Origin of the sequence: Maribacter aquimarinus, from assembly GCF_047345505.1 — a bacterium.
Classification (GTDB): domain Bacteria; phylum Bacteroidota; class Bacteroidia; order Flavobacteriales; family Flavobacteriaceae; genus Maribacter.
Map to the genome: position 1 here is coordinate 1 of NZ_JBLFEO010000015.1, position 57,671 is coordinate 57,671.

Annotated in this window: 33 protein-coding genes (1 of these 33 running past the window's edge); 8 read left to right on the forward strand and 25 right to left on the reverse strand. The window is 49.6% G+C overall.

What is annotated here, in order from left to right; all coding sequences use genetic code 11:
• Nucleotides 1–31: 31 nt before the first annotated feature.
• The 11 genes from ACKWCC_RS11740 to ACKWCC_RS11790 all read right to left on the reverse strand — a co-directional run bounded on the left by ACKWCC_RS11740 (nt 32) and on the right by ACKWCC_RS11790 (nt 18,235).
• On the reverse strand, nt 32–1,414 hold the full coding sequence (locus tag ACKWCC_RS11740; protein ID WP_413996132.1) for a glycoside hydrolase family 20 zincin-like fold domain-containing protein: 1,383 nt from the start codon (nt 1,412–1,414) through the stop codon (nt 32–34).
• A 113-nt stretch (nt 1,415–1,527) separates the two neighbouring features.
• Entirely contained in the window at nt 1,528–2,367 is an 840-nt protein-coding gene (locus tag ACKWCC_RS11745; RefSeq protein WP_413996133.1) for an acetolactate decarboxylase, read from the reverse strand.
• A 1-nt stretch (nt 2,368) separates the two neighbouring features.
• Nucleotides 2,369–3,685, reverse strand: coding sequence for a Gfo/Idh/MocA family protein (locus tag ACKWCC_RS11750; protein ID WP_413996134.1), 1,317 nt, complete (start codon nt 3,683–3,685; stop codon nt 2,369–2,371).
• Between the two features lie 47 nt (nt 3,686–3,732).
• Nucleotides 3,733–4,962, reverse strand: coding sequence for an alginate lyase family protein (locus ACKWCC_RS11755; RefSeq protein WP_413996135.1), 1,230 nt, complete (start codon nt 4,960–4,962; stop codon nt 3,733–3,735).
• 4 nt (nt 4,963–4,966) lie between these two features.
• Nucleotides 4,967–6,088, reverse strand: coding sequence for a glycoside hydrolase family 88/105 protein (locus ACKWCC_RS11760; RefSeq protein WP_413996136.1), 1,122 nt, complete (start codon nt 6,086–6,088; stop codon nt 4,967–4,969).
• Nucleotides 6,089–6,111: 23 nt separating this feature from the next.
• Nucleotides 6,112–8,379 carry a glycoside hydrolase family 3 N-terminal domain-containing protein gene (locus tag ACKWCC_RS11765; RefSeq protein ID WP_413996137.1) on the reverse strand — a complete coding sequence of 756 codons (2,268 nt, stop codon included), beginning with the start codon at nt 8,377–8,379 and terminating at the stop codon, nt 6,112–6,114.
• Nucleotides 8,380–8,388: 9 nt separating this feature from the next.
• Nucleotides 8,389–9,744: a family 43 glycosylhydrolase gene (locus tag ACKWCC_RS11770; RefSeq protein WP_413996138.1), complete on the reverse strand. Its 1,356-nt coding sequence runs from the start codon at nt 9,742–9,744 to the stop codon at nt 8,389–8,391.
• A 16-nt stretch (nt 9,745–9,760) separates the two neighbouring features.
• Entirely contained in the window at nt 9,761–10,531 is a 771-nt protein-coding gene (locus tag ACKWCC_RS11775) for a hypothetical protein (RefSeq protein ID WP_413996139.1), read from the reverse strand.
• Between the two features lie 17 nt (nt 10,532–10,548).
• Nucleotides 10,549–12,027 (reverse strand): hypothetical protein, encoded by a 1,479-nt coding sequence (locus ACKWCC_RS11780; RefSeq protein WP_413996140.1) that lies wholly within the window; start codon nt 12,025–12,027, stop codon nt 10,549–10,551.
• The gene (locus tag ACKWCC_RS11785) at nt 12,024–14,888 is read right to left on the reverse strand and encodes an alpha-L-rhamnosidase (RefSeq protein WP_413996141.1); all 2,865 of its coding nucleotides are present in this window, start codon (nt 14,886–14,888) and stop codon (nt 12,024–12,026) included. Before ACKWCC_RS11785 ends, ACKWCC_RS11780 begins: the two co-directional genes overlap by 4 nt.
• Entirely contained in the window at nt 14,885–18,235 is a 3,351-nt protein-coding gene (locus ACKWCC_RS11790) for a glycosyl hydrolase (protein ID WP_413996142.1), read from the reverse strand. Before ACKWCC_RS11790 ends, ACKWCC_RS11785 begins: the two co-directional genes overlap by 4 nt.
• Before the next feature lie 191 nt (nt 18,236–18,426).
• Here ACKWCC_RS11790 and ACKWCC_RS11795 point away from each other — a divergent pair, with 191 nt between their 5' ends.
• Nucleotides 18,427–19,356: a hypothetical protein gene (locus ACKWCC_RS11795; RefSeq protein WP_413996143.1), complete on the forward strand. Its 930-nt coding sequence runs from the start codon at nt 18,427–18,429 to the stop codon at nt 19,354–19,356.
• Between the two features lie 147 nt (nt 19,357–19,503).
• Nucleotides 19,504–20,517, forward strand: coding sequence for a 3-dehydro-L-gulonate 2-dehydrogenase (gene yiaK / locus ACKWCC_RS11800; protein ID WP_413996144.1), 1,014 nt, complete (start codon nt 19,504–19,506; stop codon nt 20,515–20,517).
• A gap of 378 nt (nt 20,518–20,895) precedes the next feature.
• Here the strand turns inward: yiaK and rhaT are convergent, their stop codons facing one another.
• From rhaT to ACKWCC_RS11835, 7 genes are all read right to left on the reverse strand, one after another.
• A complete protein-coding gene (rhaT, locus tag ACKWCC_RS11805; RefSeq protein WP_413996145.1) occupies nt 20,896–21,948 on the reverse strand; it encodes an L-rhamnose/proton symporter RhaT in 1,053 nt (350 codons plus the stop codon).
• Between the two features lie 17 nt (nt 21,949–21,965).
• Nucleotides 21,966–23,366 (reverse strand): sulfatase, encoded by a 1,401-nt coding sequence (locus ACKWCC_RS11810; protein WP_413996146.1) that lies wholly within the window; start codon nt 23,364–23,366, stop codon nt 21,966–21,968.
• Between the two features lie 55 nt (nt 23,367–23,421).
• Entirely contained in the window at nt 23,422–24,834 is a 1,413-nt protein-coding gene (locus ACKWCC_RS11815) for an L-arabinose isomerase family protein (protein WP_413996147.1), read from the reverse strand.
• Between the two features lie 149 nt (nt 24,835–24,983).
• Entirely contained in the window at nt 24,984–26,417 is a 1,434-nt protein-coding gene (locus tag ACKWCC_RS11820; protein ID WP_413996148.1) for a sulfatase, read from the reverse strand.
• 32 nt (nt 26,418–26,449) lie between these two features.
• On the reverse strand, nt 26,450–27,535 hold the full coding sequence (locus tag ACKWCC_RS11825; protein ID WP_413996149.1) for a PKD domain-containing protein: 1,086 nt from the start codon (nt 27,533–27,535) through the stop codon (nt 26,450–26,452).
• A 98-nt stretch (nt 27,536–27,633) separates the two neighbouring features.
• Nucleotides 27,634–30,867, reverse strand: coding sequence for a family 78 glycoside hydrolase catalytic domain (locus tag ACKWCC_RS11830; RefSeq protein WP_413996150.1), 3,234 nt, complete (start codon nt 30,865–30,867; stop codon nt 27,634–27,636).
• Between the two features lie 52 nt (nt 30,868–30,919).
• A complete protein-coding gene (locus ACKWCC_RS11835; protein ID WP_413996151.1) occupies nt 30,920–33,208 on the reverse strand; it encodes a glycosyl hydrolase in 2,289 nt (762 codons plus the stop codon).
• 414 nt (nt 33,209–33,622) lie between these two features.
• Between ACKWCC_RS11835 and ACKWCC_RS11840 the strand changes: the two genes are divergently transcribed.
• On the forward strand, nt 33,623–33,763 hold the full coding sequence (locus ACKWCC_RS11840; RefSeq protein WP_413996152.1) for a hypothetical protein: 141 nt from the start codon (nt 33,623–33,625) through the stop codon (nt 33,761–33,763).
• A gap of 94 nt (nt 33,764–33,857) precedes the next feature.
• Here ACKWCC_RS11840 and ACKWCC_RS11845 read toward each other — a convergent pair whose 3' ends face one another.
• On the reverse strand, nt 33,858–36,335 hold the full coding sequence (locus ACKWCC_RS11845) for a hypothetical protein (RefSeq protein ID WP_413996153.1): 2,478 nt from the start codon (nt 36,333–36,335) through the stop codon (nt 33,858–33,860).
• Nucleotides 36,336–36,477: 142 nt separating this feature from the next.
• A complete protein-coding gene (locus ACKWCC_RS11850) occupies nt 36,478–38,475 on the reverse strand; it encodes a hypothetical protein (RefSeq protein ID WP_413996154.1) in 1,998 nt (665 codons plus the stop codon).
• A 529-nt stretch (nt 38,476–39,004) separates the two neighbouring features.
• On the opposite strand from ACKWCC_RS11850, the gene ACKWCC_RS11855 reads away from it, so the two are divergent.
• On the forward strand, nt 39,005–40,360 hold the full coding sequence (locus ACKWCC_RS11855) for a Gfo/Idh/MocA family protein (protein ID WP_413996155.1): 1,356 nt from the start codon (nt 39,005–39,007) through the stop codon (nt 40,358–40,360).
• A gap of 540 nt (nt 40,361–40,900) precedes the next feature.
• Here ACKWCC_RS11855 and ACKWCC_RS11860 read toward each other — a convergent pair.
• The 3 genes from ACKWCC_RS11860 to ACKWCC_RS11870 form a co-directional block, all read right to left on the reverse strand.
• Nucleotides 40,901–42,073: a glycoside hydrolase family 5 protein gene (locus ACKWCC_RS11860; protein ID WP_413996156.1), complete on the reverse strand. Its 1,173-nt coding sequence runs from the start codon at nt 42,071–42,073 to the stop codon at nt 40,901–40,903.
• Between the two features lie 443 nt (nt 42,074–42,516).
• The gene (locus ACKWCC_RS11865) at nt 42,517–44,376 is read right to left on the reverse strand and encodes a DUF5060 domain-containing protein (RefSeq protein WP_413996157.1); all 1,860 of its coding nucleotides are present in this window, start codon (nt 44,374–44,376) and stop codon (nt 42,517–42,519) included.
• Between the two features lie 30 nt (nt 44,377–44,406).
• The gene (locus tag ACKWCC_RS11870; RefSeq protein ID WP_413996158.1) at nt 44,407–47,964 is read right to left on the reverse strand and encodes a sulfatase-like hydrolase/transferase; all 3,558 of its coding nucleotides are present in this window, start codon (nt 47,962–47,964) and stop codon (nt 44,407–44,409) included.
• Nucleotides 47,965–48,408: 444 nt separating this feature from the next.
• Here ACKWCC_RS11870 and ACKWCC_RS11875 point away from each other — a divergent pair, with 444 nt between their 5' ends.
• The 4 genes from ACKWCC_RS11875 (at nt 48,409) to ACKWCC_RS11890 (ending at nt 54,343) form a co-directional block, all read left to right on the forward strand.
• Complete coding sequence (locus tag ACKWCC_RS11875) at nt 48,409–49,620, forward strand: pyridoxal phosphate-dependent aminotransferase (protein WP_413996159.1); 1,212 nt, start codon at nt 48,409–48,411, stop codon at nt 49,618–49,620.
• Nucleotides 49,617–50,048 (forward strand): RidA family protein, encoded by a 432-nt coding sequence (locus ACKWCC_RS11880; RefSeq protein WP_413996160.1) that lies wholly within the window; start codon nt 49,617–49,619, stop codon nt 50,046–50,048. Before ACKWCC_RS11875 ends, ACKWCC_RS11880 begins: the two co-directional genes overlap by 4 nt.
• 292 nt (nt 50,049–50,340) lie before the next feature.
• Nucleotides 50,341–52,314, forward strand: a complete 1,974-nt coding sequence (locus ACKWCC_RS11885; RefSeq protein WP_413996161.1) for a M1 family metallopeptidase — start codon at nt 50,341–50,343, stop codon at nt 52,312–52,314.
• A 280-nt stretch (nt 52,315–52,594) separates the two neighbouring features.
• On the forward strand, nt 52,595–54,343 hold the full coding sequence (locus ACKWCC_RS11890) for a sulfatase family protein (protein WP_413996162.1): 1,749 nt from the start codon (nt 52,595–52,597) through the stop codon (nt 54,341–54,343).
• Between the two features lie 22 nt (nt 54,344–54,365).
• Here ACKWCC_RS11890 and ACKWCC_RS11895 read toward each other — a convergent pair whose 3' ends face one another.
• Both ACKWCC_RS11895 and ACKWCC_RS11900 read right to left on the reverse strand, forming a co-directional pair.
• On the reverse strand, nt 54,366–55,991 hold the full coding sequence (locus tag ACKWCC_RS11895) for a sodium:solute symporter (RefSeq protein ID WP_413996163.1): 1,626 nt from the start codon (nt 55,989–55,991) through the stop codon (nt 54,366–54,368).
• Between the two features lie 85 nt (nt 55,992–56,076).
• Nucleotides 56,077–57,671, reverse strand: the 3' portion of a protein-coding gene (locus ACKWCC_RS11900) for a glycoside hydrolase family 3 N-terminal domain-containing protein (RefSeq protein ID WP_413996164.1). 556 nt of this gene lie beyond the right edge of the window; only the last 1,595 of its 2,151 coding nucleotides appear in the window; its start codon lies off the right edge, out of view; its stop codon occupies nt 56,077–56,079.

Consider the following 57,671-nt stretch of genomic DNA (forward strand, 5'->3'; position numbering starts at 1 on the left):
TGTTCGTTTTTGCTATTACAATTTACCACTTTTAAAACAGTTTTCCTATTTTAGAACCTCCCGGAACATCAATAAAACCAAGGCTTTCATAAACTATCCATCTTTTTTTCGGGGGATGGTTAGCTTCTACAAAACCTTGATGGTAATGTTGTTCTGTTGTGCTGAGCACATGTGCTTTGGCATACTTAAAACTGTATATAAACTCTATGTTGGGGGCATCAATTACCGGCTTAAATTTCTCTGCAATGGCTTTGGCCCCCGTTTGGTGCTGCCTATGGATGAAGGTAAAATTTCTTTCGGGCATTTCTTCTGCCGTTTCTAAAATAGCTTGTGCGTAGGTGTCATAAGCCCATTGTTCTTTTTGATCAAAGTTCATATTGTGCATATTCTCCCCTGTGGTGAGCCCAATGCCCTGAAGATCAGGATAGGAAACAAAAAGTTGTTTTATGCTTTTTCGGAAATATTCTTTGGTAACTTCATTGTCAAACCTATCTGTAATACCATATTTTCCGTTCGTTCCATTGGTGAAAATGTTCCATGTAATGACATAAAAATCAATGTTTCTGTCTTTGGCATAGCGCATTACCTTTTTCCAAAACCCTATTTTTTCCTCAATGGTTATTTTTTTGACTACTTTGTAATTTTCCAATATTTCTGGTGAGGTAATGTCGGTTGCGTGGAGGTGGTAATTTTCTTTCCAATCTATGGTGGACTTATGGACATCGTCTAGCGCAATGTCTTCAAAGCCCGGCACTTTTACCATCGATGGAAAAGGATGCAAATTCCAAAGCGAAATGTAATTATAGCGATGGCGGGCAAGATTATCAATGTACGCTTCCCAAAAATCCATTTCCCACATTACGGGTAAATTGTGTTGTGCAGTGGCACTGGCGTCCGTGTAGCTTGGTGTTCTGACATCCAGCGGGATGTTGAACTTGCTGCCCCGTTTTTCCATATAAGGGTTTTGCAGGGTGTTTTCAACACCTTTTATTCCGCCAATCTTTATTTGCTCAGCGAGTTCTAGACCGCCGTACATAAGCCCCTCAACATCCAAGGCGGATACGCTTATTTTTCCTTCTGTTTTGGTAATTTCGAACCCCTCGGATTTCAGCCTTTTGTCTTTCTTGAGATGGAACAAAATAGTGGCATCCGAGTGCTCAGAACGTTTTACGGTAATTCCTTTTGTCTTTAATACTGTTTCAAGTTCTGTAAGCGCAAATTCTAATTGAGGACCATCGCTTGGTGCAAAAACAGTTATGTCCTTGGTTGGACTCGTACAAGCTATGTTAAGTGATATCAGCAACAATATCAAGTGGTACAGGGTGGGTCTTGGAATTCTCATATTGTTTGTCCATCTAAAATACTTCGTCTTGGGAGCATAGGTTGCAGGAGAATCATTGGAATAGGTTTCCATTACATTTGCCTTAAAGGCCACCATTTTTTAGATGTGGTTTTCCGTTAAACCTTGTGGCCGGTCATCTCCATTCATTTTTTCGCCTTAATCATATCCTAGACCTTTCGCTAAAACTATTGTTCATCTGTTGCCGCATCGTTTTTTTTGTATTGAAATTCTTTTTCGAGGCTCACATTTTCAAAATCTGCATTGTCTGGCAATACAAAATGATAATCTGTCTTTTTGTCTATACCCACCTTTATATTTTCCGTAGCCTTGAAATCCATCACATGACCGCCAAGTTTTTTATCATCGGAAATAAAGTGAAAGTGAAATCCTTTTACATTGATGTTGCCAATGAAGTCAGGACAATAAAAGCCAACAATGGTGCCCGATACTCTATTTCCTTCAAAAACAGGTCGGTTGGGTATGAGCACATCCAGTCCTTCTTCAAAAGGCGGTTCTTGTCTTGTAAGACCTCCACATTTCATATAATCAAAAAGGCCTTCTATCTCAAACATATAGAAAAAATTGGGTGAGGGAAGTTTGTCCAGAAGTTGTGATTTTAACCCCTCCATATCCATTCCTTCCTTAACTTCTAGAGTTAGGTTGAAGTCATTTTCAAAAAAACCGGCATTGGCATAAACAATTTTGTCCGTGTCAGCTCCTTCGCTGATGGTACCGTCTTCACGAACCCGATAAGCAATGCCATCAATCATCACCATTTCACCATCCAGAAGATTAAAAGAGCCTAGTCCGGTATCTCCTTTGGTCTTGAGTTCTGCCACGGATAGGTCAGCATCAAAAACCTTGTTTACAAAAGCCCACCAGATACTGTAGTGGTAGTACGTATCGTTTTTTTCAATAACAGGGCCGGCCTCAGTTGAGGTGGTTGTATCCAGTTTTTTCTTCTCTTCACAGCTAAGGGCCACAAAAAGAAAAAGGATCAAGGAACCTATTTTTACTGATTGCATGCTAGTCATATTTTCTAGGGTTACGTTTCCGCATTTTATTGGCTTCTGCATCGCCTTTGAACTTTTCTTTTTTAGGGTTCCAGGTCAGGGGGCGGCCAAGCTCATAGGCGATATTGGCAATGTGGCACACACTGGCCGATCTGTGCCCTGTTTCCACGTTACAAATGGGTTGCTTTCTGGTCTTGATCGCGTCCAGCCAATTTTGGTAGTGATTGCCTTGGTCCTTGAAAAGTTCTTTTGGGTCGCCTCCATTGGGCAATGCCAGACTGGCGGGCGTGCTCTCCAAAAAGCCCCTGCTCACATCCAAAGAACCTTCGCTGCCCATAAAGCGCACTGCCCAGCCACGGCCAAAATCCGTATGCTCCATCTCGATGCCATTTTCATAGAACATCTTTAGCCCCCGGGTGGCCTTGGGGTCTTTGGGGGGAATGTAGGAAACCGGTCCGGTCTCATCCATGCCCAGGCACCATTGGGCAATATCGAACATATGGGTTCCCCAATCTGCCAGGATGCCCCCACCGGTTTCCTTAAATTGGCGCCAGTCTGGGTACGTCTTCACCTCTTTGGGTGCAATGCTCTCGTGGTAGGAGATCAGGGGTGCCGGGCCGCACCATAAATTCCAGTCCACCCCTTCGGGGGTGGACTGGTAGGGGAGGTCATAGGCACGGGAAGGGTCTCCCACATTTACCAATACTTTTTTTATTTGGCCCAAGCGCCCGGATGACACGATGTCACGGGCCGTAATGAACTTGGACCACGAACGCTGCATGCTGCCCACCTGCAGCACCCTGTCGTATTTTTTTAGGGCATTGACCATGTCCCTGCCCTCTTTGATGTTATGGGTCATGGGCTTTTCACAGAAAACGTCTTTCCCCAATTTCATTGCATCCACGGCCTGTTGGGCGTGCCAGTGGTCCGGTGTGGCAATGACCACGGCGTCCACCCCATCTTGTTCCAACATTTCCCTGTAATCCAGATAGGTGGTTACCCCATTGTACTGGCTTACCTTCCTTTTCTCTGCATAATACCCTTGTACCAGTTCTTTGAACCACGCCCTCTTGGAAGACCAGACTTCTGCCCCCGCCACGATCTGCGCCCCTGTCTGTGAAAGAAAGCGGTTGGCAAGGATACCGCCCTGTTTGCCCAGGCCTATGTAAGCTAGGTTTATCTTGTCGTTGGGCGTCACAAAGCCCCTTCCCAAAACATGTCTTGGAACAATACTGATCAGGCCCGCGGCCAGGGCCGTGTTTTTCAGGAACCTTCTCCTTGTATGGGGTGCCAGCGTCTGTTTTGGGTCTTTTTTTCCTTGCTTTGCCATTGCTCTTGATCTTAGGGATGCACTCTGGTTTCTAAAGTTAAGGTATTTCAATAAAAACAGGGGTACACCAATTGCTCTAGCTTGTCCTTGGTTTTGGCATTTTGCCCTGTCTGGCAATAATCGGGCACGTCCAATATGCTGCCCGTGGTGGCAAACAAGCCTTGCAAGCGTTCCAGGGCCTTTTCCCAATCCCCGATCTGTTGGTAGGGCCAGGTGGACTTCCCGTCCAGGAACTGGGAAAGATACTGATGCGCTTTTTTAAGGTTGCCCTTCTCGGAGTCAAGGTCCCAGAGCTCTACATGAACCCCTTTTTTTCTGCCAAGGAAGGCCAATCTGGTGAGCCCGGACAAATTTAGCACACTGTAGGTGAGCCCTTTTGTCCGCGCAATTTCATGGGGTTGGGAGCCATCTGCCGCCAAATGGGGCTCTATCCTGTTTTTTGCCACAGATTTTAAAATGTTTGTTGCTTCCTCCGTTCTGTCAAGGTAAAGGAGCAATGCCACCACCTGAACGTCGTAAACGGTGCCGTGGTTGTTTTTTCTAGATTTTTCAAACAGTCCAAATTCACTGGTCTGGAGCCAATTGAGATAATTGCTCAGCCACGTGTTCATTTCCAGCGCCAGATCCGGGGTGAGGGCATTTTCCAATTCCAGAATCTCCAAGGCGGTTACGATATGGAGAATCCCATAAAAATCAATGATGCCAAACCCCCTACCGGTATTTCTTCCGGGTATTCCCTGGGCATAGTCTAGGTGCGGGTTCATCCTGGTTTCCTTGTCCACGAACCAAACCCTGAGCCATTCCTCTGTTTTTTGGGCATAAGCGTCATCATCAGAAAAGAAATACGCCAGGGACAGGGTCTTTACGTGGTGAAAGAGTTGGTTTTTGGAATCCGTGTCCACATTGTCCCCTCGGGTCATGGGGTTCACTTCTCCGTCTTTTCTGATCCAGGGCAGGCCATCTTCCTTGTCCGGATCGGGCCACCAGTAGGGGGCCAGGCTCAAATAGTCATGTTTGTCCCCGCTGGGGGCAACCGTGCTTTTTTGTACCACGGAGGTGGGTGTGGCGTCAAGACTTTTTTCCGCTTCCGCCAGTAATTTTCGGTAGGCGGCCATGTATTTATCGGAACCTTTTGCAATCCCTTCTTTTACCTTTAGTAGCTTGGTATGGTCCAATACCGTAAACGTATCGCTGATCTCATTTGGCTGTTGGGCCAAGAGATCGCCATGGCCAAGGACCAGTAAGGGCAAAAGAAGGAATGCTGGGATTTTGTGCATGGGGCTATTCCATTTTTAAGAGTTCGCTGCCGGCCAACAAAAAGGCCCCCGTACCATAGTTCTGCCAACTATCTGCCGTGGCCGGTTGTGGATCGGCCCCTATGTCCTGTACCCAGCCCACCATGCCGTTCTCGTGCTGGCAGGCCACAAGGGCGTTCCAGGCCTTCTTTACGCTGGGGGCATAGGTGGCCCTGTCCAGAATACCGTTGTTAACGCCCCAGGCCAGGGCATAGGTGTAAAAGCCGCTTGCGCTCACTTCCCCGTGGTTCCAGGATTCCGGAGACAATAGGCTGGTTCGCCAAAGGCCGTCTTCATGCTGCAGTTCCTTTATGCGGTTGGCCATTTCCTTGTAGAGGCCCAGGTAAAAGTCATAGTGCTCGTAGTCTTTGGGCAGGTCGGTCAACAAAAGGGCAAGACCGCCCAGAACCCATCCATTTCCACGGGCCCAGAATATTTTTTTACCGTTGGGCTCCTTAAGGTCTTCCTCGTTCACGCCCCATTGGTATCGGGTGTCCCTGGCAAAGAGCTTTTCCTCCTGGTCGTACAGCAGGTTATAGGTCTCCGTGTAATATTTGTGCATGGCTTCCAGGTATTGTTGTTCACCTGTTTGTTTGGCATAGACCGCTATGACCGGTGGGGCCATAAAAAGGGCGTCGCACCACCACCACAGTATTCCTTTCTCCTTGTTTTTGTCGGTACCGTCCTTCCATTTGTTGGGTTGGTAGAGATGGATGTCCAAAAACTCTTTTGTTGGTTCCAGGTCCACCAGGTTTTTACGGGTTAGATTGGTGTAGAGATAGGCGTAGGAAATCGCTACATCATCGGCATGGTAGGTTCTGTACAGTGGTTTCCATTGATTTCTGTAGCCCATGGTCTTCAAGGCGGCCAAAAATATGGGATTTTTAGTGGTTTCATGCGCTTTGGCCACGCCGGTATAGTAGGCACCGTTGGTCCAATCCGTTGGGGCCAGGGCAAAGATGGGATGGGCCTCTTGCCATTCCATGGCCCGTACCATGGCCTGTTCCATTGCCTTTTTGTCCAATTCCTGTGCCCGTGTGGTGTTGCCAATTGATCCCATTAGGAGAAAAGCCAATAAAAAGGGCGTAATAAAAGTCTGTGTCTTCATTGTATTTGGTTTACTTTGTTACTCTATTTTTCCAATCTGAACGATGCCTTTAGGTACTCTTGGGATGAGGTGCCCAACATGACGCTATAATCCCCTGGTTCCAATACCTTGGTCATGGCCAAGCCGGTAAACTCCAGCATTTTAGGGGTAATGGTAAAGGTTACGGTCTTGGTCTGTCCCGGTTCCAGGGTTATTTTGTCAAAACCCATTAGTTCCTTGTCCGGTCTGGTCACGGAGCCAATCTCATCCTTTATGTACATTTGAACCACCTCCTTGGCTTTTATGCTGCCGGTGTTGGTGACCTTTACACTTACCTTCAGTTCCGAGCTCGGTGTTATGGTGTTGGCAGATAGGCTAAGGTCTTCATAACGGAAATCTGTATAGCTGAGGCCGTGGCCAAAGGGATATAGGGGGCCTTCTTCCAAGAACAGGTATCCTTTTTTATAGTTGATTTCCTTTTGACTGTAATGAAAGGGGAGCTGCCCTATGGACCTGGGAATGGTCACCGGCGATTTCCCGGATGGCGATACCTCACCAAATATGATCTTGGCCAAGGCCACATCGCCCCTTTCGCTCAAATCCCAAGCGTCCAAGATGGCGTCTGCCTGCTCGGAAATTACATTGATGGCCAAGGTCCTTCTGTGCTTGAGCACCACTATTACAGGTTTTCCCAAGGCCTTGACACGTTGAATCAATTCGTCTTGCGCTCCCAAGGGTTCAATGGTTGCGCGATCGCCCAGGGCCTTGTTAAAGTAGGCCTCTTTGGCCGTGAATTCATCGCCGCCCAAGTAGAGAATGGAAACATCCGAAGATTTTGCCAGGTTCACCAAGCGTTCAAGGTCTTCTTCCTTGGTGGGCAACAGGTTGGGCGCCCCTCCTTTTTGGTCCGTTAGTTCAAAACCCTGATCGGAAACAAAGGAGGCCCGGTCACCGGCCACAGCTTCGTACGAGGCCTGGGTGCTCTCGTCCAACAGGGGTCCCAATAGGGCTATTTTCTGTTTCTTGGGCTCCAGGGGAAGGGCATTGGAATCGTTTTTTAGTAGGATGATGGATTCCAGGTCCGCTTCTTCGGCAAGGGCCAGGGAGCTTGGGTTGCGCACCCCTTTTTCCACGGTTTTCAAATCTATCAGCGGATTGTCAAAAAGCCCCAGTATCATCTTGGTGCGGAGTACCCTGCGCACGGAGCGGTCTATCATTTTTTCTATGGAGGGGTCTTTTTTCACCATTTCCGGTAGGTAGGCATAGGAATCCTCCGCATAAAGATCAATATCAATACCGGCAACCAATCCCATTAGGGCGGCTGCCTCCGGGCTATCGGCCACCTTCATGAAATAATAGAGGCGGGCAATGTCATTGGAGTCGGAGACCACATAGCCATCAAAGCCCCACTGATCGCGCAAAACTCCGGTCAACAACTCGGGATTCCCGTGGCTGGCCACACCGTTTATATCGCCGTGGCTGGCCATGATGCCCAGGCTTCTGGCCTCCTTAACGGCGGCTTCAAAAGGCGGATAGACCTCATCTATCAGGGTTCTGGGTGAAATTTCCACGGCAGCAAAATTGGAGCCTCCCAATACCTGCCCGTAACCGGCAAAGTGCTTGGCCACGGCTCCAATATGGGTGCCTTGGCCCAGGCCGTCATAATTGCCCTGAACGCCCTTGATGGCATGTACAACCATTTGTGTGGTAAGGAAGGTGTCTTCCCCAAAAGCTTCGGACATGCGGCCAAAGCGCGGGTCACGGACAATGTCCGCTTCGGGGGAGTGGCACATGTGCATTCCGCGCAAACGGGCCTCCCGGCCCACCACGTCCCAAATACGATTTACCAGTTGGGTATTGAAGGAGGCCGCGGAGGTAAGCGGCCTGCCAAACCTGGTGGAACCCGCGGCATCTACCCCGTTATAGGATTCCGTGACAAAGAGCGCAGGGATGCCCCAACGGTTGTTGTCCATAATGTACTGTTGTAGCTCATTGTTGAGTTTGGCGGCGGCCAAGGGCGAAATGTGCTCGCCGGGGTTCTTGATGCCGGCAATGCCCAATTTAAGTTTCTCAACCACCCGATCGGATAATTTTAGGCGTCCTTTTTCATCGGATTCCACCCCTATATTGGCGTGGAATATGCGCATTTGGGCCACTTTTTCTTCCACTGACATTCGGGGCAACAGATCATTGATTCTTTCCTCAAAGGATAGGGAAGCATCTTGGTAGGGCATTTTTTGCTGTGCGCTGAGCACACATCCCAAACTTATGAAAAATAAGAGAACAAGGGGTTTTAAGGGGGTCTGTATCATCTTTGGAGGTTAATTATAAAATTGTAGTTCATCTATTTCAAGTTCTGTGCCAGGTGCTACCTGGAACAGTAGGTACAGGCTTTCCGTCTCGCGCAACCCTTCCATTGGAATGTTGACCGAACCAAAGCCCTGCCTTCCTGGGCCGGGCTCAAGGGTATCCTTGAAAAGGACCTTGCCCTCTAGGGCGTTCCTCCTTACCTCCAGCGCATATTGCGGCACATCATTGGTCCTTGTCCTTAAGGTGATTCCCTTATAGTTGTGCGCTCCTTTTATGTTGGGGAAATGTAGATGGCTCTTCTGGGCGGTGGTCACCACTGAAAATCCGTTCTCCAGCTCTTTCTTCTCAAAGCCCTCTGCCTTAAAATAGTCTTCGGCCTCAATGGCCCCATTGGCCCGGTAATTGGCCACACCGGTACCATCTACCCGAATGGTGGCCATTTCCCCATTTTCCCTAAAGTGCACATAACTGATGAAAGTGTCCCTGAACCACCGGTTGCCGGTTTGGCTTATATCGCAATAGGCATAGTACCATTGGTTGTGCCACTCAAAGAAAGAACCGTGCCTGCCCTGCAGAAAACCATTGGGCCAGGTGGGCGCATCATACCCTTCTGCAAAACTTTCCTTGGTAATTACGGTGCCTTTGTAATCATACGGCCCATAGAGCTGGTCCGACATGGCGTAAAAACACCCCCAGGACAAGTAGTACTTACCGTTGTACTTGTGCACAAAGGGTTTGTCGTCCGTTGGTTTCTCCTTGTTTTTTCCATCCTGGTTGTAGGGTCCCCTGGGGTTGTTGATCTGTAGTTTTTTAGGGACTTCGGCCAGGCTGATCATATCGTGGTTCAGTTTGGCAATGTAAAAATCCCAGACCCCAAAGATGATGTAGTGCTCCCCGTTGTCTTCAAAAATGGCCATGTCATATTCATCCGTGGGCGTAAGCTCCTCGCTGAGCAGAGGTTTGCCCAATGGGTCTGTCCAGGGTCCCGTGGGGGAATTGCCCACCATAACCCCCGCTTGTTGGTTTTTTTCAGAAAAGTACCAGTAATATTTACCGTCCCGGTAGCCCACATCCGTGGCCCAACAGCCCTCAAAATCGGTCCCAATATAGGTCTCTTTGGGGTGCAGGGTGCCCCGGTGGCTCCAGTTCACCAAATCTGGCGAGGACCATACCCACCAGTCTTCCATGATAAACCGTTTGTTTTTGGCAGATTTGTCATGGGAGGCATATACGTAGGCGGTGTCATTGAAGATATGCACATGGGGGTCATTGAGCCCCATATTGGGAACAATGGGGTTTTGCCCGGTAACGGCCAGCGCCATTAGAAAAAAAGCGGGTAGGAGCAATGGAAAAAGGTGGTGTTTCATTTTTTTTAAGTATATGTCACGGCGTTCTGCGTTCGCTGCGCTCCGCGTCCCGGGCCTCATTGAACGTGGTGCCCTCCACAAAGAGCACAAACCTGTCCAGACCATGGAATTGGGAACGGCCGGAGACTTCCATCGTGTACGTGCCGGGCTCGTCAAAGGTCACATAAATGTCATGGGGGTCATTGTCACTGGTATTGGAGCGCCAGAACCACTCGCCCAACCGGTTCATGTATACCTTTAGCCATCCATCGGCGCTATTGCCTTCTGGGTTGGGTGTTTTTCCGCTTCCTTTGGGATAGACCAGGCTCCCGTTGCGTTCCCCAAAAAAATCGGCCGCATCATTGAACCTTAGCCAGGAGTCATTGGCCTCTGACTGGGTGTCTCCCTCGGTAATTCTGGAACGCCAAATGAAGCGGTAGGTGCCCGTGGTACCAATGGTCAATCTATAGGTCAGTACACCGTTGCCGGGTTCCCTAAAATTGTCGGGCTTGTTCCATACCAGGTAACCATCGCCGTCAAAACCTTCCAAAGCAGACCTTCTTTCCCACTCAATATCACCTGTAACACTTTCAAATTCAACGCTTACGATACCGTTTCGCTCCAAATAGGTGACCTCGTTGGGGTTTGGGTCGGGCCCTTCAACGGGCCCGTTGCCATCTTCGGGGTCCGTGGGGGGATCCGTAACATTTTCCTCTTCCGGTACATTGGGTTCAGCATCTTTGCCGCATGAAAGCACGGGCAGGGCCATCATTAATAGAATACCATATAGAATTGCTCTTTTTCCCATAGTTTATGGCTTATTGCTCAGGGCTTATTTTTTGCCACTGCAAAAAGTTGCTTGGCTTTTCTTAGACTAAATTTGTCGGCGTTGTAAAATAGCATATAATCCATACTGAAACGTTGCGAACTTCCTGCCACGGTTAGGGTATATGTTTCACCTTTCTTTAAGTTGTACATAAGCTCAAAGTGCTCATCCTTGACTTTTTCTGCGCGTTGGGCCCAGTGCCAGGCCAGTTCCGGTGTTTCGGGACCTCCTTCTTGTGAAAAATTGAGATACGTTTCCAGGGTTTCCTTTGGCAGGGTTGTGGCAGAAGCATAGTTGCCGTCTAATTTTACATAGACATCGTTGCACCTATTGCCGCTTGCGCCACCCAAACGTTTACTGGTCATGATCAGTAGCCTGTAGTTGCCGTCTTTTGGTGCGTTAAAGGCATATTGCAAGGGCGAGTTGGGCGTACCTCCGTCCGGTGCGTTTCCTTGGAATTCCAATTGCGCAAAACCAGAGGCCCCATCTATATAATGCGGATCCCCTTTTTTGATGGACAACCACTCTCCCAGGTCGGAACCCGTGCTTTCGGCTTCCAAAAAAATATAGTCTGCAGATGTAAGTACAATTTCAGGGGTTGTCCCTTCTTCTTTTGGCTTGTTTTCCAGAAGGGCTTTGGCCTCTCTCCAACCCGCTTTTTCGTTGCCTCCGTTGGGACCGCCCGTAATGTGCCAATAGGTCATGCCGGCATCTGAGATATCAAAGCCTTTTTCTGCATCGGATTTCCAGTTCTCCAGGCGATCGACCTGTTCGGTGTCATCCATGGCATAGAGCCATTGCCAATTCTCATCGTCACTGTCCCGCAACCAAAACCAATTTTGTATGTGGGAATGAAAATCGTCCTCACCATTTGAAGTGTTCTGGTCGGCAATTTCATGGAAGGTCATTTCGGGAAAATCTGCCTTCATGTCTGCCCAGGTCTTGGTATGCTCACCGTGTACGTGTTCGTTGTTCCATTTACTGTGCGATATGGCATATATGTGCCGCCTTTTGTCCTTTGGGGCGGCTTGCAACATCTCATAGGGCATTTGCATGGGCCCTGCACAAATGAACCAGAGCGGATCTCTGGCCGTACTCTTTTTGGCCTCTCTCACAAAATTTTCAATGGCCCCCTGTTTTTCGGTTTGGCCGTTGAACACTTTGGACACATCCAGGCCAAAGCGTTTTGCCCCTCCTTTGGCAGCATCGTCCATGATGCGTTCCCAAGCCTTGCGCGACTTTCCCATATGGTTGTTGTAATCGTAGTGAACAAGTCTTTCTTTGAGGTCTGCATAATGTAAAAAGGCCATGGCGAAGGCTGTGGCGCCCCAATCATCGGAATCATGCAAATTTCCGTCCGATGAATAGGCTATTCGGCCCTCTGGCATGTCTATTTTAGATTTTTGGGCATTTAGGATGGCTCCCATAACAAGGAGAAACAGACAAAGTGCCCCTGTTCTGTACCTTAAGCCGATCATTTGGTGTACCTTATCTTGTAGGTGCCGGAACCCAGAGAGACGTAATTGCCGTCTGAATGTAGCTTGGATATATCTTGCCAATTTTCCCCGTTAATGGTCAGGTTTTCTTTTTCCTTTTCGGTCAAGGGGAGCAATGCCTTTGAATTGAAAGGAACGGCCAGGTCCATTTCAAAAACGTTTCCCTTTAGGGTCCAATTGTTTTCTATGGTGCCATAGGGCGTATCCACGCTGATCTCGTTGCTGGTAATATGGGAGGGCGCCATGGGGTTCACGGTAAAGGTTTTAAACCCCGCGTGCTCGGCAGTGGGTTTTAGACCGCCCAAGGCCTCAAAGAAATAGGCGGCAAAGCCAGAGTGCATGGGATGGTTCAGGGAGTTGGTTGGCCCTTCCATCTCTTCCCAAATGAACTGGCGCTCCGGCCAAGTGGTAAAGCCCGACTTTATTTGATAGGCCTGACTGGGAAATTCTGGCGTGGTCAATATTTCATGGGCCAGATCGGCTTTGCCGTGTTTGGCAAGCACCGTATAGATGTACCGGTTGCCGTGTATGCCGGTGGCATGGTGCCCACCTTTCACTTCCACAATATCATGCACCAGACCATTTACCACGGTTTCAATGTCGGCTTCGGGAACCATTCCAAACTGCAGGGCCTGTACCGTTGCTGTTTGGCTAAGGTACCATTGGTGCTCCGTGCCCGGCTTGGGCTTGAGGTACTCCCTGTTGAATGCGGCCAGAAGGGCTTCTTTTTCGGCCTTCATTTCTGCTTCAAAAACGGGATCGTTGTTCATTTGGGCAAAGCGCTCCATTATGCCAAGGACATCATAAAAATAGGCATTGGCAGAAATAATGGGATCCGTTTCCATGGCACCGGGGTTTTTCCTTCTGTCCCACAGTGGCGGGCACCAATCGCCCATCCCATCTTGCATTATGCCATTTTCCCCTTTAAAATTCAGGTAAAACTGGGTCAGGTTCTTCATTTCGTCATAATACTCCTCAATAATGGTGTCGTCTCCGTAATAGAGGTAATTGTACCAGGGCAGGTACATGGTGGCCACGCCCCAGTCTATTTTGGCGTAAGTGGAGGTACGTTTTCCCGGCGCGATCATGGTGGGCACCTGAAATTTTATATCGGGGTCGTTATGTCCTTTGGTGGGGCGCATTTGGGTTCGGATATCTTCCATGTATTTTTTATAGAAATCGTACATATCGTAATTATACAGGGCGTACTCGGCGAAGGCATGGGCATCGCCCAACCAACCGCATTTTTCCCTTGCGGGGCAATCTTCGGGAATGCCGTGCAGGTTGTCTTCAATGGTCCATTTACTGATGCTGTGCATTTGGTTGAGCAGCTCGTCCGAAGTGGTAAAACGGCCCGTTTTTCCTATATCGGTGGCCACGAGCACCGCTTTGATCATTTGGCCATCGGGCTTGGTTGAAACTCCCTTGACCTTGGCATAGCGAAAGCCATGATAGCTGAATTTTGGTTCCCAAGACTCAGTCCCGTCCCCTTTGCATATGTATCTATAAATCTGTGGCATCCCGTTGGCGCCGCCGCCGGTGGAACCTTGGAAGATATCGCTGCCATCCGTTCGCAGCGCCTCGGTGGCAATGACCTCAACGAGCTGCCCTTCGGCTTCCTGGACCTGCAATTTTACCCAACCGGCTATGTTCTGTCCAAAATCCACGATCCATTCGCCGTCCGCTCCTTTAAAGACCTTTTGGGGCTCCAGTTCCCGTAATTTTTTGATGGGCGGTATTTGCTGGGCGCTGATCTTGTTAAGTTTGGGCGAGGCCACTTTGGGGCTGCCCCAGCTTTGGTCATTGTAGCCCACGGTGTTCCAGCCATTGATCTCGTACCGGGCATCATAGGTGTCACCGCCGTAGATATTGTTGAAGACGATGGGCCCCGTTGCCTCTTTCCAGGTTCCATCGGTAAAAAAATCCTCTTGCGAGCCATCGGCATAGGTCATTTTTACCATAAGTTTTACCGTTGGGGCACCGTAGGCCAGGTCTTTTTCGGACTCCGGATCGTTTTTCCAGGAGATGTTCTGTCCGTAGAACCCGTTCCCCATAATGATGCCAAAAGCATTGTCCCCTGATTTGATCTGCTCAGTGATGTCGTAGTTTACGTAATAGGCCTGTTTGTCATAGTTGGACGGGGCGGGATCCAGCACATGGTCTCCCACCTTATTGCCGTTCAGATACAGCTCATAATACCCCAGGCCACAGATATAGGCTTGGGCACTTACCACCTCTTTGTCTATCTTGGTTTCCTTTCTAAAATAACTGGCGGCAAAACCTTCCACTGGAAGTGGCGCGTTCATCTTGCCTGTCTTGTAGTCCCTAAAGCGGTGTGGAGATTTCCGGGTATCCTTGTTCAGGGTGATCCATTTAGACTGGCCCCAATTGTTTTCGTCCATCAATCCCATAGTGAATTGCTGTACCGGAGACCATGCAGAGGGGTTTCCTTTTTCGTCCCAGATCTTCACCTTCCAGAAATAGGTTTGCAGGGGCTCTAGGGCATTGCCGGCGTAATCCACAAATGCAGATTGTTCGCTCTCCACTTTTTTGGTGTCCCAGACCGCTGCCGTGGCATCACCCAACTTTTCTTTAGATGTGGCCACCATGATGTGGTAGGCAGACTGTGACTTGTTGTGCCCCTCTGTTTGCACTACCCAGGAAAACTGTGGTTTTTCGTTTTCTATGGCCGTTGGGTTCACCTTGTAATCTGTGGTTATTTTGGAAAAGGCCAGGCTGTTCTCCTCTGTTTCTTGCTTGCACCCGGTAACGGCCACTAAGAAGAGGCAAAGGGTAGCCTTGATCAAACAGGAAGATGTTAAATTTAAAATGTTGTTTTTCATGGTTTATGTGCAATGGTTTTCATAAAAGTTAGGGTTACCGGGCCCAATAGCCCGGAAGGCATCAATGGGTCGTCCTTTTTGTAGAAGGGGGCCGTGGTAAAGGTGGTGCGCTTTCCTTCCGGTCTGGGTTCATTGTTGGTGTACCATGCCGGCATGGTAAGGTCGGTGGCCCGGTGCGGGCCAAGCTCATAGCCCCCGTCATTGGCAGGGTAGCGCTCGTCTCCGATCAATCTATTGCTCCATTGGTTGGTCAAGGCCACCTCCAGGGTGTTTTCGCCAACGTTGACAAAATCGGTGATGTCAACCTCAAAGGGCGGCATCCAGGACACGGCCACTTTTTTTCCGTTCAGCACCACCTCTGCCACAATGTTCACGGTACCAAGGTTTAGCCGTACCCTGACATCCTTTGCCACTTCTTCGGGGGCAAGGTCAATGGTTTTTGTATAACGGGCCGTTCCGCTGTAATATTTAATGGAGTCTTTGGGATGTTGGCTCCAGTCCACCAAAGAATCAAAAAGCACTGTGCCACCGTAGCCGCCCGCTTTGTTAAAGGTAGCCTTCCAATTCTTGGAAATGTCCCTGGGCGCGGGAAGGTCACTTAGTGTAATCTCCCAGTTTTCTCCAGAGGACAAGGGCAAGGTGTGCTTGCCGGTTCTGTTGGTCCGGGCCAACAGTTGGTTCGTTGCCGTCAATTCCACCTCCATGCCCTCGGGCAGGTTTTCCACGGTAGGGGCCTGGGCCAAGTTCTCCCTGAAAACCACAAAGGTAGATGCTCCGGCGCTCAGGGTTATGGCGGCAGTTGTAATGCCCCCTTTTTGTTTAAAGTGGCCCATTTTAGTGATGCTTCCATCCATGGGGTTCCATAATTCCGGAATTTTGTTGGCCACCCTAAATTCCATTTCAAAGCGCCTTTCCGTGGAATCCTGGTTGAAAAAGAAATAAATATCTTCCGTAGGGGTTTTCCTGTGGGCATAGTCCACGGGTTCGCCGCCCACCACGCTCAGGTCCGGGGCTATGTTCTTGGAAGCCAAAAGGATGTCCCAGTCCGACACTTTTTTTATAAAGGGCCCAAGCTCATTGACAACGGTTTGGAACGCCTCTTTGTCCGCATCGGAATTTTGGTAGCCCGCCAGTTGCTCGGGCACCTCTCCGTACACAGGCACACCGCCCTTGGCAATGTCAAGAATGCGCGTTACGGTGGCCAAGGACAGGGTCTTGCTGTTTTGGAGCAAGAGTATTTTATAGGTGGTGCCTTCCGGAAGCGTCAATTGCCTGTCCCTGATTTTTAAACGGTTTAAGAGCACATCCGTGTTCACATTGTCAAAATTGATGGTCTTGGGGATGTTGGGGGTTATTTGGTCACGGTAATAGGCCGAGTTCGGGGCCCCTTCGCCAACATAGATCAACAGGTCCGAAACGGGATGGCCCTGCCTTAGCAAGTGAGAGCCCCGTGCAATGTACTTGAACCAAGCGGCGCCGGCATTTTTCCACCAGGTCTGGGTCCTGTCAAAATGAAAGCCCCAGCGGTTCATGGTCATTCCCGGGGCAACATTGGGATTGGCCTGGTGCGCAAATCTGTGGAACATGAATTCGTTGATGCCGTAGGTCCACCCCAGATCGCCCGAGGTCTTGGCCATGGCAGGATGCCCTTTCCAGTTAATTTGTGGTGTGGAGGTAAACGATTCCGCAGAAATAACGGGCTTACCGTAGATATGCGCCCCAGAAACGGCCGATTCGGTCTGGGTAATGGGCCGGTTCATCCAAAACTCGCCCATGGGAATATCGGTGACACCACCAATGTCCAAATCGTTCAAGGGCCCAAAGCCGTAGGGCTCAATGTAGCTCTGTAGGCCGTCTGCATTGCAGAGTTCGGTGAAGTACTCGAAGTAGTTCTTGGTCATAAGGTCGGAAATCACCTTTCTGTAATCCGAGAGCACGGCTTCCGATGCGGCAGCACTTTCCACGAACCTACCGGCCACCAATGGCAGTTTTGCCAGGAAATCATAACCCTTCTCGTTCTGGAAGATAGTGTTGAAATCTTCCGTCCAGTTCTGCCCGCCCATCTCATAACTGTCAATTTCAACATACTGCAAGGCATTTGGTGCAACCGGTCCCGCCTTGTTCACCACCTTTTTGATAAAGGCATCGTAATGCTTCTTAAAAGGCGGCCTGCTCAGTTTGTCCACCTCCAACCCACGACCTTCGTCGGAGGCGGGATTGTTAAATGCGCCGGTGGAGGTGTAACCAAAGCGCATCACCGTCCAATTGCCCTCGGGCAGGTCTGTGCTCAGAACACCGCTGGCATCCATTTGGGCCGTAAGGTCTTTGATGTCGGAGGGTGCTATGACCATATCCGGAGCTGGTGCTCCAATGGGTTGGAGTTCCTGGTCTTCCGTACGGGCAATGGCGGTCCTGCCCAAGGGGTTGTTCAAAAAATAATTGGCCGTGAGCTGGGCCTCCTTGATGGTGGTGGTGCGGTTAAACCTTAAGCGGAAGTATGTTGCGGTAACCCCCTTAAAATGATCGTTTATGGCCCATTCCCCTTTTCCCGTCCTCACCTTAAAAAGATCCCGTAAATCGGTAAAATTGATGCCGTCCGCACTGGTTTGCAGCATGGCCGTACTATGGCGGTCTTTAAAAATGATTTTGGCAGAGCGTATGGTTTTGGGCTTTTGGTAGGCAAACTGTATCCATGGGGATTCGTCCTTTTTGGCGGTCAATGTAGATTCGGCATCCACCTTGGTGTCTGAAACAAGGTTCAGGTCAAGGTTGGGGTCCGATGCGCTCAGTATTGGGGTGTTTAGGGCATCGTCCACTTCAGAAGGAAGGCTGGGGTAGGCAATGACGGCAATGTCCTTGTAAAACCCCTCGCGCTTGGTGGGTTCCCTTAAGGAGATGTTCACCTGGCCACCGCTGATGACCTTTTCGCTCCATACCACCATTTTCATTGATTCTTCCGGGAGTACCCAGGGTCCGCCACTGGCAGACCAACCGTCGCAGTTGTGCACCCCAAAGGAAAGACCAAGGCGCTCTGCCTCTTTGGCGGCGTGGGCAATCATTTCATGGTGTTCCGGCGAGTTGTATTTTACGGGGCCGTTTGGGATGCCCTGGGTAACGTTGAACAACAGTAGGCCTCCCAGGCCCACCTCTGCCATGGACTCCAGGTCTTTTGTGAGCCCCTCCTTGCTCATGTTTCCGCTCATGGCATGAAACCACGTTCTTGGCTTTGAACTGTGCGGGGGCTCCATAAATTCCTGGGCGAGGTCGTTTGTGGGTTTGCTTTCCTCCCCGCAGGAAACAAACCCCACTGTTAACACCCAAAAAATACCTAAAACTAGCTTTTTCATCGCATATCGTCCCTAACGGACTAAAGTATAGCTTTGAAAGGGCTCCTGTATCCTGTACTATAAGGTTTGGTATGTGATCCTTAAAAAGTAGGTCTAAAAAAGATATGTTGGTCCATATAGTGGAAAAGGCAAGAAAGCACAGGATGCATCTCTATTTCTTTTGACTTTTATTTGGATAAAGAACACTAGCGTTGAAAACAGTAAAAATCACGATGATGCACAAACGCACTTTTGTTATCCTCTTAATGCTAACGACGGCTTTTTTTTCTTGCGATTCAGGAGCGGATATTCTTGAAATGCCAGAAGTTACCGACGACCCTGTTCTGGAAGTATCAGAACTTGTGGATGAGGAAACGGGACCCATTACCAGATGTACCGAAGCGGGAACAAATCCCGATAGGGCTACCGATATTCCAAATCCCGTAAATGTGGGTACCATTGACGACCGCAGTTGTTACGCGGACTATAAGGAAATAACGATTGATGGCACGGTATGGGGCATTTACAACATCACGCACGAGTCCAACCACATGGACGACCCAAATACGCTACAACCCAGAATAGAACGTTCCCTGTCAAGGTCCCAGACCACTGGGATCGGAAGTTTTGCAAAATTTACGGGAACGGTAAGAATATTGGAAGTTGGTAAAACCAGTAATGATGGTAGTGATGGCACCTATATCATACAGGCCAAAGGTAAACATACCGGTGGCGGGGGGCCAAATGACCCTGCCATATGCCTGTTTTTGGCTAAACCAGTATATGGCCCAGATCAAAATGGCAATCAGGTACAACAATCGTTTGATATCTTTAGGGAACAAATAAACTTTAGGGGAGGTTCTGGAGCAGAGGGAAGGGACATCGTTTTTCTGACCAATATTGAAAAGAATGTACCTACTGAAATAGCATTGGAAGTTGGTTTTGCCCAGGATCCCAATGACGCCACTAAAAAAATACACTACGCCAATGCCGTGATTGGCGGCACCCCGTTCAATTGGGACATTCCCGAACCGGAAAGGGGAACCCAATCTGGAATTAGATACGGTGCGTACCGGGTTAAAGGTGGTAGAGCTCAGATTAGATGGGCAAATACTACCTATGAAAAAGTGGAAAATGACTAACAATGGTTATCCTTTAACAATTGGTCAGAGCTGATCTATTTGCTTTCCCAACCTTGTAAGGCACCATACCTTTTACCGCCAGAATGAGCTTCCTTAAACTGAAAACGCTTTCCAGTCTAAGCAGACCAAGATTATAAAAAAGAAGGAATGACGACCAACATCCCGGCCAAGGAAATGCGTGAAGTGCTAACGGCACTTTTCAGTAAACACGGATTTTCAAAGGAAAAAGCCAAACTACTGGCCCATGTACATACGGAAAACACCTTGCACGGTGTAAACTCACACGGTATTAATCGCGTGCCTTATTTCATTGAACAGCTGCAACGTGGTTTGGTTAAAAAAGATGCTGAGGCCAAAAAGGTGGAAGGTTTTGGCAATATGGAACGATGGGACGGTAAATTGGGTTCCGGAGTACTCAACGCGGTACAATGTACCAACCGCGCCATTGTCTTGGCCAAGGAAAACGGGATGGGACTGGTGGCCTTGCGCAACACCAATCATTGGATGCGCGCGGGGTACTATGGTTGGATGCTCGCAGAACAAAATTGTATGGGGATCCTTTTTACCAACACCGAACCCAATATGCCCGCTTGGGGCGGGAAGGAGGCGCGACTTGGCAATAACCCCTTGGTCATTGCCATCCCCAGAAAAAAAGGACACATTGTTTTGGATATGGCCATGACCCAATTTTCCTTTGGCAAAATCAATGAATATAAGTTAAGGGGCGATGCATTGCCATACGATGGCGGGTTTGATGGGCAAGGTCATCCCACTAAAAATCCAGATGCTATTTTAAGGAGCAAAAGCGGGCTCCCCATTGGCTATTGGAAAGGCTCCGCCCTGGCCATGGTTCTGGATATGCTGGCCACCTTGTTGTCTGCGGGAAGGTCCACCTATAAGCTGGGCCTGGAACCGTTTGAATATGGTGTTTCACAGATTTTTCTGTGTATGGATGCAGCAACGTTTCAGGACGGAGACCTTCGAGAAAAACTGCTGGAAGAAATCATTGCCTACACCCAAGACGTAACGCCAACGGGACCTAACGAAAAAACCCATTATCCTGGAGAAAGGTCTCTTGCCCATAAAATCGAAAATGAAAAAAATGGGATGGAGGTAAGCGAAGCAATCTGGCACAGGGTAAATGACCTTTTAAATAACTAAAAACCAAGATCGTGAAAAATAGTAGGAGAGCTTTCGTAAACTAGCGGCCCTTCCTGCACTTGCCGTTGCGCCTGCCCTATTTATCTCCAAACCACATAAGATGGCAAAAAACCCAGGCCAATGCTAAAACGGGTGCAGTATAGCGTTAATGCCCATTCGTTCCATGACGAGTTCAAAAGCGGGAAGATGGATTTTTTCGATATGGCGGATTTTCAAAAGGGAACCGGTACAAATTCCCCTTAATGTGGCAAAAGAAACAAACTTATCTTGATCTGCGCCGATCAAAAAGTGCATTAAACAATTACTAAAGTGTTATCTTAAAATTGTAACGCAAGTAATTTCAGTTTGCCGATGTTGTGCCGTATTAGCGGGGCGTTTCTAAATAGAATTTCCAATACCCACTAAAACTACAGACAATAGGATCATTAAGATCCCAAAAATAATCGTTGTCTTGGTGCGCCCGGCCACGCCCTTCCATTCTTTTCTGTAAATGCCCCAAAGGTTGGCCGTTAAAATGATGGTGGACATGTGCAGAATCCAAGAGCTGGCGCCGTTGCCCAGTTTGCTTTCGCCCATACCGTAAAAAAAGAACTGTAGAAACCAAACGGTTCCGGCAAGACAAGAAAAGAGCAGGTTTTGGGCAATAGGGGAGTCCGTGTTGGTAAAATCGGTATAGGATCTGTTTTTTAGGCTGCGCAGGCCGGTCCATATCAAATTGCTGGTCAATCCGCCCCAGAGGATCACCACAAAGGTCACGTTGTTGGCAAAGAGCGGGTCGTTTCCGGATGCAATGGCGGCTTCTGCCAGTGGTTTTCCGGATTCGATGCCAAAATTGAAAAAAGCGCTCAGAATGCCAGAAACGATGGCCACTGCCAATCCCTTGAACAAATTGAACTCGGCGATGCTCTTCTTTTTTTCCGCTTCGGAAAGCTCTTTCTCTTTCATCATTCCGGCCCAGCCACATACGGCAATGCCCAACACACAGACCAGTACGCCCAACAAAACCAATTGCCCACCAGAGGAGGCAACCATATCCGAGAAGGCCACTTTTCCAGTGGTAGGAACCATATTGTAATATAGGGGAGGTACCAGGGCGCCAAATGCCGCACAAAAGCCAAGTACCACGGAATTGCCCAAGGACATGCCCAAATACCGGATGCCCAAGCCGTAGGAGAGTCCGCCTATGCCCCATAGCAGTCCCATCGCATAGGTAAAAAACAAAAGGCTGCCAGATGCGTCACCAATAATTTCGGTAAAACCGGGCGCGGTGAGCCACGCGGCAATGGGCGGCACAATGAGCCAGGACATAAGGCCACCCACCATCCAATAACTTTCCCATGCCCATCCTTTTACCTTGTTGTAGGGCATATAAAAGCTACCGGCGGCGATCCCCCCGAGCGAATGGAACAAAACTCCTAAAATTGCTTGCATACCTGTTGGGCTAAAATCTAATTATAACTGTTCCTGTCCTTGTATTCAGGATTTCGTTCCGAGGGGATCGGGGCATTTGTCTCTTTCCACCATGTTTTAAGGAGTCCCAGCAACTCATTTGCCTTTTCGGGATGTGTGGTTACGAGATTATCGGTTTCGCCAATGTCTTTGGATAGGTCATACAACTCCATCCCATTGTCCTCAAAATAATAATGTAGTTTCCAATCCCCTTTTCTTATCACTGAACCCGGACGGGTTCTGAACAAGGGGTCCCTGTTTTCATTGTCATCTACATTATAAGCCTGTAAATAAATGGGGAAATGCCAAAATAGCGAACGTTCCAAGGTTTTGGTCTTTCCCTCTAAAACGGAAGACAGATTTTGACCATCCAATTCCAAAACAACATTTTCAATACCTGCGTAGGCCAAAACAGTGGGAAAAATATCCATGTTCGTTATGGGGACATCACTTGTTGTTTGGGCCTGAATCCTCTTTTTGTACACAAAGAAAAAAGGCTCACGAATACCACCTTCATAATAGCTGCCCTTACCTGCCCGTAAAGGCTTTTGTTTGGTGATGCCATACAGACCTCCGTTATCAGAGGTAAATACAATGAGCGTATTGTCCAGTAGGTCTCTTTCTTTCAATTTGTCAATGAGCAATCCTATGTTCCTATCCAGATTATCTACCATAGAGGCATATTCCGCATTTCCCTGACCTTCCCAGGGCGACTTTTTTGCGTATTTGGGAACAATACTGTCCACGGGCATGATGGGCACATGTACCGCATAAGGGGCATAGTTTAGATAAAAGGGTTTTTGAACGGTGTCAATAAAAATCAGGGCTTTTTCAACAATTAAATCCGTAAGGTATTCGGCCTTCCCTTTTTCAAGGGTCACATTTTTATAGGGTGGACGGTAACTTTTTGGAAGACCATTGTGCCCCCCTCCAATATTCAGATCAAAGCCATGGTCCAAGGGGTTGTCGCTCAAATGCCACTTGCCGGCATGGCAGGTGGCATAGCCGTTTTCCTGCAGCACCTCTGGTAGGATCTTATGTTCGGCGGCCAGGGTGTGGGTGTTCTTGGTGGGAATCAGTTTTCTATCCTCCGATCTTCCCCTGGTGGAGGGCGATACGGTGTATATGCCGTGGCGCGGTGTCCACTGTCCCGTCATTAAACTTGCCCTACTGGGAGCACAGTTGGATGCGCTCGCATACCCATTGGAAAAGACCATGCCCTGACTGGCAAGATAATCCAAGTTGGGCGTTTCATAGTATTCGCTGCCCATAAACCCCACATCTTTCCATCCCAGATCATCAACATTTATGACTACGATGTTCGGAACGCCAACCTCTTGCTTGTGAATGCATGATACGTAAGAAAGCGCAACTATGAGTAGCGGTAGTATTCGTTTCATTTTATCCTAACTTAATTCTTAACTGATTGACCAGTGTTGTATCCACAGAAAAAACCTAACATATTTGCACGACCCTCAAGTTCAACAATTTTCCCAGTTTTTCAATTTTCTTGGCCATATGCCCCACGCCAATGGCGCAATGGTGGGAGGGCCCCTGTTTGGACCATTGGTTCATAAATGCCCTGGCCCCAATGGAAAAACGATACCTACTGTTGGTATTGCCAATATGCAAAACTGGTCCTTCAACAGATTCTCCTTCCGCCACCAACAAAAACACATCGTCTTTGCCCTCTACCACGGAGAGTAAGGTAACCGGGCCATGCTTTACGCTCATTTGTATGGAGAGTCCTTTGCCGGGCTTACCGTGATATACGGGCAAGGGAACCAATTGTACCTTTCCCTCGGCAATGGCAAAATGTGCGGGACCATCATGTCCGAGCATTACTATATCATCATTGAAATCCATTGCATAGAATTCGGAAAAAGACCCACCTGTACCAAAGGCATCCATGATCTTCATGGCCTGTGCGTTTTTTACTTCATATTCTCCCGCCACGGGAACATTTTTACCGGTTAACAGGGTATTTCCCGCAATGACGGAGGTAACCATGTTTTCGTAGGCGTTGCCCGATTCGCCTTCGTAATAATAGGCCAAGGAACCCAATTTATGATTTTGCACCAGTGTGTCCAAAGCTATGGAGGTCTTTGCGGCCCGTACCAATTCTTCCTTTTCGCAGGTCTCGGCCACCTCAAAAGTATTATTGAACTCTTCCAATTTGGTTTCCACTTCGTTGTCCGTAACGGCATCACGATATTTCTTGAGCTCGCACATTTCAACAATTTCTATGTGCGTTCCAAAAGCGGCGGCCTGCTTGGTCAAATCGGAATACACATCCAGCATGCCCCCATAATAGTGGCCCAAGACCCCTAAGCGATTGTTGTTCATGACCCGTTTTACGCGCGCGGCATCTATCCAATCCCGTAGTGCTGTCCAAACGCTTTCCTCATCCAAATAGCCGCTGACGAAGTCATATCCTATTCCCGCTCGGTTGAACACATTGGCCAGTTCCGGCACGGAGCAGGCTTGGCAATGGGCCAGCCATTCCCCCGTCATTTTGCCCCGATCCCCAAGGGCATTGAATTTTTCGTAATCTATGGCCGCCACGGGCTGTATGTTCAAAATGACCACAGGGCATTTTAGCTTTTGTACCACCGGCAGCACGGTGGACGAAAGGGCGTAGGTGGACACATACAAGAACAGCATGTCTATATCTTCCTTTTTTAGTTGTTGGCCGGTAACGATGGCCTTTTCTGGTGAATCTACCAAACCCACATTTACCACTTGGGCGTTGAAGGATTCCATCTTTTTGGCAATATGGTCTTGGTAGCCCTCCAAGCGTTCTTTCAGGCCTTTAAACTGGGGCCAATAGGTATCCAGTCCAATACCGAACAATCCAACTTTTATCATTGTCTTATTTTTTTTAGTGTGCTGTCAAAAAAACCTCTTTCGTTTCATTGGTGTATGTAATTCATAGTATTGAACAGCTCCAGGCCTACCATCGTAGATGTCCATTCAACGCTATCCATTTTTAGACGGACATAGGTGACTTTCCAAGATCAGTCCAACCTTGTTTTTAGTTTATGGGTTAACTTTTTCACCAATTCTTCCTGTTCCTCTGCCACATTCTTTGTTTCCTTTTCTGTTGACGTATGGTCATATAATTCCACAAATCCATCTTTATGAAGTATCATCCTATGGGTCGGGGTTCTAATGGTTGAAGCCTTGCCGTTATACGCTATGGCATCATGACCTGTGGTATTTGGGTCTGCTACTATTTTTTTTAGAGAAACCCCATGGCCATACCCAGGGATTTCAATTCCGGCCAGATCGCATAAGGTCGGAAAGATATCGACCGTTTCAACAATGGCATCTGTACTCGCTCCTTTGTTTTTCATTTCTGGATGGTGAATAATTAAAGGTGCATGCAATGATTCCTCGAACAAACTGTGTTTTCCCCAAATGCCATGTTCTCCTAAATGCCATCCATGATCTCCCCAAAGCACCACGATGGTGTTTTTATCTGCCCCTGTCCTTTTCAGTTCCGCAAGTATTTTTCCCACTTGGGCATCTGCATAGCTAACGCTTGCCGCATAGTGCCGGCGAACATCATCGGCGAAATCAGGATCGGTATCGGGATTTTTACCCCAGCGATTGTATCTCATAAATTCACCTGAGCCATGCCATGTGGTTTTTCCTTTTGGTTTTTGTGGATGTTTTATCTCTGGAAACACAACGCCTTCATACCGGTCATAATACTTTTTTGGTGCACCAAATGGCAAATGTGGTTTAATGATTCCGACTGCCATAAAAAACGGGTTTTTAGGATTCTGGGCCAGTGTGTTCAGTTCCCTGACAGCTTCATTGGTAATTGCGCCGTCAGGATAGATACCATCATCTCCTGCCACTGTCTGGAACACATCCATCTCACCGGCCTTTACCCTAATCTCTCCATTGGCCAAACCGTGCATCGTTCCACGTGGATGTTCCCATTGCCCTACCGGCATAAGATGTTTGTCCCATGCATTTGGCATTTCAATTATTGTGCTATCATTCCAATTCTTGCCGCCTCTACCTCCTGGATGATGAGACACTTTCCCCACGGAAACCGTGGTATAGCCGTGTGATTTAAACCACTCTGGCATCGATTTATCCACTTTTTGTGTGCCTTCGTTCATTTTATCCGCTCTTTGGAAAAGAGCACTGTTTGCTTCGGGGCCAAACTGTCCTGTCAATAGGGTGTAACGCGATGGACCACAACTTGGGGAATTCACAAAATGTTTCCGGAATCTAATTCCCGTTTCCGCAAAAGCGTCAATGTTTGGTGAGCTAATATGCCCTGCCCCAAAACTCTTTAACTCTGGACGGAGGTCATCCACACAGATGAGGAGCACATTAGGTTTTTTGGCACCTTCTGTTTTTTTACAGTTCGTTGTTACCAAAAGGGATAAGATCGCATAAAAAAAGGGGCTCATTTTTTTAATTACCATCATTATATTGTTTAAACAGTATCCGGTCATAAAGCCTACTTTGTTACCACATCCCAGACTTTGGACCTTATGGATTTGCCCTCTTTGTTTTCAACCGTGAGTACAACCGTCCAATGACCTGCTGTGGTATATTGATGTACAGGGTGTTGTTCCTTGGAAGTGCTTCCATCGCCAAAATCCCACAACCACTTTTCAACGGTGCCCAAAGATTCATCTTTAAAGGCAAACACGCGCCTGTCCCGATCAACCTCTACAAAAGACCAATTTGCTTGTAGCCCAGTGAACTCTTCCGCTAGGGGCATCAACCTGAATGCATTTAAATAATCGCCATCGTGGATCATGTTGAGGTCATGCGCCAGATTGATAAAATCCTTTCGTACCTTATCATCATCGTCATAATCCAGCACGCACCACGATAGTGCAATACGTTCATTTTCCTTTAATTGTGAAACTGCAGATCCATTGATGCCTTCAATGGCGGCATGATCAAAGGGGGTGATCCAAAATTCCATTTTGAGCCACCCGGGTTTGCCCTGTTCCAAGTGGTGATCGTAGGCCGCATTGGCATGCGGGAAGTCTTTGATCCACGGGGTATTTCCCCAAACCATGGCCCAGTCCTTATTTTTCGGGGGCATAAAGACATGGTAGTTCTGCGCATGCGCCCCGTGTCCTCTAAAGTGCAGTTCCTCCATGGGGATCCTACTGGTATTGGCATTCCACTTTTTAATGAAATTGCCGCCAGACATATCTGCATCCACCACCAGTTCAAAAATATCTTGTTTGATGTCCAAGCGCTCAAATTCCCAGAAATCATCAAAAACCTCTACAAAGAAGTACAACCTATTCAAGTCTTTTACCCATCCCACCTTTACGGTTATATCCAGATCGGCCGGGTCCAGATCAAACCCAATGCCGTTCACGCTCTCCTTCATTTGATCCAGGCCAATGGCGTAGGTATCCGGCACCAGGTTCCAATCGGAAAAATCGCCGTCCACCTGTGGCATCTTATGTTGGGGGAACTGAAAAATGGGGTAAATGGTGTCCCTAGCTTGAAAGCCAAATGATGCCATTGTGCCACAGCCATAAATGGTAAGATATAAGAAATAAAGCAGTTTGCGCATGTTCAGTACTTTTTAAGGCTTCGGCCCTTACCACAAATGGTATCCTTTTCCAGTAGAGGTTATCTTCCAGTGCCTCTTTTTGAATACCAACCGGGCTATCATTCCTTATGTAAAATTTTCAGTTCTGTAATGGAGGCCGCCCGCTCTGCATCTACAATGTACAGTCTGCACTTTGTGCTTTTAACGGCATTGAATTGATGGACCTTATCCGGGCCACAAGAGGTGCCTTCCACAAGGTTTTGCCATGCCCCATTCTCCCAGTATTGCAGTTGATACCCCCGGATATTGTTCTCGTGCTCATCTACAATAATTTGGTTGAAGGTTTGCGGTTTTACCCATTCCACTTCAAGATATTGGTCTTTGCTCGCTGCGGCCCACCAGCGGGTGCCCGCATCTTCATCGTTTGCCCTAAAGGCTTCATAAACCGGTAATTTTTCCGATTCTATGACCATGGAAGACGCGCTCATACGCCCTATCTTGGATAGATTGGCCGGTTTGTTCAAAGGGTCGGGGTATGTTGTTTCCGGTAGTTGGTCCACCAGAAAATCGTAGCTGCCAGACGTTACCTCATATATCACATAGGTACCAACGGCATCATTTTTCTCGGTGCCCACATATTGGATACCTTCCGCTTTTTCGGCCAAAACACCGTTTTCTTTGATGCCATCTTTGCCCATTGCCGGCAGATAGACCTGCGCCGTGGTGTTTATGGGCACCTCAATATGAAAATGGGCACCTGCATCCTTCCTTTTCCAGTTCACGACCACATTGCCGTACATAGATCGGTATTCGGTGTTGGCATGGGTCAGATCTCCCACAACCGCGGGCTTAATGAGCATTTTCTGCATGCCGGGATGTTCTGGGTGGGGCCTTATGCCGCCAAACCCTTTAATGAAATAGCCCCCAATACCCGTGTAACAGGTGTGTATCTGGCTACTTCCAATAGCGGACCAACGCTCTGGCCATACGGTTTTGTCTTGATCCAAAAAGTAGCCGTAGCTTGGGTGTCTTTTATCTTGTAAGAGTTCATAGATCAAATCCATCCGTTCGCCGTATTCCGTAAAATAGCGGGTGTAGAGGGCCTGGCCCGAGCTGCCGGTGTCGTAGTACGGAAATTTATAGAGCACCTGATCTACCAGGTTGTCGTACACTTTTTGCCTTTCGGATTCCGGGGTAACCCCTGCAATCAGGGCAAAGGCCTGGTTCACTTGGTGCCCTTCGCCATATTTTCCCGTGGCAGGGTCGTATAAATTGGCATGGGTTGCCTTGCGCTGTACTTCCAATCGCTTTGAAAAGAGGGCAATATCTTCGGTTTTGTTCAGGGTTTTGGCAATGTTCAAGGCATTTTCCAACATAAAGGCATAGACCGTATTATTGAAATGGGCCGATTCCGGAGAGTTGCTTGAGCTCCAAAAATTACCTCTGGGCGTGCACCAGTCTCCCAATCCTGGAAATTCCAAAGTGCCCCGCTCACCAATTTTTAAGGTACCGCCACTATCATAATCAGAATGTTCGTACAGCCAGTGCATCCACTTTTTCATGCTGTCATAATGGTTATTTAGCAAACGTTCATCGCCCAACATCCTGTAGGTTTCCCAAATGGTAATGGGGCTGTTGGCCATCCACATTAAAAACTCAAAATCGTCTCCGTTGATCACGGCGCGCATTTTACCGTCATTGGCCTGTGAGTCTTGCATAAATTGGGCATATTGCGCCATATAGGCCCCGCTCTCAAAATTGGGCAGGGCATCACCGTACATCGCCGCCACGGTCACCTCGCCCCAACCACGACGTTCGCGATGGGGACAATCTACCAAAATGCCATCAATGGTATTGGCAATATAGGTGTTTAGATTAATCTGATAGATCTTGTTCATCAATTCACTGGAGCTTTCAAATTTGCTGATCTGCTTTCTGTCATTGGTAATGACATGTCCTTTGATGTCCTTTAGATCTGGTTTGTAACCAATGCCGTAAACGGTAACATAGCGCCCTCCGGCAAGATTGAACCGATTGGTGAAATGGCCCGCACCGGTTTTGTCAAAAACGTACTGGCTCCGTTGTTCCCAAGAGGAGACGACCTCTTTATGGTCTGCAACCTCAAAGGTGATGGTATCGCCCTCTTTTCCCTGGAACAGATTCATTTCAAAAAAGCCCGTGTAATTTTCACCCATATCAATGATATAGTTGCCATCTTCCTTCTCTTTAACCCCAATGGGGCTTATTTCCTTGAACTTCACCTGGGGCTCCACCATTTGGGCGCTAAGCGTGGCCGTGATTTTGGTAGTGGGCGGATTGGCATCTGTATTAGGTCCCCGAATGGCTCCTTTAGGGCCTAAATTTAAGTTTACAAAGCCAACTTCTTTGGCGTTCTCATTATCGAACACCACGGCGTTGGCCCAATGGCCATCATCGTAATCTGCGCTGTTCCAATCGTCTTCACGTAAACGTTCATCTATGATTTCACCGCCAAAATCCAAAATGTCCCATGAGCCAATGTAGGCGCTGTAGCTTTTTTTACATTTCCAGCTGGCGTCGGTTGCCAATACCACATTGGTGGTATCCCCTGTAATATGGGCTTGGGCCTTAAACACAAATGGTGGGTCATAGTATTCTTTCATCCTGCCCCATCGTGCCCAACCTGCCGCATGCCAAATACCAATGACATTGTCGCCTTTTGTGAGGTGTTCCTTAATGTCATAGGTAAGGTACGGGAGTCTTTTTTTCTTGTAGGACAGCACGGGATTCATTACCGCATCGCTCACTTTTTTACCGTTCACGTACACCTCATGATACCCAAAGGAGGCCACATGGACGTAGGCTGATTCTGGATCGGCATCTAAGGTAAAGTTCTTTCTGTACCAGTTGTGATCTTTTTTGTTTTGACCTTCTTTGTAGATCCATTCGCCTTTCCAATCCTCTGGCTGCAGTAGCCCCATGGAGAATATGGCCGGTGCGCTCCAACCCGAAGGATGGCCCGCTGCATCCCAAACCTTCACCTTCCAGTAGTAGGTTTTGGTGGACTCCAACGGAATCCCTGCATACACCGCATTGACCGATTGGTTGGAGGAAACCTTGCCCGAGTCCCAGACATCTCCCGTGTTCCCGTCCAAAAGGGCAGGGTTACTGGCCACCAATAGCTGATAGGCCGTTTGTTGTTGCCCTCTTTTAAAATGGGGTGCTTCCAATTTCCAACTCAATCTGGGTTGGGTGTTGTCTATGCCCAAAGGGTTGTTTCTGTACTCGCATTTTAGGTCGGTCACCGCCAATTCAGATGGCGTTGTGCAACTGCTTAAGACTGCGGCCAAAGCGGCCATAACAAATTTTGCCATTTTCATTTTAATAGGTGTATTTCTTAGGGTTGGTCTCATTGATGTCTTATTTTCATTTGGGCATTTCATTCGATATCCAAAAAACGGCACTTACCGCAGGTAGGGTCAATTTGGCCTTGGTAAGCACTTGGTTGTGTAGGGTCCCTTTCGTGGTGTTGGTCAGGGGAGAAATCTGGCCGGTATGCGGATTTGCCTCAAATAACGTAACATCCCCTTTTAAGGTTACCTGGGTCTCTATGTCTTCGTCACTGGAATTGGAGAAAAAGTAGATATGCCTACCTTCCTTTATTTTGTGGATATAATTGAATTTTCCAAAATCCGAAGCCAGGGTTGGATTGGGAGAAAAGGCCACATCTGGCGTGGGGCCCACGGCCAGGGCCTTGGATAGCTCAGCTTCATTGGCATCTGGCAAATGAATAGCCCTGCCACCGGAGTTGTTCTGGTTTATGTGCGGGTTGCCATCCAAAGGGGCATTGGCATCCACCCCGAACATTTGCTTTATCAAGGTTTTTACCTGCTCGTCCTTTCCCATTTCAGAGGATTTATAGGGCAGTTGTCCCGTGGATATCACCAAGCCGCCTTGGTCATAATAGGCTTTTAGCTTTTCCAGTGTCTTTGCCGATATCACTTTGCAACCGGTTAGGATAAGGGCTTTATAGGTTTGTTTGTTTTCGAGATTGCTTAGGGTTACGGCACCGTTTTGAATCGCGTATTTGTCCTCTAAAAAGAATTCGGGGTGAATAAAAGTGAAATCCTGTCTAATATCGTTGGTCAACAACCCGCTAATTTCCATATAGTTGGTCTCGGGAGAGATAAAGAACCCCTGCCGCGGGTTAGCTGGGTCTTCAAATCGGTACCAGCCCGCCAATTCTTCAAACGGATAAAAAACCCCTATTTCCGAAACTCGTTTACCACCTTGCAACAACATACAAGCGCGGCCTACAAACTCTGAATACTCAGGTAATGCAGGGGCCAATTTTTCACTGTAAGGCGAGACCAAAGGGGAAATATAGACTTGCTCCGGATTGTACCATAGGCCATGCGGCACCACAAAATTTACCCCACGGGAAAACAGGTCCATTGCGGAGCGATATAACATCAAAGAGTCAAAAGTTTTTTCTTTGTACGCCCCATAGATTTCTGTGGATACCACTGGCTTATCGTAATAATCCGCTGCGGAACTTATCAATTTATGCCCATTTTGACCAAACTGATAACCGATAATGGCATCCGTTAAGGGCATGGCCATATGCCGATAAAATTTAAAGATATCGGCATTCATATCAATTGGGGTAGGGTCATAATTTCCTGGTGGATGTCCGGTATCCTTTAAACCGTTTGCTTTGGCCCATTCCCCCACCAATTTCGGAAATCCCTCTGCCAAGAGTTCTGCACGGGTCTTAAAAAAGGCGTGACGGACCGATTCCGTTTGCGGACCAATGTCATACCACAGGGCAGGGTACCAAGGTTTGGGATCATAGCCGTTCAATTCCTTAAACTTTTCATTAAAGCGGCCCGTCCATGTACGGGGGTGTTTCCAAAAACCCACATCGTCAAAAAATACTTTCTTAATGGTTGTCCCAAAATAGTCGCCAAAGTTTTTTTGGTGTACCCCATAGGTTAGTTCCATGAGTTTACGCACCGCAGTGGTATCTAAATAATCTACTACGGGGTAGGCCTTATGGTAACTGTCTTTCACCAACACAAAGCTCATCACCTTCCAACTTCCTGCTGGCAGGTCATAATTCAGAACATTATTATTTATAAAGGGAGTAAGTTCAATTCTTTCCAATGTTTCGGTATTCATCGCCACTATGGAAAGTACCTGTCCGTCGGGAAGTTTTTGCCTTATTTGCCTTGGCCCCCGGACCATATGTTCAATTTTATCCAAGCGTTTCATGGTATGTTGGGGGTACAGCTCACCCAATTGGCCACCCGCCATACCACTTGGGAAATCGTTGTCGTCATATAAAATAACCTCCATATCCAATTCCTCGGCGGTATCCAGAACGTCTTGGAACCGTTCCAGGTACTCCCCGGAAAGAAACTTGGGTGTTGTACCGGGCCGTCCATTTTTTTTGGGCGCAAGGGGTAAAACGCTGATTCCGCTAAAACCTCCCAATTCCTTGGCATCTTTCATTTGCTGGCGTATGCCATTGGTGGTCAATTCCCCATTGATGTGCCAGAAGGGCATGGGTTTATAGGCTGCTGGAGGATTTTTGAAATCAGCGATCAAGGCTTTTGGCAGGTCCAGTCTTTGGGAAACGCAAGATAGGCTGGTAAGGCCCGTGAGGAGCATGAAAAAGGACAAGGCCATCTTTGTTTTACCGGTGTTTTTCATTTTCCTGGTTTCTGTTGTGTTTGTTGGCTCCATATCCAAACCCAAAATTTGGATCACAGCCCCATCGTTTTTAGGTTGTCTTTTACCCGAGCCATTTCTACAGCCTCTATTTTTTGGGACAACTCCCCTGACAAGTCAATGATGTGGCCATTTCCAACCCAAACGGGCATAAATTGTCCACTAAATTATGGTTCGGGCGTTCCTTTTCTGTCCTGTGCTGTAGGGTGGCCGTTTGGCCCTTAGGGCTCGTTGTTCCGTTCTTGGCCACAAAAGAAGGTTCGGAAGGTATGGGATACTGGTTTTTTCCGCCCCAGGTATCGTTAGGAGTGCCAGGCCCCAAAAAGCCAAAGGGCCAATATTGAATACAACAAGGAGCGTCCCTTAAGGTACCAAACCGGCTACAATGCCGCCGGTTTGGCATTTTCCCATATAAGTGTGGGGGAGGAGAGGGCCCATATGGTACACAACCATGCCTCGGAACGGCTGTATGCCCGCCTTGGAGTTCACGGTACCAGTGATCCCGGAGACCTCAGGGCATACGTACAGCTCAAGTAAGTTGACGTGTGTAGGTGGTCATAAACCTTGCCAGTCCGGTATGGCAGGGCTACAACAAAGACGGCGATGCCATTGCAGCGGGCGCCCCCAAAGATCAAGGGCCATCTGGGTGGTATTGCAGGGTGCCTTTTCCAGTGGCGTCGGCCTGGATCACCTTTTTGCCGAAAGACAAACGTTTGCCCTCGCCAATGTAGAGTTCCACTTCCTCTTTCCCCGCATTGAATGAGGTGCGCACAATGCCAAACCTACCCTTAAAGTCCACTCCTATGGACTCATCCACAAAATGGCTGTCGGGGCCTTCATTGGATATGATAATGTCCGTGATTTCGGCATCCGCTGTTTTGCTCTTTACCACCGCACCTACCTGATTCTTGCCGTCCCAAAGGGGCTGTACATCCACAACACTGGATTCTTTTTTGGTGGAAGGTTCCAAAATGGCGATATAGGGCCGTTTCCAGGCCTCTCCTTTCTGGCGTATGGTAACCACCTGTGTTTTTTTGTCCACATATCCATTTTTTGCCTCACGGGTGGGAGGGGCCAAAGCGTGAACATAGCTTCTGCGGATTCCACCGGGAACGAACATGTGCATGTAGCGGTCATCGTAATCCAGGTGAAAACGGATTTTTATGCCGGACTTGGTGACATCGGTTTTCCGGGTGTCTTCAAAAAAGCGCCATCCCGGGGATTTTACCACATCGCCAATATCGTTGTCGTATTGATTTGTGGCCCTCAATGTAAGGGCCGTTCCGGCCAAGGTGGTGATCTGGGTGTTATCTCCCAGATTGTGGTAGATGTAATCGTGGAACTTGTTTTTCTGGTTGGATCTGGAGCGAAAGATATCAAAGTAGTACGCGGTGGTTTCACTGGTTCTTATGGTGCTGAGGGTTCTTTGTTGTTCCGCATCGTTCACAGTGTCATCCAAGTATTGGGTGGCAAAGCTAAAGGACGGGGCAATGCCGTCTTCCAGGTGCTTGGGTTCCGCGGCACTGTTCACAACGGTGTTCTGCCAAACGTGTGCCCTTCGTTTCCAAGAACCTTCATCCCTGCCGTGGGACGTACCGTTAACCACCACGGTGTTGTTACCGGCATATAGCCTAAAGTAATGCTCGTGCAGCGGTATTTGGCGCTCTGCCACCGTTGGGGGGAGTCCGGCACTGGGCGCCATCACGTACCCTGCTCCATAGAGTTCCATGCCAATTCCCGTGAGATGGGAATGTACGTAATGTGCCCCTCCGATGATACCGCAAAGGCCGTATGTTTCATTGTTGTTTTTCGCCGGGCTGCGCTGTAGGGCCACGCCAGCATGCTCCACCACCACCGTTTTTTTGTTAAAATCAATTTCACTGTTCAGGTCTTTCGGAATGTCCACGCCCCAGAACAGTTGCAAATGGCGGTATTGGTCATAGGGGCTGCTACTTTCCATACTGGGCATGTACCCGCCTTTGGCCCTGTAGGCTTGGTTAAGGGCCAGTTTGGCTTTTTCCACAATGTCCGTATATCCTCTGCGCAGCCCAATATCCAGGGCGTAGCGGTAGTTGTTGGCCGAGAAGTCATTGTTGCGCTTGGAGTCGCCATAGGTTACAAACCTGCGGTCTGGGTGTCTCAGGTAATCGTACAGGAAGTTTCCGTTAAAAATGTGTTTGGTGGCCTCGGTGACGTTCAGCTCCGGTTTTATGCGGTCAATAATGTTCAGGTTCATGCTCACAATGGGCATGAAACCGTAGCTCAGGGATTCTGGCCAAAGCCCTTGTTCAGAATAAATGGGCAAGATGGTGTTCTTGAAGGAGTTTTGGTGGGCCGTGCCCTTTTCCCAAAATACGTTGAAGAGCCGCTCCCGTTCCGCATCGTCCTCAATGCAGAGAATGCCGAACAGGGCGCCCGGGGAGGTCAAGATGGGGTGGTTGCTCACCACCTTACCGTGCACATCGGGCGCTCCATATTCCTGCAGTACATTGCCCACTATGTTCAGTAGTGCTTTTTGGGTCTTTTGGTCATTGTAGGGCAGGTATCCTCCTTTGGCGGTACTGAAAACCTGGGTGTTCCGCTTTTTTAAAAAAGGATGTACAAAGTCATAGGTAAGGGCAATGTGCGGGTAGGTGGTTCTGGGGTCAAAAAAGGCGTTTCCGGTAATGGTGGTGGTTTGCGGTGTTCTGGGCGCCAGCTCATCAACATACACCTGTAAGATGTCGGCTGCCATCTGTGCATAGGCCTCATCCTGTTCCAAATAGTACAGCATGGCCGCTTCGGAAGCCAGTTTCAAAATTGCAAAATGGCCAGATGCCAGACCGGCCGCCTGTTGCTCGGTTTTCTTCTTGCTCCCGTCGCGAAAAACGGGAACGCTGTCCAAGATGGCCAAAGGATCTTCTCGGTGCAGGGCAAGTCTGGGATCCACATTGCCGTGCATCTGGGCCACAATATGTTGCGCCCACGGATATTTTTCCACTTTTTCCAAGAGGGCTGGCCTTTCGGATGGGGTGGTGTAGATAATGGGTCTTTCCAAACTCTGGGCCATGGCCACCGCCATAAAGAGAAAGCACCCGTATGCGAGCCAAGTCCTTAGTGATTTCTGCATCTGTTCCGTATTGGTTTTTCTACTGTTGATATTAGGTTGAAGGGGCCTGGCTCGATCATAAAAGGGCAAGTTCATTTCCCTTGGATGCTTCCGTGGCCTTGTGCCCCGTTCATTTTTTATAGGTGTGATGCCTGCCAAACCTTTATTTTTCAACATGGTCCAGTAGCAGTCTCTTTACCTGATCTACCGTTCCCAGTTGCAGTCCGCCATTGGTGGCACCGGTGATCCAATAGAGCACCATACCGGCATCGGAGCAGTCCCATTTTCCTTTTTGAAACCGCACCACATCGTCCACTTCGGCAATTTTTCCCTGTAGCCACACCCATTGAATGCGCGGGTCGGGATGGTTTTTGGCCCAGTCCCATTTGTCCAGGTTCACTTTTAGGTTCACGTTTTGGTCCGGTATCCGTACTTCCTCCACCCCAAAGTCCAAGATCTGTTGCCAGGTATAAAAATCACCTGCGTCATCGTTTGCGGGATGGTGCGTTACCACCTTTACATAGTTGTGCTTTTCCTTATTTGAGGCCTCCAAGGCCAGCCCAATGATATCGGGTTCCCCGGCCTCAATGATCCACAGGGGGTCTTGGGGAGTGGAGGCGTCAATGGCCTTGGCCAAATCTGCCACGGTCTCTTTTTGCTGCCATTTGGCATCAAAAAAAGTAAGATGGTCAAAGCCGCCCCATCTTCTTGCCGTTACATCACAGGCGGCTTGCATCAGGGCGTGCCGCTCTCTCTCCGCCCTTTCCGAGATTCTGTCCACGCGCTCAAGATCACAGCTATGGGAGTAGTGCACCAAGCGATCTTGCAGGCCAGCGGCACTTAATAGGGCAATGGATACGGCCGTGCCCCCAAGATCGTCCGGATCGGGCGAGTTTCCGTCTGCCACTACCGCAATCCGTCCTTTTGGCGGATTGATCGTGGGTGCCTCATTGGCATCCAAGGGCAACGCCCCGGGCGCATTGGCCACGGTTTTTCCCTTTCCCACGGGGGCAAAGATGAGGCCAGACCACCGGGCCCTGGCCCATTCTTTTCCATCTTTACTGCCAATTTCAGAGCGTACCGTGATCTTGTCCCCTTCCTTGAGCTGCACCTTTTCCCACACCTTGTTCGCGGATTTGCCCTCCACAAACCATTTTTGGGTAAGCGCCGGACTAAAGGTTCCCAAGGGCTTTTCATTGATCAGCACGGTAAATTTGGATCGGCCGTCGTGTTCCCCGACACCCACGAAAACCACATCGTAGGTTCCGCTTTCAAAGGAAAACGCCATCGTTGTGCTCGCCTTTTTGTTTTTGTTGGGGTTTATGCCCAGCCATCGGCCCCCGGCATCTTTATAGTACCCGGTGCCTTCCAACGGAAAATCGGCCACGGGCAACGTTTTGTTGGTAATGACCGAGGTACTGATGACCTCGTAATAAGAGGGCTCTGGCCATTGTATCCTTACCCGGGGCCCTTTTTCCGTGGGAACAAAATCCTTGTCCTGCACTAGGACAAACTTGTCCATGGCAAAACCGTCCTCGCGCATGCTGAACTGGATGTCATGATAGCCGGCGGTGGGAATGTCCAGATAAATTTCATGGGGCACGCCGCAGTGCACCTCCTTGGTGCGCTGTTTGCTGGCCCAGGTCCATTTGTTCTTGCCGTCGCACCATTGCATACGCTGCCCCTGTTCCGGCCAAGTACCGTTGAGGCCCACGTGAACGCCATTGTCCTCACTGCCCGTACTGTGCGCCCGTGCCCAAACATAATAGCGCCCGGGAGTGTTTATCTTTACACGATAGTGCACAACGGCCAACTGTCCAGGGGTGTTGGAGAAGTTCTCGCCACGAATGAGCTTATCGTCATGGGTGGCGCGGGTATCGGGCAGGATTTTAATGTACCCATTGTTGCTGGTGTCCCCACTGTAGTTGGCATGCTTGCCCAAATTGGGAGATTCGTGCTTGTTGTAGCGGTACCACTGGCGCTGGGCTGTTTTACTTTGTTTAAAATAGTATTCGGCCTCCACGGCCACCACACCGTTTTTCTCTTCAAAATAATGCTGCTCCTCCAAAATGGGAAGGTGCATGTTGGCCACTTCTTGCTGGCCGAATAGCGCGGAAAGGGAACTTAGAATGGCAATTCCCAAAGCAGTTGCTCTGTTCATGATAAAGACGTATTTAGTGTAAGCAGCCAAAGGGTACAAACAAGCAGCAAGCTACCATTTTAGCTCATGGCCCCTGTCCTGTGGTATCAGGTCTTGCCGGGAATGTGGCGGCCCGCCCATACCCGTGACCACAGGACGGTTGCCCCCCCAATTATGGGTACTTTTGGGTTTTTAATATGGCCCAGTGCCGTCATTAAAGTAAACAACTGTCTTAAAATGATGGTTTCATCCCTGTTTTTTACCCCTTGTGAAGTTCTTTATGGATAAGAAAACAGACCCTTCTGCCCAGCTGTTCCAGTGTAAACAGCTATACGGATGGCACGCCCTTGGGTGGGGAGGCCATTTGCCACCTGGAGCATTGGCACAACGGCTCATAAGGTTTGGCACACCAACAGGGCAGGATTTATGCCCGGGGCAAGCAACGGTTTGCACAATGATGGGCCCAATTTTGGTCTTTCTGAAAAAGGGGATATCTTGCTGTACGATCACGGGGACTTGGTTATCTTTAGGAACATTAAAATAAAAATTCATGAGCAATAAGAACAGTAGAAGAAGTTTTGTAAAAAAATCCACCCTGGGGGCCATGGGCCTGGCAACGGCCTCCTCCATGGGGATGAGTGCCCAAAGTTACCGGAATATTTTGGGCGCCAACGATCGGTTGCACGTGGCCATTGCCGGGCTGGGCAGGAGATTGGGTGCCTTTTATGCCCCCATAGCCCATAAGAAGAGCAATGTTCGTTTGGCCTATCTCTGCGACCCCATGCAAAGCCAAATGGCCAAGGCTGCCGAAAAATTCAAGGAACACATCAATTACAAGCCGCAACTGGAGCAGGACATCTTCAAGGTCTTTGAAGACGATAAGGTGGATGTGCTCATCAATGCCACGCCCGATCACTGGCATGCCCCGGGATCTATAATGGCCATGAAAGCCGGAATGCACGTCTATGTGGAAAAGCCCAGCAGTTGTACCATGGAGGAGAATGAGCTTCTGGTGGAAGCCGCCAAGAAGTACAATAAGGTTGTGCAAATGGGCAACCAGCAGCGTTCTTCTGCACATACCCAACAGGCCATTGAAAAAATACATAATGGGGCCATAGGAAAAGCCTACAAGGCCCTGGCCTTTTACAGCAATGGCCGGGGCGTGGTGCCGCACCAAAAGAAAGCCCCCATACCCGAGGGGTTGGACTGGAACCTATGGCAGGGACCGGCGGTGCACCGTGAATATACCTCGGAGACCTGGGACTACAATTGGCACTGGTACGGATGGAACTACGGTACGGCCGAAATGGGCAACAATGCCACCCATGAGCTGGATGTGGCCCGTTGGGCCCTTGATGTGCACTTTCCACAGCTTGTGGAGGTAGAGGCAGACAAGAGGCACTTTGTGGACGATGGCTGGGAGATGTATGATACCATGATGGCGCGCTACACGTTTCCGGACAACAAGATCATTGAATGGGACGGGAAGAGCAGAAATGCCTTTAATACCTATGGCAGCGGTCGCGGGGTCATTGTTTACGGCACCGAGGGCACCGTTTTTGTTAACCGCGGTCATTTTAAACTTTTTGACCGAAAGGGGCAACTGGTGGAAGAGGTGCGCAGTGGCGGCCAGGAAGGTGGGGTTGCCCTGGGCGGCGGCGGTGATATGTCCACCTTGCACGTGATGAACTTTTTTGATGCCATACGCGGTAAGGGAACATTGACCGCGCCCATTGACGATGCCAATATCTCCATGGCCATGGTACACTTCGCCAACGTATCTTACAGGATAAAGCAGAATTTTGAAGTGGATGATAAAAAGGGAACCATGTTCAATAGGGAAGCCATGCAGCACTGGACCAAGCCCTATGAGGAATCTTGGAAAAGCAAGTTTTTGAGCTTGTAGGTAGGCCAATGATGTTCTTTGTGACCCGCGCAGCGATAGGCCACCTGCCCATAATGCTGCGCGGTTGTCAGGGTTCACCGAGCAAATGGGCTGGGCCAAGGCCAAGAAGACCTGGGGAATGGCGAGGTCTCCGCTCCCAACCCAAGTGCTCCCCATCTTTTGGGGCCCGGGGTGGACCCGGACGGTTACATTGATGGAGATGGCATACCTGAGAGGCACCATTCAAAGTGTTTTTGCAATTTCTGCAACCGTTGCTGCCCTATAACCTCAGGTTATTGTTTGTCCCTCATTGGGTTTGGAAGATGAAGAGGAATTCTTTACTTACCCCGTCATTGACAGAAGTGCCATGACCTGGAGTATGAAAAAAATGAAAAGACGCCTTAGGGTTAAAAGGAGGGGCGCCAGTATGATAAAGAACAAATACCGAAGCCTGGGTGCCCCATCTTGATTCTGGGGCCGGAAAGCATTAAAATGGGAGACTCCCTTTAAATCGATAATGGCCTTAGGCCTTCCTGGGCCAACAACGACCCCGGCGCACCTTCATTCATTGGCCGCTATGATGATGTCCGCAATGTTGCCAAATGGCCAGGTCAAGGTTCGTCTATCAAAAATGGCAAGACCGTCGTTGGAGATATCGCTGTTTCCATTGTCCCACCAAACGCTGGCAAAACCCCTTTCCGCCGCTTTTTGGGCATAAAATTCAGTATGTCTCAAGCGGTCCTCTACGTTGTTCTGGTTTCCGGAACTCCATTCCCCTAACACCACTGCCTTGCCATTGTCCGTGAACTTTGCCTTTATCCTGTCCATCTCCGCTTCCAGCTCGGCTTTGTCATCATCCGATCCCCATGTGGTATCCGTGCCTCCCAGGGTAAAGGGAAATGGAAAATAAGAATGCAGTGATATCATCGTGTTCTCGTCATCATTGGGCACGATCAATGCATCCATTGCCACTGGCAGGGTACTTGCGGCATAGGTGGCGATCATGATCTGTCTGGTACTGTTGTTGCCACCGGTTGCCCTTATGGCGTCCAAACTTACCTGATGGTACTGGTTTACCATGTCCCTGCCTTCTGCTGTGCCGCCCGTCCACTCTTCGGGCGTGTTTTCATAACGTGGCTCGTTAAGGGTTTCAAAAATGACATAGTCACTGTAATTGCGAAATCTGCCGGCGATCTGTGTCCAAAGTTTGGACAATCTATCCTTTACCTCATCCCCATTGTCATAGGTGGGTATGATCCAAGGGTCGTCATGATGTACATTGACAATGACGTACATGTCATTGGCCCTGGCATAGTTTACCACCTCTTCAACGCGGTCCATCCATTCTTTTTCAACGGTGTAATCCGGTGCGGGACCTTGGTGAAAACGCCAAGTGACCGGAACGCGCAAGGTCTTAAAGCCCCTTTTGGCCACTTCGTCTATCATTTCTTTTGTGGTGGCGGGATTTCCCCAAAAGGTTTCGTCCGGCCCTTCGGCATCAAGGCTATTGCCCAGATTCCAGCCAGTTTTCATATCGGTCGCAATCCCAAAAGGCGAGAGTCCTCTCATGACCCCGTCATCAAAATCACTGACGCCCGCCTCGGGCACCGGAGTGGTGTCTGGCGGTGTTGTTTCTTCTTCGGCCTCTTCCCGTGGAACAACGGTGACGTCCACGGTGTCAGAGCCACAGGAAACTATTCCAAAAAGGGCAATAAGCAAGAGTAATCGTTTCATACCTAGAATTTTTTAGTAAAAATAATGATCATCTTCCTCATTTAAAGTCTTAAATGATGTATATGGTAAAACAAATGTTGCACCCCACCAAGCAAATGGGCCGGTTGTTGCCCAAAACCAGCGTCCAATGCCATATTACCTGGGGCGTTGGCGTAGTACGGTCCGTGCCGGGCCCTTGGGAGGGTAGGCACCTATTTAGGTGTAAAGTCCCGGAGCAGCAGTTTTTGTGGCAAGGGGCAGCCATGAAGGCGCAGTGCCAATTCTCCAATGGCCCAAGGAACGTTGCAAGAGGGCTTATACTGCGGGCCCAAGGGCGGTTGTGGTCCCAGCGCCCCAAATTGGTCTGGTTCTGTATTGGGCGGGTGTGTAAATGTGTGGGCCAGAAACAAATTCGGGGAAAGCAACTTGATGTTTGCGCAGTGCCAAAAAAAATACCGAAGGCCCTATGGAGAAACGAGCACCACCCAATCCTTGTGCGGATCTGCCGGCGGATGGCCCAAGCCAACTATGCCGTTGGCCGTCACTTTTTTCAGAGAACCTTCCAAGAGCGCACCCCCTTCCCTGGGGTTGTACCACCTCACCTTGAATTCCTTGCCCGATGGGCCCAGGTACAAACGCGTTGTCTTACGTAGCATGGGGAGATAGACCACGTACACTTCTCCTTTTTTGGCAAAACAAAAACTGTCGTCGTCCATCACCAATTCATCTGCGGGTTCCATTTCCCAAAACTTAATCTGTGCAAAGAAATCCAGAGCGTGTTTGTTCTGGTCCCAAAATAGGTCCCTGCTTCTAAAGTCCTGGCAGGTAAGATCGGAGTTGGGGCTGTCATAGCCAAAGTACCATTCCACGCCAAAGCCCCCTGCCGTGAGCGTTCCCCATAGGGCATTGGCCCTGGCCTCGTTGTGCTCGGGATCTTCATCATCTGGAAGCAGCGCTATGTTGGCCTTGCCCGGTTCATCTACGGAGAGCGCCCATTTTTTGCCGGTGGCATTCGATTTTTTGCGCCATTTTAAGACCCTGGGACGCACATCTTTAAAATCAGGTGCGCTCAATTGCAATGAGGCGCCGGTAAGGGGGGATTGATCTCCAATGAAATCATGGTACCTGGAGTCTTTATTGGGAAATGTATGCATTACCAGGTGGTGTTTGTAAGGGTCCAGTTCCCATACATAACGGGCCACTTTTAAGACCTCCTCCGTGGGTTGGTCGTTTTCCTCGCCCAAATTCCAGTTCAGGGCCAAGTGGTGGCCAAAACGGGCAATGAGTTCCCTGTAGTACAACTTGCCCTCAGTGCCAAAGACCCCGCCATCCATTAAGTGGTCTGTTTCGGTCTCGTTGGTTTTAAAATGTAGGAACATGCCCTTGGTCTCGGCATAATCAAAAATTCGTTCCCACTGCTCCAGTTTGGAAACATCCAATCTGGTTTTATGGAAAAAGGTTTCCCAGGCCTGCACTTGCCTTTTGTCGCTGGCATAGGCTTCGTACTCGGCCACTGGTCTCTTTAAAAGGTAGGGGAAAATGTTTCTGTCGTCCCCATCCACATTAAAGGTCAAGAAAGAAAAAACGTTGAGTCCCTCCGAGGCCAGGTATTGTATGGCGCCCAATAGATTTTTTCCCTTTCCTTGTTGCCAGGTGAAGGCTTGGGCATCTTCCTTGAAATCCCTGGCGTGGGGCTCCCATTGTTTCAGTAGGCCCAAGGCATTGGTGTGCGCATCAAAATCGGCATAGCCCAAGAGGTTTTCTGGTGCATCCACGCCCAATTTAACAAAGTATTCCCTGGAGTCCCGGAACTTTAGGTACGCTTCCCCAACATATTCCAAACGCCCTTTGGCGCGGTTGTCCCTGCCCGTCTTGTCACTCTCGCCAACAATGAAACTGCCGGAGGCGCCATCCATAAAACCAGCGGAGCGTCCTTTGGTACCCGCGCCCGCCACCGCTATTTCGGCACCTTTCTCAAAGCTTACGCTGTATTCCCATCTGCCAACGGCATCCGGGGCAAAGCGCACTTGCCAGATACGGCCCGCCGTGGCGCTGGTCTCTGCGGCGTTGCCATCCGCGGCATAAAAACCGGGCACTACATAGGTTTTGTCCCCATTGGTGAAGGTTACATTCAATCTAAAATCCAGAAACGGGTTCGTTTTGGCCAGCTCTTGGGTCTCCGGGCCTTCAAAACTTAAGGTGATGCGGTGCCATTTCTTTAGTTCACCATCAATTTTGGCCTCCGCCAACGGGGGCGTCCCCATTAGGGGCAGCACCATAAAAAAGCAAAATGCCTTGGTCAAGGACCGCCAATGGTTTTTCATGGTGCTGTGTTTATAGTCAATGGTTGGTGTTTAGAAGGAGTTTATTTTGAGTTGAATGGTGTGCTTGCCAGGGGAGAGCCTAATGTGTTCAAAGGCAGAGGGTACCTTGTCCCCGTTGTGGATGAGGTCTTTTCCATCCAGGCCGTTCAGGGAAAATTCTGCCACCATGTTTCCGGGAATCTCAAGCTCATAGGTCTGCAACCTTGGCCCGTTGTGGGTGTAAACCCCCTTAATGGTTCCCCTGACGGTGGGGACTTCTATGGAGCTCGATTGCAATGTGCTCATTTGTGGTTTAATGGTGGCCACCCCAAAACCGGGGGTCTTGGGCTTAATGCCCCATAGCCCTCTTGGAATAACGTTGGCCGGTACGGCACCCCAAGCGTGGTTCCAGTCCAAATTACGCTTGTATTTAATGTCCCAGGCCTCCAAGGTGATCGTGGAGCCAATGCGGATCATGTTGTACCAGCTTCGATCGCTGGTGTCGGTCAACAGGTCCAGGGCATAGTCTTCTTCCCCGGCGTTATAGAGGCCGTCCATTAGGAACTGGGCACCATATACACTGCAGGCCATGCCCCTGGATTTCACAAAATCCACAACCGACTCAAAGTGCTCTTCGGGCACCAGGCCAAAGGCCAAGGGCATCATATTGGCATGCAGGGAGGCGTGGTCTGTACCAATGCCATCCACATAAATGCCCCGTTCCTTGTCGAACATCTGCTCGTTCACGGCTTTTTTTGCCTTTGCGGCCCTAAGTTCAAAATCCAGTACCTCTTGGGTTTTTCCAAGAATTTGGGCAAATTCTGCCATGATCTTCATGTTCTCATAGAAAAATGCGTTGATCACGGTACTGTAGGGCTTAAAGACAAAGCCATCGCGTTCTCCCGGAGTGTCGCTGCCCAAAAAATTGGCCGGTGGCCAATCCACAATATCGGTCAGGGGTTTTTTATAGCCATCCGGGAAGCCAAGCTTCTTCATAAACTCCTTATCTACCTTGGTGGAGGTGATCAGGCCGTCTTCGTTGGAGAGTTCAAAGAGGGTTTTGTGTTTAAGGGGTTCATAGTAGCGTTCTATGAGCTCGGTATTGCCGGTGTACATATAATCTGCATAAATGAGCAAGGCCACATGTTGCTGCCATTCGGTGGGCCAAGTGGGGTTTTTCATAAAGTACTCAATGGTGCGCCGGGCCATGGCAAACTCCCTGTCCGTGGTGTAATGGCTCAACTGGTTCAGGTAGGCATCTGCCTCATAGGGAATGCGCTCGCGGTCTCCATCCACGTAAAGGCCGTTGAAGGTGGTGGCCTTGATGGAATACTTGCACAGGTCCCATACTTGGTTCAGGATGTCATCATCGCTCTTAAAACTGCTGGCGGTCTCGTCCCAATAGGTGTGGAAGGCCAGTTGCTCAAAATCCCCGGGTTCTAACGGCTCCTGTGCCCCTTCCACCTCGGCGTACCTAAAGGGCACTAGGGGCGGAAAACCGTCAGGAAGGGCCACGGCCTGGTTGGCCCGGGTATTGCGCTCGTCTTCCTGCACCTGAATTTGGTAACGTGTCTGTCCGGGTTTTACATCCACCTTGATCTCTTGGTACCGTATGTGGCTTTTGGCCGGTGGAGTCCGGTTCACGTTGCCGTCATCGTTCAGCATTTCGCCCACCCGTACCGTAAGGGTGTGCGGCGTTCTGGCCCCATAGTTGAACTCCATCGTGGCAAAAGCAGCCTTTCCAAAGTCCAGAAAATGGAAATTTCCCCGTTTCTCCATAAGAACGGGTGCCACCCGGGTGGTCATGTACTTGTTGTCCGTGGAAACGATATAGCTATCGCTCTTACCGGTGGTAAAGGTCTGGACATCGGAGTAGTCCACCAATCTGTTCTCTTCGTCCCAAATGCGCACTTTCCAGTAATAGGTGGCCCCAATGGCCAGGGGCTCTCCCCCGTATTCCACGTTGGTCGATGTCCCCGAGGCCACTCTCTTGCTGTCCCAGACATCGCCGTTGTTGGCATCAATGCGGGCCCGGTTCGAGGCCACCAGGATTTGGTATGCCGTTTGAAATTTGGAACCCAGAGGAACCGTCCACCCAAATTCTGGCTTTAGGTCAAAAACGACCACATCGGTCTCGGGCGCGCGTATGAGTTCCACGGTAAGATCGGTGGGAGCGGCCCGGTAGGCATCGCTGTTCTTGGCAATGAGCCTATCCGTACTTTTCCTAAAGGCCCCAAGCTTTTCAGCGAAGGCAGGGTCTTTTGCCAGATTGTTGATTTCCTGGGGGTCTTTTCTTAGGTCGTAGAGTTCCTCAATGGTCTTGTCGTTCACATAGCGGAAGTATTTCCAGTCTTTTGTGCGTACGCCTTCGCTGGGCGGTATGTTCTCAAAGTCCCAGATGTGCTCTATCAGTACGGTGTCGCGTCCAAAATCCCTGGTTTTGTTCGCCACAATGGGCATTAGGCTCTTGCCCTGCCAGGTGGCGGGGGCCTCAATGTTGGCCAGGTCCAGAATGGTGGAGGGCACGTCTATATTCAGGGCCAGGGCCTCACTGTCCTTTTGCCTGCGCTGTCTGGGATCGAAAACGATCAGGGGCACCCGAACGGAGTTGTCGTACATGAGCCATTTGCCCGCCATTTGGCGTTCGCCCAGAAAATAACCATTGTCCCCCATGAGGATGATCACCGTGTTTTGGTCCATCCCCTTTTTCTTGAGTGCTTCCCTCATTTTGGCGATCTCACGGTCTATGCCGTAGAGCATGCGGTAGTAGCCCTTTACACTGTGTTGGTATTTTTCTGGCGTATCAAAGCGCCATCCCCAACGCAAGCGGTTAAAGCCGTCACGTACCATTTTGGGCTGGGCCTCAAAATAGGAGTCATCCGCCAATGCGGGTCCCGGTATTTGGGTGTCTTTCAACAGGGCGTCCGAGGCTTCTTGCCAAAAAAATTGGTCTTCTGCCGGGTCGTGCGCATGAGGGGCGCTAAAGCTCAGGGAGAGGCAAAAGGGTTCGTCACTTTTTGCCTTGGCAATGTAGTCCAGTGCCTTTTGGCCGGTATAGCGGGTAAGGTGCACGGTGTCCTTGCCCAAGGTCTTGTAGTAGTAACCGCGCTTGTCCTTAAAGCGGTTGTTTCGGTCATAGGACTCATACTCGTCAAACTGCTTGTCCAAATCATCGTAGCGCACGCCGTATTTGCCAAAAAAGGCGGTTCTATACCCGTTTTCCTTTAAAATCCTGGGGTAGGAGGCCTTCATGTATTCTTCACGGACGTTCCCGGTCTGAAAGTTAAAATTGTGAGTGCGCTCGTAGAGCCCGGTTAAGATACTGGCCCTGCTGGCGGCGCAAATGGGAGTGGTTACCATGGCATTCGAAAAATAGGTGCCCTCTTTGGCCAGTTTGTCCATTTCCGGAGTGCTGATCAACTTGTTCCCGGCATAGCCAAGGGCATCAAAGCGCTGATCGTCCGTAAGGATAAAGATAATGTTGGGCGGTTGTTTTTGGTTGGTTGCCTGGCCTTGAACGGTAACCAGGCCAAGGCACAGGAAGGACAATAAGAATGGAATGGAATTCTTTATGGGATATGTTTTTCTGTTAGATTCAAAATAGTGCATCGCAACTTTCTTTCTCGGGTTAAAACCAAACTTATGCCCAACCCGTTCAAAACGCATCCTGTGCTATCCTGACGGAAGGGTACCCTTCCCTTCTTGACCGAAACGGTGGGCTTGGTATAAAAATAGCGTTCTTATCCTTTTGGGCAAGGGTAAAAGTTGGCCTGTTCCAACGGTGGTGCTTGCATTTGCCCTTGCATGCCCCACGTTGGTGAAATCTTCCCTTACCTTGCCAAAAGCTCCCCATTTTTCCTATGAACCATTGATTCTAAGTCATTGGCATTATTTTTTCTTTTTTTTAATGGTATTTTTAACCGCTGACAAAGGATTCGTTTTTAGGTTGAAAGGGCTGGGACTTATTTTTGCTATGATAAGCTGCGGTAGTGTGCTGCCGATGGTAGGATGATTTTGATGTGAGCCGCACCTTAGTTTTTAACAGATTGAAGTATGATGACAATTGAACAAAAATTTGAAGCGCTTAAGGCGGACAACGCCCCTGGGCAGGAGGTAAGGCAAACCAACGACAGTTTGGACGGTCTGGTGCGCGGTGAAATGATGGGTGGGGTTCCCGTGGATTTTTCCCATGGGGATGTTGACGCATTCCCTCCCACACCGCACTCCAATGTTGTCTGGAACGAAGGTTTTGCGAAGGGCGGGGCACAGGCCTACACGGAATACAGGGGAGATTTGGACATACGTACCTCGGTGGCCGAAGAACTGGGCGCGTTTACCGGGCGCCCCGTAAGCGCCAACGATGAACTGATCATTACCCCGGGCACTCAAGGTGCCCTGTTCTTGGCCCTCGGGGCCACGGTTTCCGCCGGAACCAAGGTGGCCGTGGTGGAGCCAGATTATTTTGCCAATAGAAAGCTCGTGCGGTTTTTTGGTGGTACGGTGGTGCCCATTACCTTGAGCTACGCCCCGGATCGTGAGGCCGGGATTTCTTTGGAGGTATTGGAAATGGCCTTTTCCGACGGTGTGGAAGTAATGGTGTTCTCAACCCCAAACAACCCCACCGGCCACGTGTACCCAGAAAAGATCATCAAGGGAATTGCCCAGCTTGCCAAAACCTATGGGGTTGCCATCATTGTAGATCAATTGTATTCCAGGATGCTTTACGGTGGCACAGAATATACCCATTTGCGTGCCCAGGAGGTGCTTCCCGAACAGCTCATTACCATTATGGGCCCCTCTAAAACCGAATCGCTAAGTGGGTTTAGGCTTGGGGTTGCCTTTGGCACCTCTGCCCTGGTGGAAAGAATGGAAAGATTGCAGGCCATAGTGTCCCTTAGGGCTGCCGGATACAGCCAAGCCGCCCTAAGAACCTGGTTCAAGGAACCCGAAGGATGGCTCAGCAACCGTATTGCCCAGCACCAAGAGATTCGGGATGCGCTGCTCAAGATCTTTAACGATGCCAACTTGGTCACTTCCGTGCCCGGTGCCGGCAGCTACCTCTTTCCCCAGTTGCCACCCTTGGCGGTAAACCTACATACCTTTGTCCGTTTGCTGCGCTACCAGGCCAATGTAACGGTTACCCCGGGCACGGAATTTGCACCCGACGCCAAAGATGGCATACGTCTCAACTTTTCCCAAGATCGGGATGCCGCCGTGGCAGCGGCCAAGCGCATTGTGAAGATGGTGGCCCTTTACAAAAAATGAACACAAAAAAGAACATACCGGTGCCACAGGGCAAATACAGGCCTGCCGTAAGGCACAATGAACTGATCTATACCTCGGGGATGACCCCCCGAAAACAAGGAAAACTGCTGTACGAAGGCAAGATTTTGGCATCAGATCCCGTAGATGCCCATAGGCCGGCCCTGAGGTTGGCCACGGAGAACGCCTTGATCGCCGCAAGCTCCTGCTTACAGCCCGGAGAGCGCATTGACAGGGTCTTGCAACTACAGGTCTATGTAAATGCAGAAGATGGTTTTACCGCCCATGCGGCTTTGGCAGATGTGGCATCGGAATTTTTAATGGAACGGTTGGGAGCTGGTTGTATGGGGGCCAGAGCGGCCATTGGCGTGGCCACCCTGCCCATGAACGCGCCCGTGGAAATAACGTTGTTGGCCCTAGCGGCCCAATGATCGGTGCCATAAGGTTGGTCAATGTCTTGGGCATTTAGGGAACCCAAGCCTTTTTTTGCCATTTTTCAAAAGGGTGGAGGGGGGCCAGGCCGTACTTTAGCTTGGGTGCTTCAAAAAAGAACGATGCTGTGCAGCAAACAAGCTTAAATCCAAGGTAAATTACGGATTATGGTGACGGAAGGAATCTCTCCAAATTGCAAAACCTAAGGGCAGAAACCACATCATTGTGCAAGCAATACGTTTGGCGGTTTTGGAACACAGAAAAACATCAACCTAAAAAATGATAACTTTTATGAGTTGTACAACTTTGAGGAAAGCACAACGGCCAAGCCTTCCCAACAACGGCCTTTATGCCCTGCTCTTTATTTGTTTAGGGGTGCTCGCCCAGGGTCAAGAAACCCTGTACATGCCCCTGGAGTTTAAGAAAGCCTATGAAAATGGGAGTCGATCGCTGAACGGGCTTCCGGGCAAGAACTACTGGCAAAACCACAGTGTTTATGACATTGAAGTGGAGATCGTTCCCGGTACGTGGAAGATTTTGGGCACCCAACACATCTCCTATACCAACCACAGCCCGGACAGTTTGGACCAGGTGGTGATCAGGATGTACCCCAACCACTATAAAAAGGGCGGCCTCCGCGCCAATGAGATGCCCCTGTCCAATTTAACCGAGGGCATGCAGATCACTGACCTTACGGTAAACGGTGAACCCGTTGCCTTGGAAAAGAGCACGTTTACCAGCGAGCTGGCCCATGCCGACCAGACCAAAAAAGAGGCGGACAAGATCTCCGTGAGCCGAAAGGCCACCTATCTGGTGCTGGAACTGTCGGATCCCCTTCCCCCTAAATCCGTTAACACGTTCACTATGGCATGGAGCACCGAGATGCCTTTGGAATACGTAAATAAAATCGGCGCCTATGATGCAGAGAGTGCTTTTGTGGGATATTGGTATCCTCAGATAGCCGTGTACGATGATATTGATGGATGGGACAAAACCGAATACACCGGTGCCCAAGAGTGCTATACCGATTTTGCCGATTTCAATGTGAAGGTGAAGGTGCCCAAGGGGAATTACGTTCTGGCCACGGGTCATTTGCAAAATCCGGAGGCGGTTTTTAGTGAGAAGGAACTGGAACGCTACCAGGCATTGACCCAAAGCGGGCAGACCATTACCGTCCTCGACGCCAAAAAGAGGGCCAAGGAGACAACCTCTTCAGAGATCTGGCACTACAGCGCCAACAATGTGAGGGATTTTGGTTTAGGGGTGAGCAATAATTTTACGTGGCTTGGCAAGCCCACCTTGGTTGGGGACCGTACGGTAGCTTCCAATATTCTCTTCAGTGAACGGGACCAGGAAAATTTAAGGGATTTAATGAACGTACAGAACCACGGCATTCAATTTCTGTCCAACAAACTGCCGGGAGTTGCCTTTCCCTATGATAGCTTTACCACCTTTGTTGGGGTGCCCGAGTTTGATGGGATGGAATTCCCCATGATGGCCAACAATGGGTTTTCCAAAAATGAGATACGGAACAATCTTATGACGTTCCACGAAGTGGCCCATACTTATTTACCGCATTGGGTGGGTGTGAACGAGATCAAGTATTCGTGGATGGAAGAGGGTTGGGTCACTTTTCTGTCCATTAAATATTGTCAGGACCTATACCGCGGCACGGAGCACGAGAACTTTGAACTGGAGCGCAGCATACGCAGCTACAACCGCAGTGCGGGCACCCAATGGGGGCCGCCCTTGTTCACACCATCCAATTATATGGTCATTAGATCCATGCATTTTCAGCAGTCGTACCGCAAGCCGGCCTTTATGTACTTGGCGCTTGAAGATCTCTTGGGCGAAGAAGTCTTTAAAAAATGCCTGCAGGCCTACTTGGAACGATGGAAAGAGAAACATCCCACGCCCTACGATTTTATGTTTACCTTTAATGACGTCAGTGGCCAGAACCTAAATTGGTTTTGGAACAAGTGGGTTTTTGGCCATGGCCATGCAGATGTGGGAATTGCCCAGTTGGAGGGAGACCAACTGGAATTGGAGAACTTAGGTGGTTTTCCCGTGCCTGTTTCCCTTAAAGTGACTTACAAAGATGGGAATCACCTTATCCTTAAAAAAACGGCCGGTTTATGGTCCAAGGGCAATGACAAGGTGCAGATAACCATTCCCAATGCTGCGGACGTAAGCTCTGTGGGCCTGATCACCGATGCCTTCCCTGATGTGGTCCGCGGGAACAATGAGCTCCAATTGCCCCAATAGGAGAGGGGAGAAAGTATCGTTTTGCCCGGTGGGCTGGGCAGCGGACCATCAGAAAAAAACGGTTTGGGGTGGCTGGGCCACCATACCCCGCTTGGCTGCGTTCACACATATCTTGGGTCCGTCGGGAAATGATATTGCCCGGTTCCCAACCAAAACTTGTTGTGAATGGGTGTAAAATGAGGTACCTTGTTTGGCCATTTGATCTCCGTATGTTACAGGACACCCTTCAAAATAAAATCGCCTATCCTTGCCACTTAAAAGAGATATAAATTAAGATATCATGAAGATTTTTGGAATGTTGAGCCAAACCAAGAAAACCCTTGTTTTGTTGTCCCTGTTCATCTCAGGCTGCAATATGGAGGCCAAAAAGGAGGGAATCCCTTTGGCAGGTGAAGTCACGCCGTTGGTTCAGCGCCCCAACATCCTATGGTTGGTCACCGAGGACATGGGGCCTTACATTCCTCCCTTTGGCGACTCTACCATTGTGACCCCCAATTTAAGCCGCTTGGCCGGGGAGGGCGTGGTCTATCCCCATTTTTTTTCCACCTCTGGGGTATGCGCTCCCAGTAGGGCGGCCATTGCCACCGGAATGTACCCTTCCGGTATCGGGGCCAACCACATGCGCACCACATCCTATACCGAGGTCACCGGACTGCCCAAGTATGGGGCCGTACCGCCGCCAGAGGTACGGATGGTGAGCGAGCTGTTGCGGGCAGAGGGCTATTATTGCACCAACAATTACAAGACAGATTACCAGTTCAAGGCACCCATGACCGCTTGGGACGATAACGGACCTTACGCCCATTGGCGCAACAGGGAGGCGGGCAAGCCCTTCTTTTCCGTGATGAACTTTACGGAAACCCATGAATCTGGCTTGTTTGAACCGTATGGCCATAGATATGTGGAACAACGTCATTACCAATCTGGCAACAGGGATTTTAAGTGGAAATCCGATCGTATGCCAGAGGATGGGACGCCCAAACATCTGCCCAAGGATGCCACATTCAACATCCCTCCCTATTTACCCGATACCGAGGTGGTGCGGCGAGATATGTGGAAGATGTACAACAACATTGCGGAAATGGATCGGCAAGTGGGTGCCGTGCTGAAACAATTGGAAGAAGACGGACTTCTGGAGAGCACCATTATTTTTTTCTATGGCGACCACGGTGGCCCTTTGCCCAGGCAAAAACGGCTTATTTACGATTCCGGACTCAACACCCCTTTGATCGTTCGGTTTCCCCAAGGCAAGGATGCCGGGAAGAGGGACCCCCGTTTGCTCAGCTTTGTGGATTTGGCCCCCACCATACTCTCCCTCACAGGATTTACACCTCCAAAGTATATGCAAGGCCAAGCGTTTTTGGGGCCCCACGCCGCCCAGGAGTCCCGTAAGTACATCCACGCCGCGGCCGATCGTTTTGATGGCTTTACGGATGCCATACGTGCCGTACGGGACCAGCGTTTCAAGTACATACGCAATTATAGGCCGGATCAAGGGTACTACCTGCCCATTGAATACAGGGAACGCATCCCCACCATGCAAGAGCTGTTGCGGCTGCGCAGCGAAGGCAAGTTGAACAAGGTACAGATGCAGTGGTTCAGGGACAAAAAGGATCCGGTGGAGCTGTTTGATTGTGTGGCCGATCCCCATGAGCTGAACAATTTGGCCGGCCGGCCGGAACACGCACAAAAGCTGCGAGAACTGGAAAATGAGCTAGATCGCTGGCTTGCCGCCATCGGGGACCGCCCAAACTTGCCGGAAGGGGATCTTTTAAATGACTTATGGGGCGGGGCCACCACACAGCCCGTGACCAAAAACCCCACCATAAGTTTGTCCAACGGTTCGGTTGTCCTGGCGTGTGCCACACCGGGGGCTTCCATTGGGTACAGGATCATCCCCGCGAACGGGACGGCCCCCGAGGCCTGGACCGTGTACCGCAGCGCTTTTGAGCTGCCTGAGGGCGCTCGGTTGGAAGTGCAGGCCCACCGCATAGGGTTTGTGGCCAGCGAGGTTGTTTCACCGCAGTGACCCCAATGCCGTGGTTTCCGGGTTACAGGGCCAGTGAACTGAAGGATACCATGATATAAATGACAATGAGCAAGGTAATGGCAGAGACCAGGATGTCTTTCCAGTTATAGCTTGCCTTGTTGTCTTTCTTCTGCTCCGCACTGACGCTACCAAATGTAAGGCCTTGCAATTGCGCTTGGGAAGGTGCTGGGTAAAACATGCTCACCGCAACGGCGATGGCAATGCAAAGGGCAAAAAAGTAGGCTCCAAAGACCAGCCAGTTGATATCGGCAATGGTGTAGATCACACTGCCCTCGGTAAAATTGCCCTTTAAGATTTCCAAGGTGAGCTTTAAAAAGCCAATGATGAACCCGCCCACCAAGGTGGCAATGGCCCCATTGGCGTTAATGCGCTTGTAAAAGATGCCCAGCAGGAAGACGGCCGCAATCGGAGGGGAAATATAGGCCTGGACATTCTGTAAATATTCATAAAGTCCATCGGATAGCCGTGTAATGATGGGGATCCACAACAAGCCAAGGCCCACCACAAAGAACGTGGCCACTCTGCCCGTTCTTACCAGTTCCGCTTCCGGTTTGTTGGGTTTAAGTTTCTTGTAGATATCCAGTGTAAAAAGGGTGGAGCAGGAGTTGAAAACGGAGGCCAGGGAACTCATCAATGCCGCCAATAGCCCCGCGGCCACAAGGCCCCTCAGTCCAGAAGGCAATAAATTGCTCATGAGAACGGGAAAGGCTTCATCTGGGCTGTCCCAATGTATTTTGCCCTGCATTTTAAGTCCCAAGGCCACCACTCCCGGAATTAGGAACAGGAAAACCGGCATTAATTTTAACAGGGCACCAAAAATACTGCCCCGTCTCCCTTCCTTTATGTTCTTGGCCGTGAGCACCCGCTGCACAATGACTTGGTCGGTACACCAGTACCAAATGCCCACAATGGTGCTGGTAATGAAGAGGGGGAGCCAAGGGTAATCGGGGTCGGAATTTGGCCGCCACATGTTAAAATAGTCCGCCCCAACCGTGGTTTTCAATGCTGTCCATCCGCCCACGGCATGGAGCCCCATAACGGTGAGCACAGCCGCACCCAGCACCAGTACAATGGCCTGAATGGTCTCGGTGTACACCACGGCCCGCATACCTCCCAAAACGGTATAAATGCCCGTGAGCACCACTGTGGCCACGGCACCGACCCAAAAGGGGATGCCCATGAGTGCGGAGACCACCACGCCCCCGGCATAAATGGTAACGGACACCTTGGTCAGGATATAGGCAACTAGGGAAACCACCGAAAGTACCCATCTGGAGCGGGCATCAAAGCGTTTTTCCAAAAACTCCGGCATCGTGAACACCCCACTTCTGGCGTAAAACGGCAAAAAGACCCAGCCCAGCATCAGTACGATCCAGGCATGTAGTTCATAGATGAGCAAGGGCATTTTGTCCCCGGCACCATTTCCGGCAAGGCCCACCACGTGCTCTGACCCAATGTTGGAGGCAAAGATCGAGGCGCCCACCACAAACCACCCCAGGTTCCTGCCCGCCAGAAAGTAATCCTCCGTATTTTTTTGTTTTTGTTTGATGACCCACCAGGCCACGCCCAACAACATGAGAAAGTAGAGGGCGATCACCACCCAGTCCAGCGTGTCCAGTCCTTTCATGACAGATCTAAAGTTTTCTCCCCCTTGGTAGGTTGGGGGTTTTGGTTGGTTCTTGGTTTGTAAATATCACTTCTTGCCCATGCGTTTAGCGCACTCTTAAGGTCGTTGTCTTCAAATCTTCAGACCTGGAGGAAGCCCCCACGTAAAGGGTGAAGGTGCCCGGTTCTACCACTTTTTCCATTTTCGCATTCAAAATGGAAAGCTCATTGAAGCCCAATTGAAACGACACGGTCTTGGTTGCTCCCGGCTTTAAGTGAATCCGCTCAAAACCTTTTAGTAGTTTTAAGTACCGTCCTACCGTGGCAATATCGTCACGTACATAGAGCTGCACCACTTCATCGCCGGCCACAGCTCCGGTATTGGTCACTTCCACGGAAATGGTGGCCGTGCCATCTGCTTCTATCTCGCTTGCCGTTAATCTGGGTGCGCCATATTCAAAAGTAGTGTAACTGAGGCCATGACCAAAGTGAAACAGCGGAGATTTGTCGCTGTACTTATAAAGTCCTTTACCAGAACCTATAAAATCTGGCCGTTCCAGATAGGTCACGGGGATCTGGCCCACATTACGGGGAAAGGACACGGTTAACTTGCCGCCAGGGTTCACATCTCCAAAAAGGGCATCTGCAATGGCATCTCCGGAATGCATCCCCAGGTACCAGGTCTCCAAAATGGAGGGGATGTTCTCTGCAATGTAATTAATGGTAAGCGGCCTACCGTTGATCAACACCACGATAGTGGGCTTTCCGGTTTTGTGAATGGCTTCCACCAACTGGTTCTGGACCCCAAAGAGATCAAGGTCTGAGCGATCTACCCCTTCACCACCGGTTCTGCGGGATCCACCCACCACCAAGACCACGGCGTCCGATTTGTTTGCTGCTTCAATGGCTTCGGCAAAGCCTTCCGTGGAATCGCTCAATAGATCACATCCCTTGGCGTAGTTTATGGTAATTTTATCGCCCACTTTGTTTTTAATGCCCTCCAGGGCCGAAACATAAAATGGCGGGAGCCCTGAATATCCGCCCAGAAGGGAATAGGTTCCCTTCTGGGGTCGTTCTTGGGTGGCATTTGGCCCAATGACGGCCAATGAGGAAATTTCGGAACTGTCCAATGGTAAAAGTTCATTTTCGTTTTTTAGGAGAATAATGGCCTTTTTAGCCATTTCATAGGCGTGGGCCTGGTGCTCCTTGGTGCTTACCACGGTATCTGTCTTTACCTCCTTGGAGCCAGATCCAAAAAGTCCCAACTTATATTTTGCCCTGAGAATGCGCTTTGTGGCCCGGTCCACATATTGTACCAGCTTTGGGTTTTTTTCCAAGGTGTCCAAGAGCACGGTTGGGTGGTAGGCATAGAGGTCCAATGGTTTGCCCAATACCAAATCCATATCCACACCGGCTTGCAGTCCCAGAAGGGCGGCCTCTGCACGGGTTTCCGTTATATGGTGCATGGTCTGCAGTCTGCCCACATCATTGTTGTCCGAAACAATAAAGCCGTCAAAGCCCAGTTCATCCCGCAAGAGGTCATTGAGCAACCAGCTGTTCATATGGCAGGGAATGCCATTGTAGTCCTGGTGTCCCGGCATAATGCACCCTACCTGGGCTTCCTTAATGACGGCTTCAAACGGAGGCAGGAACACTTCCCTCAAACGGCGTTCGGACATGTCACTGAAACCGCCATTGATGC

Bases quoted from the DNA above. Each gene is read 5' to 3' on its own strand.
- ACKWCC_RS11870 (WP_413996158.1), bottom strand. From the start codon at position 47,964: ATGCACTATTTTGAATCTAACAGAAAAACATATCCCATAAAGAATTCC.
- ACKWCC_RS11865 (WP_413996157.1), bottom strand. From the start codon at position 44,376: ATGAAAAACCATTGGCGGTCCTTGACCAAGGCATTTTGCTTTTTTATG.
- ACKWCC_RS11895 (WP_413996163.1), bottom strand. From the start codon at position 55,991: ATGAAAGGACTGGACACGCTGGACTGGGTGGTGATCGCCCTCTACTTT.
- ACKWCC_RS11785 (WP_413996141.1), bottom strand. From the start codon at position 14,888: ATGAAAAACAACATTTTAAATTTAACATCTTCCTGTTTGATCAAGGCT.
- ACKWCC_RS11845 (WP_413996153.1), bottom strand. From the start codon at position 36,335: ATGCAGAAATCACTAAGGACTTGGCTCGCATACGGGTGCTTTCTCTTT.
- ACKWCC_RS11765 (WP_413996137.1), bottom strand. From the start codon at position 8,379: ATGATACAGACCCCCTTAAAACCCCTTGTTCTCTTATTTTTCATAAGT.
- yiaK (WP_413996144.1), top strand. From the start codon at position 19,504: ATGACGACCAACATCCCGGCCAAGGAAATGCGTGAAGTGCTAACGGCA.
- ACKWCC_RS11780 (WP_413996140.1), bottom strand. From the start codon at position 12,027: ATGATCGGCTTAAGGTACAGAACAGGGGCACTTTGTCTGTTTCTCCTT.
- ACKWCC_RS11825 (WP_413996149.1), bottom strand. From the start codon at position 27,535: ATGCGCAAACTGCTTTATTTCTTATATCTTACCATTTATGGCTGTGGC.
- ACKWCC_RS11760 (WP_413996136.1), bottom strand. From the start codon at position 6,088: ATGAAGACACAGACTTTTATTACGCCCTTTTTATTGGCTTTTCTCCTA.
- ACKWCC_RS11745 (WP_413996133.1), bottom strand. From the start codon at position 2,367: ATGCAATCAGTAAAAATAGGTTCCTTGATCCTTTTTCTTTTTGTGGCC.
- ACKWCC_RS11830 (WP_413996150.1), bottom strand. From the start codon at position 30,867: ATGGCAAAATTTGTTATGGCCGCTTTGGCCGCAGTCTTAAGCAGTTGC.
- ACKWCC_RS11880 (WP_413996160.1), top strand. From the start codon at position 49,617: ATGAACACAAAAAAGAACATACCGGTGCCACAGGGCAAATACAGGCCT.
- ACKWCC_RS11885 (WP_413996161.1), top strand. From the start codon at position 50,341: ATGAGTTGTACAACTTTGAGGAAAGCACAACGGCCAAGCCTTCCCAAC.
- ACKWCC_RS11855 (WP_413996155.1), top strand. From the start codon at position 39,005: ATGAGCAATAAGAACAGTAGAAGAAGTTTTGTAAAAAAATCCACCCTG.
- ACKWCC_RS11820 (WP_413996148.1), bottom strand. From the start codon at position 26,417: ATGATGGTAATTAAAAAAATGAGCCCCTTTTTTTATGCGATCTTATCC.
- ACKWCC_RS11755 (WP_413996135.1), bottom strand. From the start codon at position 4,962: ATGCACAAAATCCCAGCATTCCTTCTTTTGCCCTTACTGGTCCTTGGC.
- ACKWCC_RS11775 (WP_413996139.1), bottom strand. From the start codon at position 10,531: ATGGGAAAAAGAGCAATTCTATATGGTATTCTATTAATGATGGCCCTG.
- rhaT (WP_413996145.1), bottom strand. From the start codon at position 21,948: ATGCAAGCAATTTTAGGAGTTTTGTTCCATTCGCTCGGGGGGATCGCC.
- ACKWCC_RS11890 (WP_413996162.1), top strand. From the start codon at position 52,595: ATGAAGATTTTTGGAATGTTGAGCCAAACCAAGAAAACCCTTGTTTTG.
- ACKWCC_RS11850 (WP_413996154.1), bottom strand. From the start codon at position 38,475: ATGAACAGAGCAACTGCTTTGGGAATTGCCATTCTAAGTTCCCTTTCC.
- ACKWCC_RS11860 (WP_413996156.1), bottom strand. From the start codon at position 42,073: ATGAAACGATTACTCTTGCTTATTGCCCTTTTTGGAATAGTTTCCTGT.
- ACKWCC_RS11750 (WP_413996134.1), bottom strand. From the start codon at position 3,685: ATGGCAAAGCAAGGAAAAAAAGACCCAAAACAGACGCTGGCACCCCAT.
- ACKWCC_RS11835 (WP_413996151.1), bottom strand. From the start codon at position 33,208: ATGAAAAACACCGGTAAAACAAAGATGGCCTTGTCCTTTTTCATGCTC.
- ACKWCC_RS11875 (WP_413996159.1), top strand. From the start codon at position 48,409: ATGATGACAATTGAACAAAAATTTGAAGCGCTTAAGGCGGACAACGCC.
- ACKWCC_RS11740 (WP_413996132.1), bottom strand. From the start codon at position 1,414: ATGGAAACCTATTCCAATGATTCTCCTGCAACCTATGCTCCCAAGACG.
- ACKWCC_RS11790 (WP_413996142.1), bottom strand. From the start codon at position 18,235: ATGAAAAAGCTAGTTTTAGGTATTTTTTGGGTGTTAACAGTGGGGTTT.
- ACKWCC_RS11810 (WP_413996146.1), bottom strand. From the start codon at position 23,366: ATGAAACGAATACTACCGCTACTCATAGTTGCGCTTTCTTACGTATCA.
- ACKWCC_RS11770 (WP_413996138.1), bottom strand. From the start codon at position 9,744: ATGAAACACCACCTTTTTCCATTGCTCCTACCCGCTTTTTTTCTAATG.
- ACKWCC_RS11815 (WP_413996147.1), bottom strand. From the start codon at position 24,834: ATGATAAAAGTTGGATTGTTCGGTATTGGACTGGATACCTATTGGCCC.